Source organism: Psychrobacillus sp. NPDC093180 (assembly GCF_044754065.1).
Taxonomy (GTDB): Bacteria; Bacillota; Bacilli; order Bacillales_A; family Planococcaceae; genus Psychrobacillus.
Window position 1 is genome coordinate 173,014 of the sequence record NZ_JBIVOJ010000004.1, and the last position, 57,671, is coordinate 230,684.

At 35.8% G+C, this 57,671-nt stretch carries 61 protein-coding genes, 1 pseudogene, 1 riboswitch and 2 other annotated features (2 of these 65 only partly in view); of the genes and pseudogenes, 46 read left to right on the forward strand and 16 right to left on the reverse strand.

Annotated elements, in window-relative coordinates:
* The 4 genes from ACIP9W_RS07960 to ACIP9W_RS07975 all read left to right on the forward strand — a co-directional run.
* On the forward strand, positions 1–974 hold the 3' portion of the coding sequence (locus ACIP9W_RS07960) for an acyl-CoA dehydrogenase family protein (protein WP_400787965.1). The gene continues 226 nt to the left of window position 1, outside the view; 974 of the gene's 1,200 nt are visible here — the last part of the coding sequence; its start codon lies off the left edge, out of view; the stop codon is at positions 972–974.
* Between the two features lie 140 nt (positions 975–1,114).
* A complete protein-coding gene (locus ACIP9W_RS07965) occupies positions 1,115–1,312 on the forward strand; it encodes a DUF6501 family protein (RefSeq protein WP_400787967.1) in 198 nt (65 codons plus the stop codon).
* A gap of 111 nt (positions 1,313–1,423) precedes the next feature.
* Positions 1,424–2,287 carry an ATP-binding protein gene (locus ACIP9W_RS07970; protein WP_400787968.1) on the forward strand — a complete coding sequence of 288 codons (864 nt, stop codon included), beginning with the start codon at positions 1,424–1,426 and terminating at the stop codon, positions 2,285–2,287.
* A gap of 9 nt (positions 2,288–2,296) precedes the next feature.
* Entirely contained in the window at positions 2,297–4,180 is a 1,884-nt protein-coding gene (locus ACIP9W_RS07975) for a vWA domain-containing protein (RefSeq protein WP_400787969.1), read from the forward strand.
* Positions 4,181–4,194: 14 nt separating this feature from the next.
* Here the strand turns inward: ACIP9W_RS07975 and ACIP9W_RS07980 are convergent, their stop codons facing one another.
* The 3 genes from ACIP9W_RS07980 to ACIP9W_RS07990 all read right to left on the reverse strand — a co-directional run bounded on the left by ACIP9W_RS07980 (position 4,195) and on the right by ACIP9W_RS07990 (position 6,388).
* Complete coding sequence (locus ACIP9W_RS07980) at positions 4,195–5,385, reverse strand: toxic anion resistance protein (RefSeq protein WP_400787970.1); 1,191 nt, start codon at positions 5,383–5,385, stop codon at positions 4,195–4,197.
* Positions 5,360–6,034, reverse strand: coding sequence for a 5-bromo-4-chloroindolyl phosphate hydrolysis family protein (locus ACIP9W_RS07985; RefSeq protein ID WP_400787971.1), 675 nt, complete (start codon positions 6,032–6,034; stop codon positions 5,360–5,362). The genes ACIP9W_RS07980 and ACIP9W_RS07985 overlap by 26 nt, the downstream gene beginning before the upstream one ends.
* A 72-nt stretch (positions 6,035–6,106) precedes the next feature.
* Positions 6,107–6,388: an acylphosphatase gene (locus tag ACIP9W_RS07990; protein WP_282244868.1), complete on the reverse strand. Its 282-nt coding sequence runs from the start codon at positions 6,386–6,388 to the stop codon at positions 6,107–6,109.
* 157 nt (positions 6,389–6,545) lie between these two features.
* On the opposite strand from ACIP9W_RS07990, the gene ACIP9W_RS07995 reads away from it, so the two are divergent.
* Both ACIP9W_RS07995 and ACIP9W_RS08000 read left to right on the forward strand, forming a co-directional pair.
* Entirely contained in the window at positions 6,546–6,824 is a 279-nt protein-coding gene (locus ACIP9W_RS07995; RefSeq protein WP_400787973.1) for a DUF1033 family protein, read from the forward strand.
* Between the two features lie 192 nt (positions 6,825–7,016).
* Entirely contained in the window at positions 7,017–7,217 is a 201-nt protein-coding gene (locus ACIP9W_RS08000) for a cold-shock protein (RefSeq protein ID WP_090561394.1), read from the forward strand.
* Between the two features lie 83 nt (positions 7,218–7,300).
* Here ACIP9W_RS08000 and ACIP9W_RS08005 read toward each other — a convergent pair whose 3' ends face one another.
* The gene (locus tag ACIP9W_RS08005) at positions 7,301–7,939 is read right to left on the reverse strand and encodes a hypothetical protein (RefSeq protein ID WP_400787976.1); all 639 of its coding nucleotides are present in this window, start codon (positions 7,937–7,939) and stop codon (positions 7,301–7,303) included.
* A gap of 104 nt (positions 7,940–8,043) precedes the next feature.
* Between ACIP9W_RS08005 and ACIP9W_RS08010 the strand changes: the two genes are divergently transcribed.
* Entirely contained in the window at positions 8,044–8,526 is a 483-nt protein-coding gene (locus ACIP9W_RS08010) for a YkvA family protein (RefSeq protein WP_400787978.1), read from the forward strand.
* Between the two features lie 245 nt (positions 8,527–8,771).
* Here ACIP9W_RS08010 and ACIP9W_RS08015 read toward each other — a convergent pair whose 3' ends face one another.
* Positions 8,772–10,376 (reverse strand): ABC-F family ATP-binding cassette domain-containing protein, encoded by a 1,605-nt coding sequence (locus ACIP9W_RS08015; protein ID WP_400787980.1) that lies wholly within the window; start codon positions 10,374–10,376, stop codon positions 8,772–8,774.
* Positions 10,377–10,461: 85 nt separating this feature from the next.
* Positions 10,462–10,977, reverse strand: a complete 516-nt coding sequence (gene msrA / locus ACIP9W_RS08020) for a peptide-methionine (S)-S-oxide reductase MsrA (RefSeq protein ID WP_400788200.1) — start codon at positions 10,975–10,977, stop codon at positions 10,462–10,464.
* 121 nt (positions 10,978–11,098) lie between these two features.
* On the opposite strand from msrA, the gene ACIP9W_RS08025 reads away from it, so the two are divergent.
* The 8 genes from ACIP9W_RS08025 to metA all read left to right on the forward strand — a co-directional run bounded on the left by ACIP9W_RS08025 (position 11,099) and on the right by metA (position 19,948).
* A complete protein-coding gene (locus tag ACIP9W_RS08025; protein ID WP_400787982.1) occupies positions 11,099–12,040 on the forward strand; it encodes an LCP family protein in 942 nt (313 codons plus the stop codon).
* Positions 12,041–12,113: 73 nt separating this feature from the next.
* Positions 12,114–13,310 carry an AI-2E family transporter gene (locus ACIP9W_RS08030; protein ID WP_282244842.1) on the forward strand — a complete coding sequence of 399 codons (1,197 nt, stop codon included), beginning with the start codon at positions 12,114–12,116 and terminating at the stop codon, positions 13,308–13,310.
* Positions 13,311–13,315: 5 nt separating this feature from the next.
* Positions 13,316–13,711 (forward strand): sporulation protein, encoded by a 396-nt coding sequence (locus ACIP9W_RS08035; RefSeq protein ID WP_400787984.1) that lies wholly within the window; start codon positions 13,316–13,318, stop codon positions 13,709–13,711.
* A gap of 166 nt (positions 13,712–13,877) precedes the next feature.
* A complete protein-coding gene (locus ACIP9W_RS08040) occupies positions 13,878–14,105 on the forward strand; it encodes a hypothetical protein (RefSeq protein WP_400787986.1) in 228 nt (75 codons plus the stop codon).
* Between the two features lie 67 nt (positions 14,106–14,172).
* Positions 14,173–14,304: an RAxF-45 family protein gene (locus ACIP9W_RS08045; RefSeq protein ID WP_308421238.1), complete on the forward strand. Its 132-nt coding sequence runs from the start codon at positions 14,173–14,175 to the stop codon at positions 14,302–14,304.
* A 119-nt stretch (positions 14,305–14,423) separates the two neighbouring features.
* A complete protein-coding gene (abc-f, locus tag ACIP9W_RS08050; RefSeq protein WP_400787988.1) occupies positions 14,424–16,292 on the forward strand; it encodes a ribosomal protection-like ABC-F family protein in 1,869 nt (622 codons plus the stop codon).
* Between the two features lie 293 nt (positions 16,293–16,585).
* Positions 16,586–18,592, forward strand: coding sequence for a methyl-accepting chemotaxis protein (locus ACIP9W_RS08055; protein ID WP_400787990.1), 2,007 nt, complete (start codon positions 16,586–16,588; stop codon positions 18,590–18,592).
* 256 nt (positions 18,593–18,848) lie between these two features.
* A riboswitch (SAM riboswitch) is annotated at positions 18,849–18,957 on the forward strand.
* A gap of 82 nt (positions 18,958–19,039) precedes the next feature.
* A complete protein-coding gene (metA, locus tag ACIP9W_RS08060; RefSeq protein WP_400787992.1) occupies positions 19,040–19,948 on the forward strand; it encodes a homoserine O-acetyltransferase MetA in 909 nt (302 codons plus the stop codon).
* A 30-nt stretch (positions 19,949–19,978) separates the two neighbouring features.
* Here metA and ACIP9W_RS08065 read toward each other — a convergent pair whose 3' ends face one another.
* Positions 19,979–20,911 carry an aldo/keto reductase gene (locus ACIP9W_RS08065; RefSeq protein WP_400788202.1) on the reverse strand — a complete coding sequence of 311 codons (933 nt, stop codon included), beginning with the start codon at positions 20,909–20,911 and terminating at the stop codon, positions 19,979–19,981.
* Positions 20,912–21,243: 332 nt separating this feature from the next.
* On the opposite strand from ACIP9W_RS08065, the gene ACIP9W_RS08070 reads away from it, so the two are divergent.
* The 3 genes from ACIP9W_RS08070 to ACIP9W_RS08080 all read left to right on the forward strand — a co-directional run bounded on the left by ACIP9W_RS08070 (position 21,244) and on the right by ACIP9W_RS08080 (position 23,294).
* Positions 21,244–21,828, forward strand: coding sequence for a histidine phosphatase family protein (locus ACIP9W_RS08070; RefSeq protein ID WP_400787994.1), 585 nt, complete (start codon positions 21,244–21,246; stop codon positions 21,826–21,828).
* A 69-nt stretch (positions 21,829–21,897) separates the two neighbouring features.
* Complete coding sequence (locus ACIP9W_RS08075) at positions 21,898–22,521, forward strand: DUF4652 domain-containing protein (protein ID WP_400787996.1); 624 nt, start codon at positions 21,898–21,900, stop codon at positions 22,519–22,521.
* A 110-nt stretch (positions 22,522–22,631) separates the two neighbouring features.
* Positions 22,632–23,294, forward strand: a complete 663-nt coding sequence (locus tag ACIP9W_RS08080; protein WP_400787999.1) for a hypothetical protein — start codon at positions 22,632–22,634, stop codon at positions 23,292–23,294.
* Between the two features lie 40 nt (positions 23,295–23,334).
* Here ACIP9W_RS08080 and ACIP9W_RS08085 read toward each other — a convergent pair whose 3' ends face one another.
* Both ACIP9W_RS08085 and ACIP9W_RS08090 read right to left on the reverse strand, forming a co-directional pair.
* Complete coding sequence (locus ACIP9W_RS08085; RefSeq protein ID WP_282244828.1) at positions 23,335–23,568, reverse strand: PepSY domain-containing protein; 234 nt, start codon at positions 23,566–23,568, stop codon at positions 23,335–23,337.
* 259 nt (positions 23,569–23,827) lie between these two features.
* Positions 23,828–24,787 carry a PLP-dependent cysteine synthase family protein gene (locus ACIP9W_RS08090; protein ID WP_400788001.1) on the reverse strand — a complete coding sequence of 320 codons (960 nt, stop codon included), beginning with the start codon at positions 24,785–24,787 and terminating at the stop codon, positions 23,828–23,830.
* Between the two features lie 118 nt (positions 24,788–24,905).
* On the opposite strand from ACIP9W_RS08090, the gene ACIP9W_RS08095 reads away from it, so the two are divergent.
* Positions 24,906–25,460 (forward strand): helix-turn-helix domain-containing protein, encoded by a 555-nt coding sequence (locus ACIP9W_RS08095; RefSeq protein ID WP_400788003.1) that lies wholly within the window; start codon positions 24,906–24,908, stop codon positions 25,458–25,460.
* A 123-nt stretch (positions 25,461–25,583) separates the two neighbouring features.
* Positions 25,584–26,243, forward strand: coding sequence for an HAD family hydrolase (locus tag ACIP9W_RS08100; protein ID WP_400788204.1), 660 nt, complete (start codon positions 25,584–25,586; stop codon positions 26,241–26,243).
* A gap of 152 nt (positions 26,244–26,395) precedes the next feature.
* Here ACIP9W_RS08100 and ACIP9W_RS08105 read toward each other — a convergent pair whose 3' ends face one another.
* The 3 genes from ACIP9W_RS08105 to ACIP9W_RS08115 are packed head-to-tail and all read right to left on the reverse strand — an operon-like array spanning position 26,396 to position 27,299.
* A complete protein-coding gene (locus ACIP9W_RS08105; RefSeq protein WP_142537014.1) occupies positions 26,396–26,620 on the reverse strand; it encodes a hypothetical protein in 225 nt (74 codons plus the stop codon).
* Entirely contained in the window at positions 26,621–26,794 is a 174-nt protein-coding gene (locus tag ACIP9W_RS08110) for a YvrJ family protein (RefSeq protein WP_400788005.1), read from the reverse strand.
* Positions 26,787–27,299 (reverse strand): sigma-70 family RNA polymerase sigma factor, encoded by a 513-nt coding sequence (locus ACIP9W_RS08115; RefSeq protein WP_400788007.1) that lies wholly within the window; start codon positions 27,297–27,299, stop codon positions 26,787–26,789. Before ACIP9W_RS08115 ends, ACIP9W_RS08110 begins: the two co-directional genes overlap by 8 nt.
* Before the next feature lie 504 nt (positions 27,300–27,803).
* Here ACIP9W_RS08115 and ACIP9W_RS08120 point away from each other — a divergent pair.
* The 6 genes and pseudogenes from ACIP9W_RS08120 (at position 27,804) to ACIP9W_RS08145 (ending at position 34,565) form a co-directional block, all read left to right on the forward strand.
* Positions 27,804–29,111 carry a helix-turn-helix domain-containing protein gene (locus ACIP9W_RS08120; RefSeq protein ID WP_400788009.1) on the forward strand — a complete coding sequence of 436 codons (1,308 nt, stop codon included), beginning with the start codon at positions 27,804–27,806 and terminating at the stop codon, positions 29,109–29,111.
* Position 29,112: 1 nt separating this feature from the next.
* Complete coding sequence (locus tag ACIP9W_RS08125) at positions 29,113–29,247, forward strand: hypothetical protein (RefSeq protein ID WP_400788011.1); 135 nt, start codon at positions 29,113–29,115, stop codon at positions 29,245–29,247.
* A 373-nt stretch (positions 29,248–29,620) separates the two neighbouring features.
* Positions 29,621–30,163: an NADPH-dependent FMN reductase gene (locus tag ACIP9W_RS08130; RefSeq protein ID WP_142537010.1), complete on the forward strand. Its 543-nt coding sequence runs from the start codon at positions 29,621–29,623 to the stop codon at positions 30,161–30,163.
* A gap of 330 nt (positions 30,164–30,493) precedes the next feature.
* A pseudogene (locus ACIP9W_RS08135) lies at positions 30,494–30,607 on the forward strand (ArsR family transcriptional regulator); the annotation flags it as partial.
* Between the two features lie 138 nt (positions 30,608–30,745).
* A complete protein-coding gene (locus ACIP9W_RS08140; protein ID WP_400788207.1) occupies positions 30,746–31,162 on the forward strand; it encodes an SRPBCC family protein in 417 nt (138 codons plus the stop codon).
* Positions 31,163–31,394: 232 nt separating this feature from the next.
* Positions 31,395–34,565 (forward strand): ATP-binding cassette domain-containing protein, encoded by a 3,171-nt coding sequence (locus tag ACIP9W_RS08145; protein WP_400788013.1) that lies wholly within the window; start codon positions 31,395–31,397, stop codon positions 34,563–34,565.
* A gap of 27 nt (positions 34,566–34,592) precedes the next feature.
* Here the strand turns inward: ACIP9W_RS08145 and ACIP9W_RS08150 are convergent, their stop codons facing one another.
* Both ACIP9W_RS08150 and ACIP9W_RS08155 read right to left on the reverse strand, forming a co-directional pair.
* Entirely contained in the window at positions 34,593–35,258 is a 666-nt protein-coding gene (locus ACIP9W_RS08150; RefSeq protein ID WP_400788015.1) for a VC0807 family protein, read from the reverse strand.
* Between the two features lies 1 nt (position 35,259).
* Positions 35,260–36,012 carry a MerR family transcriptional regulator gene (locus tag ACIP9W_RS08155; protein ID WP_400788017.1) on the reverse strand — a complete coding sequence of 251 codons (753 nt, stop codon included), beginning with the start codon at positions 36,010–36,012 and terminating at the stop codon, positions 35,260–35,262.
* A gap of 133 nt (positions 36,013–36,145) precedes the next feature.
* Here ACIP9W_RS08155 and ACIP9W_RS08160 point away from each other — a divergent pair, with 133 nt between their 5' ends.
* From ACIP9W_RS08160 to ACIP9W_RS08225, 14 genes are all read left to right on the forward strand, one after another.
* Entirely contained in the window at positions 36,146–36,700 is a 555-nt protein-coding gene (locus ACIP9W_RS08160) for a GNAT family N-acetyltransferase (RefSeq protein WP_400788019.1), read from the forward strand.
* Between the two features lie 61 nt (positions 36,701–36,761).
* Positions 36,762–37,006: a binding site (T-box leader), on the forward strand.
* A gap of 54 nt (positions 37,007–37,060) precedes the next feature.
* Complete coding sequence (gene ileS, locus ACIP9W_RS08165) at positions 37,061–40,144, forward strand: isoleucine--tRNA ligase (protein WP_400788021.1); 3,084 nt, start codon at positions 37,061–37,063, stop codon at positions 40,142–40,144.
* Between the two features lie 303 nt (positions 40,145–40,447).
* Positions 40,448–42,202 (forward strand): T7SS effector LXG polymorphic toxin, encoded by a 1,755-nt coding sequence (locus ACIP9W_RS08170; RefSeq protein ID WP_400788023.1) that lies wholly within the window; start codon positions 40,448–40,450, stop codon positions 42,200–42,202.
* 1 nt (position 42,203) lies between these two features.
* Positions 42,204–42,614, forward strand: coding sequence for an immunity protein YezG family protein (locus tag ACIP9W_RS08175; protein WP_400788025.1), 411 nt, complete (start codon positions 42,204–42,206; stop codon positions 42,612–42,614).
* A gap of 259 nt (positions 42,615–42,873) precedes the next feature.
* A complete protein-coding gene (locus ACIP9W_RS08180) occupies positions 42,874–43,677 on the forward strand; it encodes a hypothetical protein (RefSeq protein WP_400788027.1) in 804 nt (267 codons plus the stop codon).
* Positions 43,678–43,691: 14 nt separating this feature from the next.
* A complete protein-coding gene (locus ACIP9W_RS08185) occupies positions 43,692–44,159 on the forward strand; it encodes an Imm30 family immunity protein (protein ID WP_400788029.1) in 468 nt (155 codons plus the stop codon).
* Between the two features lie 259 nt (positions 44,160–44,418).
* Positions 44,419–44,853, forward strand: a complete 435-nt coding sequence (locus tag ACIP9W_RS08190; RefSeq protein ID WP_400788032.1) for an SMI1/KNR4 family protein — start codon at positions 44,419–44,421, stop codon at positions 44,851–44,853.
* 506 nt (positions 44,854–45,359) lie between these two features.
* Positions 45,360–45,710, forward strand: a complete 351-nt coding sequence (locus tag ACIP9W_RS08195) for a transposase (RefSeq protein ID WP_400788034.1) — start codon at positions 45,360–45,362, stop codon at positions 45,708–45,710.
* Positions 45,711–45,932: 222 nt separating this feature from the next.
* Positions 45,933–46,149: a binding site (T-box leader), on the forward strand.
* A 78-nt stretch (positions 46,150–46,227) separates the two neighbouring features.
* Positions 46,228–47,256, forward strand: a complete 1,029-nt coding sequence (gene trpD, locus ACIP9W_RS08200; protein ID WP_400788036.1) for an anthranilate phosphoribosyltransferase — start codon at positions 46,228–46,230, stop codon at positions 47,254–47,256.
* On the forward strand, positions 47,253–48,047 hold the full coding sequence (gene trpC / locus ACIP9W_RS08205) for an indole-3-glycerol phosphate synthase TrpC (RefSeq protein ID WP_400788038.1): 795 nt from the start codon (positions 47,253–47,255) through the stop codon (positions 48,045–48,047). The genes trpD and trpC overlap by 4 nt, the downstream gene beginning before the upstream one ends.
* On the forward strand, positions 48,044–48,646 hold the full coding sequence (locus ACIP9W_RS08210) for a phosphoribosylanthranilate isomerase (RefSeq protein ID WP_400788040.1): 603 nt from the start codon (positions 48,044–48,046) through the stop codon (positions 48,644–48,646). The genes trpC and ACIP9W_RS08210 overlap by 4 nt, the downstream gene beginning before the upstream one ends.
* Positions 48,647–48,650: 4 nt before the next feature.
* On the forward strand, positions 48,651–49,844 hold the full coding sequence (trpB, locus tag ACIP9W_RS08215; RefSeq protein ID WP_400788042.1) for a tryptophan synthase subunit beta: 1,194 nt from the start codon (positions 48,651–48,653) through the stop codon (positions 49,842–49,844).
* Entirely contained in the window at positions 49,837–50,616 is a 780-nt protein-coding gene (gene trpA / locus ACIP9W_RS08220; protein ID WP_400788044.1) for a tryptophan synthase subunit alpha, read from the forward strand. The genes trpB and trpA overlap by 8 nt, the downstream gene beginning before the upstream one ends.
* Positions 50,617–50,807: 191 nt before the next feature.
* Positions 50,808–51,782, forward strand: a complete 975-nt coding sequence (locus ACIP9W_RS08225; protein WP_400788046.1) for an NAD(P)H-dependent flavin oxidoreductase — start codon at positions 50,808–50,810, stop codon at positions 51,780–51,782.
* A gap of 204 nt (positions 51,783–51,986) precedes the next feature.
* Here ACIP9W_RS08225 and ACIP9W_RS08230 read toward each other — a convergent pair whose 3' ends face one another.
* The gene (locus tag ACIP9W_RS08230) at positions 51,987–52,280 is read right to left on the reverse strand and encodes a DUF2277 domain-containing protein (protein WP_400788048.1); all 294 of its coding nucleotides are present in this window, start codon (positions 52,278–52,280) and stop codon (positions 51,987–51,989) included.
* Positions 52,281–52,385: 105 nt separating this feature from the next.
* Here ACIP9W_RS08230 and ACIP9W_RS08235 point away from each other — a divergent pair, with 105 nt between their 5' ends.
* A complete protein-coding gene (locus ACIP9W_RS08235; protein ID WP_400788050.1) occupies positions 52,386–53,264 on the forward strand; it encodes a GNAT family N-acetyltransferase in 879 nt (292 codons plus the stop codon).
* 5 nt (positions 53,265–53,269) lie between these two features.
* Here the strand turns inward: ACIP9W_RS08235 and ACIP9W_RS08240 are convergent, their stop codons facing one another.
* Positions 53,270–53,485 (reverse strand): hypothetical protein, encoded by a 216-nt coding sequence (locus ACIP9W_RS08240; protein WP_400788052.1) that lies wholly within the window; start codon positions 53,483–53,485, stop codon positions 53,270–53,272.
* Between the two features lie 268 nt (positions 53,486–53,753).
* Here ACIP9W_RS08240 and ACIP9W_RS08245 point away from each other — a divergent pair, with 268 nt between their 5' ends.
* The 5 genes from ACIP9W_RS08245 to ACIP9W_RS08265 all read left to right on the forward strand — a co-directional run.
* Entirely contained in the window at positions 53,754–54,128 is a 375-nt protein-coding gene (locus tag ACIP9W_RS08245) for a cytochrome-c oxidase (protein ID WP_400788054.1), read from the forward strand.
* A gap of 158 nt (positions 54,129–54,286) precedes the next feature.
* Positions 54,287–55,171 carry an aminoglycoside phosphotransferase family protein gene (locus ACIP9W_RS08250; protein ID WP_400788056.1) on the forward strand — a complete coding sequence of 295 codons (885 nt, stop codon included), beginning with the start codon at positions 54,287–54,289 and terminating at the stop codon, positions 55,169–55,171.
* 266 nt (positions 55,172–55,437) lie between these two features.
* Positions 55,438–56,001, forward strand: a complete 564-nt coding sequence (locus ACIP9W_RS08255) for a helix-turn-helix domain-containing protein (RefSeq protein ID WP_400788058.1) — start codon at positions 55,438–55,440, stop codon at positions 55,999–56,001.
* Positions 56,002–56,274: 273 nt separating this feature from the next.
* Positions 56,275–57,510, forward strand: a complete 1,236-nt coding sequence (locus tag ACIP9W_RS08260; protein ID WP_400788209.1) for a CynX/NimT family MFS transporter — start codon at positions 56,275–56,277, stop codon at positions 57,508–57,510.
* A gap of 112 nt (positions 57,511–57,622) precedes the next feature.
* Positions 57,623–57,671, forward strand: the 5' portion of a protein-coding gene (locus tag ACIP9W_RS08265; protein ID WP_400788060.1) for a lysophospholipid acyltransferase family protein. It continues 530 nt past the right edge of the window; the window shows 49 of its 579 coding nt (coding positions 1–49); the start codon lies at positions 57,623–57,625; its stop codon lies off the right edge, out of view.

Sequence of the window (57,671 nt, forward strand, 5' to 3'; positions counted from 1 at the left end):
TAATACAGGAACAGATGGGAAAAGCTGATGCATCTACAGCACTTTCAGTAGGTTGGCACTTGTTAACCTTTTTAAATGTCCGTGAAACATTATCCTGGCCAGAAGAAGCATTTGAAAGAATTTGTCATGCTGCAGTGGAAAACGGTTCTCTGATAAATATCCTTAGTACGGAGCGAGGAAAAGGAAACTTATCAAGAGGTGGAAAACCAGGTACAATTGCTCGCAAAACTAAAGGTGGTTATATTATAACGGGGGAAAAGGCATTTGCTTCATTGGCTCCAATCTTAAACCATTTTTCTATTACAGCTTATATTGCAGAAGAGGATGTAACTGCAGAGTTTTTAATAACCAAAAATGAGCAAGTAGAAGTAATTAATACATGGAATGCATTAGGCATGCGAGCGACAGGAAGTCATGATATTATTTTACACAATGTATTCGTCCCTGAGTCAGACCTATTAGCTAAACTGGATGCATCTAAACCTAATCGATTTCTAGCAGATGGACGGGTATATTCACTAGAAATTCCTGCCGTGTATTTAGGTATAGCTGGAGCGCCAAGGGATTATGCAGTAGATTTCGCCAAAAATACGTATTCACATAGTTTGCAAGACTATATTTCTGAAGCAGCGCATATTCGACAAAAGCTTGGAGAAATAGAGTTATTATACCAAACAGCCCGTCATCTATTGTATTCGATAGCCAGTAGATTTGAACAAGATTCATCATTAAAAAATGAGCTCGCAAATGATGTGAATATGGCCAAACACGTAATTTGCAACAATGCCGTGGAAATAGTTGCAAAAGCGATGCGGATTGTTGGCGGGAGGAGTATTGCAAAAGGTAATAAGTTAGAAAGACTGTTCAGAGATGTACAATGTGCAGCTTTTAATCCTCCGCCAGATGATTTAATTATAGAGCAATTAGCAGCTTCTTTATTGTCAAAGAATGTCAAAGAAGAAATAAATGTATAGTTTTATTTAGTAAGTTTGAGCAGGTTTTTCATTATAAAGAAGCTGCTCAAACTTTTCTTTATTGAAAAGCAATAATAACAGCTAACAGATTGAATTATAAAGTATACTTTCGTATACTATAATAAAAGGAAGTGGATAACATGATACATACAAGCTGGACTACAAAGCCAACGATCAAAACCGTGACATGTGTTTCGACTGATGCAAAAAAATTCTTAGTAAGCAATGTACTAACTGTCGGAAAAACATATGAAGTGAAAAATGAAACAGATGAGTTTCTATTTGTTGTCGACAATACTGGAAAAGTCGGCGGCTTTTACAAAGAATATTTTCAATAAAGTGAAACTTCAATCAGTGTGAGAACTTATACACTGATTGTTAGTTGAACCATGCGGGAAAAAATCCGATGAACATTCATCGGATTTTTTTCATAAGGAGACCACCAAACTATGACAGAGTTAATAATTACCGAACAACAAATTCGTTTAAATAGAATACATAGTCAAGAAGATAGTCAGCTGATAGGGAAAGGCGGATATTTATCGCCGAATAATAATTTATTCAATGACGTACTCATTGCTATTTCATTGAAAAAGCCTGTCCTATTAAAGGGACCTACAGGAGCTGGAAAAACAAAACTCGCCGAAACAGTATCTCACTATTTCCATCAACCAGTCCAGAGCATTAATTGCTCGGTTGACTTAGATGCTGAGGCACTACTAGGATTTAAAACAATTGTATTAAAAGAGGGAACAAATGCTATTGAGTTTGTGGAAGGTCCTGTCATTGAAGCGATGAAGAAGGGACATATTTTATATATAGATGAGATTAATATGGCAAAAGCGGAGACACTACCAATTTTACATAGCGTATTGGATTATAGAAGAATGCTTACAAATCCTTTCACTGGAGAAGTGATTCAAGCACATCCAGACTTTTCAGTCATTGCTGCCATTAATGAAGGGTATATAGGGACAACGCCGATGAATGAAGCGTTAAAAAACCGTTTTGTATCTTTTTCTGTTCCATATATTTCAGGAGAATTACTTTCGAATCTTTGGAACGAAACTTTTCCAACAGCTCCTAAGCAGTTAATAACTGTTATGTTAAATTTAGCAGAGGATTTAATGGAACAAGTAAAACAAGGACTACTTTCAGAAGAAGCCGCCTCTATTCGTAGTTTGCTTGATGCAACGGAACTTGCCCAGTATATGGAACCGATGAGGGCGATTACCTATGCAATAGCAGAGAAATTAGAGGATGAGCAAGAGAAGGATCTTGTATTGGAATTAGCTTCTTCCTGGATAAAGTGAGGGATATAAATGACTTCTGTAAATCGTTTTATCCAATTTAATAATGAAACGATCGATGCTCGAAAATTAATGCACTATGAAAATATGGCAAAAGCATTATCTAAAAACACGAATATCCTTGTCAATGAACGAAAGCTTATTGAATTTCAACCTGCTGATCAAACAATTTCGCTCAGCGTATTTTGGAGGCACCGCGAAGATACAATTATGCATGTAGGTAGATTATCCGATATTTATTTGTTAGCAGAAGGGTTTTGGAAGCATTTCAACGTTCAAGCATGGATGGAATTTTTGAAGGAAAAGCCGAATCATTTTACTAAACTGTTAGACCAACTATTATTTTGCTTAGAAGAGTTTCGGTTAATGGAGATGATTCAGAAAGAAAGAGTAGGTACGGTTAAGATCTTCCGTTCCAGAATACAAACCTATTTAGCATTTCATAAACAACAATTACTCGTAAATAGTCAGAAGGGATTTTTCGCTGATGCATTTATTAGCTATGTTTATATTGGTTTGCATGAAGGGACTATGCACGTTAAAGGTCCAGAAAATTTTCAGTTAGCAAATAGTATTATTCAGAAAGCTTATGAAAGCGTGCATACACAGGACTCTATTGATCTCGTCTATCAGTTGTATTATTTGGTGCAAGAGTATATAAAAGAAGATTCTCTACACGAATATTATGCGATTCTTTCTGCATCCAACCTATCTAGCGTGGATTTTCATTATCATCAAGGCACGAAAGACACTACCGTTGGAGAAGAAAGTAGTAAAGAAACGATAGAAGAAATTTTTCGATCCTGGCATCGTGAAAATGAACAAGAAGATGGAGTACATCTGCAATATGAACTCGAGCATGGTAGAGACGGGAAAGCGGATCAAAATATCGCTGCACAAGAAGGGCGTGAGGGTCATGAAATTACGCAAATTGGACAAGGTAGGTCATCTGGCGATAGCAGAGAACATGTAGATACGGAATATAAAGAAGAAAAATCCAGTGACAAGAAAAAAGCAGGAAAATCCTTTGGAAAAGAACATCTTCACGTTGAATATGAAGAAAAACGAATAGAAGGGACAGCTACTGGCGAAAACAAAGTGTTACTTCAAGCATATCGGCAAGAGCAAGCTCCTTTTGTAAGAGCCTTCGTGCAGGAAATGAAGAAACGAATGGAACAAAAAAAGGTAGACAAACGGTTAAATCTGTCTAAAGGAAGGTTGTCGTCCAACCTAACGCCACTTTGGACAGAAGAACGACCAAAACCCTTTTATAAAAAGAATGCGCCAAGTACGCATTTAAACGCAGTTTTTGGCCTGCTAGTTGACGGATCTGCATCCATGCAAGATAAACTGGATGAAACAAAAAAAGCAGTTCTCCTGTTTCATGATGTACTTAGACAGTTAAAAATTTCGCATGAAATTGTACTGCATTACGAAGACGCATTTGAAGCTTCGGAAACAACGCAGCCAAATACATTTGAATGGATTCATAAGCTCGAAGACGGTGGAAAAGATAGCGGTACGAGCATTTTGTCTATGGAAGCTCATGAAGACAATCGGGATGGTTTTGCAATTAGATGGATGGGAAAAAGATTAGAGAGTCGGGTAGAAGCACATAAATTTTTGCTCGTCTTTTCAGACGGTGAACCCTCTGCATTTGGTTATGCGCAAAATGGGATTATGGATACTGCAGAGGCTGTAGTAGAGCTTGAGCGTAAACATATATCGGTTCTTCATTTGTTCTTGAATGATAGGGAAGCAACAGAAGAGCAATTAGATTTGTACCGACTAATATTTGGAAAGAAAACAGCTGCTGCAGCATCGTTAGAAAAGTTTTCGGATGAGACTTTAAGGTTACTTCGTAAAATGCTTCATCATGTTGTAAAAAGCACTTAAAAAACCGTCCTTCGTTAAGAAGGACGGTTTTTGGATTGGTCAGCAATTAATAGAAGACGTTGTTTTAATTCCTCTTCCATGCGCCCGATTTCAATTTCAGCCGCTTTTCGTTTAACTCGACCATCTGCTTGTATACGCATTGTTTCTTCGATTGTTTGCAGTAGGTTTTCTTGCGTTTTCTTTAATGTCTCTATTTCCACGATACCACGTTCATTTTCTTTAGCTGTTTCAATGCTATTCACTTTTAGCATTTCTGAATTTTTCAGAAGTAAATCATTGGTTGTTTTTGTTACTTGTTTTTGAGCTTCCACTGCTTTTTGCTGACGATTTAATGTTAATGCAATCGCAATTTGGTTTTTCCAAAGTGGGATAGAAGTCATGATGGAAGATTGAATTTTTTCTGCTAATGTTTGATTGGTTTGTTGAATCATACGTATTTGCGGTGCGCTTTGAATCGTAATTTGGCGAGATAATTGTAAATCGTACATGCGTTTTTCTAAACGGTCGACAAATTGCGCCATATCATTGACTTCTTGATAAGCCATTTGGTCATTCGATTCTTCCGCCTTGCGTCGCAACTCAGGAATTGTGACATTCAGAATTTCTTCTTTCTTTATTTCCGCAGCAGCAATATATACATTTAGTGCTTGGAAATAGGTTTTGTTTTGATCGTACAATTTATCTAACATATGCACGTCTTCTACAAGTCCACGTTTTGAATGTTCTAGTTGAATGCCGATCCGATCAATTTGAGTGCTTAGTTTTTGGTATTTGGTCATCATTTCTTGAACAGAACGGTTTACTCGGTTAAATAATCGTTTGATCCCTGATTTTTTTTGTGTTGTTAATTCTTCCGGATTGATATCTGAAAGCTTGTTCATCAGGTCACCTAAAATATCACCAATAGGACCGATATCTTTTTTCTGTACATGATCTAACATTTGATGAGAGAATCGAGAAAGTTCAGTTTGTGCGTTCGCACCATATGTTAGAATTGCTTCGTAATTACCAGCAGGTATTTGGTTTGCCAATTGCTTTGCTTTTTGTTGCTCCGCTTCAGACAGCCGATCAATTAGTTTTGTAGGTGCTGCTGACTCATCCGCTGTAGTTACGGCTTGTGGTTTCGCCGTGTTTATTTCAAATGGGCTGGCTAATAATTCATCCATTAATAAATCATCACTAGTATTTGCTCGTTGTTCGCTCATTTTCTGATTCTCCTTCTAAATATAAAGGTTGTTCCTTTTTACGTACGGATAGTTTAGCGAAATCTAGTTCCATTTTTAGGTGTTCAATATCGGAAGCTAGTACATCTTTTAGATCGTCCTCCATAATGGAATTCATCGATTCCAATGTTTCACGAGTATCCGCTAAAGCAATTTTTAAATCATGGTTTTTCATCGGCTGTGACACTAAAAGTGTATATTTTGAAGTGAGCTCTACAGCTGAATCTAAGTGTGCATAGAAAAACTTTTCTACTTGGTAAAACTTACGTGGATTTTCTTTTACTAAGGCAATAATTCTTTTTGCTAATCTATTCATATCAAATAATTGTTTAAATGAGCTAAAGGAACGTACTTTTAAATAATGGCTATTTAGCGTACGGATTTTTGCTTTTGCTTCTTTGAGTTGTTGTTGTATATGGAAATACTCAGAATGAGTAAGCTGATGTTTCTTCATAATTCTTCGATGTTGTAGCTTTTTAATAGTAAAATTCGATACGAAGTACACTCCGAGCGCAAGAGCGGAGCTGATAAAGTATCCAATATCGAAAGTAAAAAAGAATAAAAACCAAGATATGAACATAATGGGTATATTGATAAAATGACGAATGACAGTATTCATTACTTCAGTCATTATAGGCTACCTCCTTTTGTCTACAATATAATATACGAATGAAAGAGAAGAAGGTTTCATTTTCCTATAGTTTTAGACGATATCAGATTCCATTTTTGTATACCCTTTAAGATGATCAAATAGTTCAATTTCAAAAGCATTATCTTTAGACAAAGGGGATACGCCTTTTTGAATATACTCTATAAATTCATCTAAACGATTTAAATCGCCTTCTATATCGATGATGATATCTTTTTGTTCATTTTGCATACAATAACCTTTTAAACTAAGTGATTGTGCTTTTTGTTTTACTAGAAATCGAAAGCCAACTCCATCTACATCGCCATGCATAAGAATATGCGCTCGCTTTTTCAACTCATCTTCTCCTTTAACATTTCATAAAATGTATTAACTATAACTTAACTGATATTGCGCTTATTTTCAATTCTTTGACTTAATAAGTCATTTGAGTAGACTTTTTTTGTCGAACCAGTACAATATGAGTTAACAATAAATGTTAGAGGCGATATGTATGTTTGAAGTTATTTATATGAAAGCAGATTACGAACCTTGGTGGGCATTTGAAGGTTGGGAAGAGCATATTGTAAAAAAAATGACCTTCGATCAAGAGGAAGAAGCACTGCAATATTTAAATAAGATGTTGGATGAATTTCGAGCGAAGTTTCCAAAAGAGCAAGTAAAAGGAGATAAGTATTGGGCATTTTGGTCAATAAAAGAGCAATGTTACTGTGAATCCTGTGAAGATGATTTGCAAATCTTTCATGGAGTCATTTGGAATAGTATGAAGTAAACGATTTAGAATTATAAAAAAACTTGTTGACTATATTTATCCAACTGTTATACTTTAGTTAACAATTTAAAGTGAGAAACAGTATTTGTAATTCACATATCCTATGTAGTGATCGATGTGATGTCGGTACTTCATGGAATATGTGAATTTTTGTTTATCACATATTGATTAATATTTTTTGGAGGTAATAACATGAAACAAGGTACAGTAAAATGGTTTAACGCAGAAAAAGGATTTGGATTTATCGAAGTAGAAGGAGAAAACGATGTATTCGTACACTTCTCTGCTATTCAAGGTGAAGGATTTAAATCACTTGAAGAAGGACAAAAAGTAGAATTTGAAGTGGTAGAAGGTAACCGCGGACCACAAGCTGCAAATGTAACTAAACTATAAGAATAGTTAAAAAGAAGCTCTCCATTTTGGAGTAGCTTCTTTTTTTAGGTGTTCTTTCACTTATTATGGTGATTCAACCAATCTCAATCTATACTTTCGAGGACAGAAGTGACGATAAATTGTTCATCGCCTTCTTGCATGATAAATTCACGTTTTATTTCTCCAAAGTTTTTAGCGAAATATTTTCGTGTAATAGAGTAATCCTCATTTGTTTTTTCAATAACGATAACATCATCAAATGTTTGGAGATCAGTTTTCAGTTTCTCTGTAGTTGAAGTAATTTTCCAACCGTTAAAGGTTGCTCCAACTTTAATGGGAGAAGCGAAATATACTTCGATTTCTTGCATCGCTTGGAGTTCTGCAAGACTATGCGTCGTAGGTTCATATGCTTCGCCGTTTTCTGCTATAAGACTTATTTTATCATCTTGTACATGATAAATTCTTTGGACAACTGTGCCGCCATTATCCTCATAAGTAGTGACGTAATTTTCGAACGGATATAGAGTTGTCAAACTATAGGATGCATATTCATTTCCTTCTCCCTTATAATGAGCAACGGAATTATCAGGCATAAAAAAGTGAGATAAACTTAGTGAAGATTCAGAAGGGGAGACTGCTTCTTCTAAAGGTTTTTTTGTAGGTGTTTCCGTATTTGCAGGTTTTTGGTCTCCGCAAGCAACAAGAAAAAGAGTAGGTATAAGGAAAAATAAATGCTTGATCATTTTAGTTACCTCCTTGTATTGTTTATGATTAGACGGTTTAAGTGGTTATTTGTTTCATTTTGTCGTTTTTTTGGTATAGTGAAAATAAGAGAGGAGAGATAGGAATGAATACTGAGTTGAAAAATGAGTTACCTCCTTATGAGGAGCAGCAAGATTTTTATATGAAGTTGCGTTCAAAAATTACAGATTTTGCTCAATCTAAGACAGGGAAAACGTCTAAATTTGCACCGTATTTATTGTTTGCTCCAGACTTATTTCATTTGCTTATAAAATCGATGTTAGATAGTCGAATTGATGCAAAATATAAAGCACTTATTGGTAGTGGTATTTTATATTTTATTACACCGCTAGACGTCTTGCCTGAAGGATTAGTCGGACCTGGAGGTTTTATCGATGATATTATTGTGGCTACATATGTGGTAAATATGTTATTAAATAAATTTTCTGCAGATGTCATTGAAGAGCATTGGGTCGGCGATGAAAAATTATTAAATGCTTTAAAGAAAATCTCTGAAACCAGTGATACAGTAACAGGTAAACTACCATCGAAATCAATATTAGGAAAATTTATTAAGAAGTCTAAATAAAGTGAAACCTCAATCAGTTGGGTTTTCTTCATCCAGCACTGATTGTTAGTTGAACCAGTCGTGCTTTTACGGGCAGTTGATCTCCCACTTATCTTTTCGTTTAGGAAAGAGGCTTCATTTTGCAGAGAAGAACAGAAATAGTCTATTTGACACTAACATTCTAACCGTAATTTTTAACAAGCTCAAATAGCAAAACAGGGTATTCTGCCTCGACATAATCGAAGTAGAATACCCTATTTATATGTTTATGAAAGTTTTTGTGCTTCTTTCCATTCTAGGAATTCATCATATGTTAATTGTTTATCTAAAATAGATCCGTCCTCACGGATTTCAATGACACGGTTTGCGATCGTTTGAATGAACTGATGGTCATGTGATGTGAAAATCATAGCGCCTTTAAAAGCGATCAAGCCATTATTTAAAGCTTGGATAGACTCTAAGTCTAAATGGTTGGTTGGCTCATCAAGTAAAAGTACATTTGACTCAGAAAGCATCATTTTAGAAAGCATACAGCGAACTTTTTCTCCTCCAGATAGAACAGAAGGTTTTTTCTTCACTTCTTCTCCAGAGAATAACATACGTCCTAAGAATCCACGTAAGAATGTCTCACTTTCATCATCAGGAGAGTATTGACGTAACCAGTCTACTAGAGAAGTTTCGCTTCCTTCAAAATACTTTGCATTATCTAGTGGGAAGTAAGCACGACTCGTTGTAACGCCCCAACGAATGGAGCCTTCTTGTGGTTCTTCTTCCTCTGCTAGAACGCGAAGCAATGCTGATTTTGCTAACTCACCTCCAAGAAGAATAATTTTATCTTCTTTGTTTAAAGTGAAGTTCATTTTAGAGAATAGTTTTTCTCCTTCAAATGTGTAGCTTAAATCTTGAACTTGTAAAACATCATTACCGATTTCACGTTTCATGGAGAAATTCACGTAAGGATATTTACGTGAAGATGGTTTAATATCATCTAATTCAATTTTGTCTAACATTTTCTTACGAGAAGTTGCTTGTTTAGATTTAGAGGCATTTGCACTAAATCGAGCGATAAAGGCTTGAAGCTCTTTAATTTTCTCTTCTTTTTTACTGTTTTGATCAGATGCCAGCTTCAATGCAAGTTGACTCGATTCATACCAGAAGTCATAGTTCCCAACATATACTTGGATTTTACTAAAGTCTAAGTCCGCAATATGTGTACATACTTTGTTTAAGAAGTGACGGTCATGAGATACGACAATAACTGTATTTTCAAAGTTGATCAAGAAATCTTCTAACCATTGGATCGCTTTAATGTCTAAATGGTTCGTAGGCTCATCTAGTAAAAGAACATCTGGTTTACCGAAAAGAGCTTGTGATAGTAACACTTTTACTTTTTCAGAACCTGTTAACTCAGACATTTTCTTTTGATGCATACTATCAGGAATACCAAGACCTTGTAATAGGATTGCAGCTTCTGATTCTGCTTCCCAACCATTTAAGTCTGCAAATTCACCTTCTAGTTCTGCTGCACGCATGCCATCCTCATCAGAGAAATCTTCTTTCATATAGATAGCATTTTTTTCATTCATTACTTCGTATAAACGTTTATGTCCCATAATAACGGTTTCTAAAACTGTATACTCTTCGTATTCGAAGTGATTCTGTTTTAGAATAGCTAAACGTTCATTTGGATTCATGATGACGTTGCCTTCCTGGGCTTCAATCTCTCCAGATAGAATTTTGATAAATGTAGATTTACCTGCTCCGTTTGCACCGATTAAACCGTAACAGTTACCCGGTGTAAACTTTATATTTACGTCTTCAAATAGTTTACGATCACCAAAACGAAGACTTACATTACTTACTGCAATCATGCTAGTACCTCCTAAAGTTCACAATGCTCTTATTATACCACGAATTAAGGCTAACTTGGTATTTTAAATAATTGTTTTATAATGCTTATTTCCAATGTTTGTCGATAAATTCGTCTCGGCCCGATTGCGCTCTGTCTTCTTTGTAGTGATCGGGACTTTTTTTATAAAAATCTTGGTGGTAATCTTCTGCTTCAAAAAATGTTTTTGCATCTCTGATTTCTGTAACAATTGGTTTAGAAAATTTTCCGCTTGCAGCTAATTGCTCTTTTGCTTGTTCTGCAAGCTTGCGTTGTTCTTCTGTATGTACAAATATTGCCGACTTATAACTTTCTCCACGATCTTGGAACTGTCCGCCTGCGTCAGTTGGATCAATTTGTTGCCAAAAGATTTGAAGTAGCTCATTGTACGGAAAAATGGAAGGGTCATATTGAATTTCAACCACTTCTAAATGCCCGGATGTTCCTTTTTTTACGTCCTCATATGTCGGGTTTTCTATATGACCTCCCATATAACCGGAAGTTACTTTATGTATGCCATCCCACGAATCGAACGGTTTTACCATGCACCAAAAACAGCCGCCTGCAAAAGTTGCTTTTTCCATCATTGTCATTCCTCCCATAATAGCATCATGTATTTTACCATGAGATACTAAAATGTACAAAATTCCGAAACTTAAACGGGGAAAATACGTTATTATAAGAATATAAAGGAGCGATATTATCATGGAAGAAGAACGACAATTACGAACAGGACGTAAGCGAAAAAGAAGACTCCGAGTAGGACGAGTCTTTACGTTATTTCTTGTGTTAGTAATACTGATAAGTGGAATATATGCGGTTACGCAGTATTCCAGTGGATACAAATTAGCGAACAAAGAAGTGGATTTAACGATCGATTTTGAAGGGGACAAGCTACAAGCTGGGGAACGGGAAAATATATTAGTACTTGGGGTAGACTCAAGGGGACAACAACAGGCGCGCTCGGATACGATGATGCTTGTTTCTTGGGATAAACAAGATAACGATGTGAAGATTATTTCGTTTATGCGAGATATTTATGCAGATATCCCAGGCTATCAATCGTATAAATTAAATACAGCGTATTATCTCGACGGGGTTCAGTTATTAAAAGACACGATTCAACAAATGTTTGATCTACCAATTCATCATTATGCGTTAATCGATTTTAGTAGCTTTGAATCACTTGTAGATATACTTGCACCGAATGGAATTCCAGTAAATGTGGAAAAGGACATGTCAGAGAAAATCGGAGTTTCCCTTACACAAGGGCAGCAAAATTTATCGGGTAAAGAGCTGCTTGGTTATGCAAGGTTTCGTGCAGATGAAAATGGCGATTTTGGGCGAGTTGAAAGACAACAAAAAGTGATGGAAGCATTAAAGGATGAAATACTGTCCATCGGAAACCTATCTAATACACCGAAATTTTTAGGTGCGGCTGAAGGGTATATCGAAACAGATTATTCTAGAACCGATAAAGGAAAACGGATAATAGATGCGCTCATTAGTGGAAAGCTTGAAATAGAAAAACTAACGATACCAGTAGAAGGAACATATACGTTTTCTAGCTATAGGCATGCTGGATCTGTTCTTGAAATAAACACAGAAAAAAATAAACAAGCGATCGATAACTTTTTGGAAAAATAATAATGCTTAAACATTTGCCAATCTTTTCATTCGTCCGTAAAATATATTATATAGGAAAGGGTGTTTGATAAAAGTGGAGCCTGAAAAACCTTCTTTTTTTTCCACAAGGTACATAAAATTTTTAGGAGGACGTAATACGTTCTTTACATTTATCCTAATATTATTAATCGGACTGATTATTATGGTATACGGGGAAGTATCATTTATCTTTAGTCCATTAACTATATTCCTAGGAAATGTAGTTTTACCAGTAATTCTAGCTGTTATTGCATATTATTTATTGAGGCCAATTTTGAGACTGATTGAGAAGATAAAAATACCTCGAGTGTGGGGTATATTAATCATTTTCCTAGCATTGATTGGATTAATAACGTTACTCGTATTTTTAGTAGTTCCGTTTTTAAAGTCACAGTCTACTAGGTTGGTCGAGGAATTGCCGGTTTACTTGATTCAACTACTGAACTCTTTAGACAGTTTTTTAAGAACTTCTTTTGTTGCGGACTATTACTTAGAAATTGAAAAAGAAGCAATGCAAGTGTTAAAGAACGTACCTGCAGAAGTGGGAGAGTTGTTTCAAAATGCAATTTCTAGTATCGCAACGGGAATCACATCTGTATTAGGAGCGGTAACAAGCTTCGTTTTATCGATTATTTTGGTTCCATTTATTCTGTTTTATTTATTAAAAGATGGAGAAGAACTACCCAAATTTGTAATAAGAGTTTTTCCACCTCGTATGCGTGAGGATTTTCACTCTGTTTTCAGAAGTATTGATAACCAGATCAGTGCCTATATACAAGGCCAAATTCTAGTGTCCATCTGTATTGGATTTATGATATTTATTGGCTTCACAATTATTGGCATGGAATATGCATTGCTTCTTGGCGTGATTGCAATGGTTACGAGCGTAGTACCTTATTTAGGTCCAGTTATTGCAATTACTCCCGCTGTTATTATTGCACTTGTCTCTTCAGATCCGCTTATGTTAGTGAAGCTTGCTATCGTGTGGACGGTTGTTCAGTTAGTGGAAGGAAAATTCATCTCTCCACAAATTATGGGTAAATCCCTTCATGTGCATCCAATCACAATTATTTTTGTATTAATTACTTCTGGAGCGTTATTTGGAGTTCCAGGTGTTATTCTTGGGATTCCAGGGTATGCAATATTAAAAGTGATTGTTGCTCATTTTTATACTTTATTCAAAAAACGATATAATAGATATGAACCGAATTTAGAAAATCAATATGAGCATACAAATAACAAGGTGGATTGAGAGTAATGGCAAAGAAGTTTGAATCATCTATAAAAGTACAATCGATTAAAATAGATACGGTTGTAGACCATCCATATATTGAACACGGTATCAATCTTTCTGGTACTATTTATATTGATGGTGTTCATGATGATGAATCGATAGAAAATATTAAACTGGAGGTTTTTAAAGTAAGAAATGAGCTTGTTTCTGAAATCATCTCCAAACATTCAATTGAATTAGTTGGGTCGGTTGCTTCCAAGGATATGCAAATGATTCCGTTTGAAATCATGCCGGATGAAAGATGGATACCAGATGGAGAAGAAGAAGTATCCAAATTAATTTTACGAACGACTGTTTTATTTGAAAATGGCAAAGAATTCAGTGATGAAGATGAAATTTACTTTGACATAGAAGAATAAGAAAATGTAGAAACTCCAGTGATTTTACTGGGGTTTTTCTTGTATTTTGGGAATTATATAATTATGATGCGTGCGGAACGCTTTTATTTTCGGTTGAGACGATAGTATTTTTCTGTATAAAGCTGTTAAATTAGTGCAATCTAATGAAAAAGTAGGAGGAAAATAAATGAACAAAAGAATTTCAACCGTTTTACTTGTTTCATTGATTATGCTATCAGCATGTGGTTCCAACCGCGATTCAAACGAACCTGCAAATCCCGAAACACAGATGGACAGTCAAGAGCAAAATCTGCCAAACACTGGAAATGAAGAAGTTAATGAGGAAAATGATCTTGGTATCCCAGACACTGGTGATGATATGAACGACCCGACTTTTGAAAAACCCAAAAAATAATCCATTGAATTATTTGAATAATGATGATAATATAAATTTAACTATATGGAACGGAGGTGAAGGAAGAATGAAAAACGCTGTGAACGCACATAGATTTATATTGGAATTTTTATCCACATCTTGTGCGATTACTCATGAAATTGCTGACAACGGGATAAGTCTGCCCATTTTTAGCAAATTGAATGAATTTCACAGCTGATAAAGTCATTCTTTCTGAACCATTTAAGTTTGGAAAAGACTGCTTTTTAGCAGTCTTTTTTTCATGGAAAAAAGATGCTTCCAGCTGGATTTAATCTAATGGAAAAGGAAGCGAATAACATGATATGTACAATACAAGAAATAAGCAAAATGCTTGGAGGAAATATAATTTTTGAAAACCTGTCTCTTTCTATAAAGACTGGAGATAGACTTGGAATAGTTGGACGAAACGGTGCCGGAAAGACAACCTTATTCAAGTTAATTGCCCGAATTGAAGCTGCGGACAAAGGAAGTATTCATTATAAAAAAGGAACGCAGATTGGTTATTTGGCCCAAATCCCTACATTTTCTGATGAAATTACGGGTTATGATGTGTTGAATAGTGCGTTTCAGTCTTTAAACGTAATGCAAGAGAAGATGAAAGAGCTTGAGGTTAAGTTGTCTACTTCAAATCCCGAAGATATGGAAAAATTACTGCAAACATACGGAGATGTGCAAGAAGAGTTTACAAACAATGGTGGATATTTAATGGAATCAGAGCTTGAAAAAGTGATTCAAGGGCTACAGTTATCCAACTTTGTTTCACAACCTTTTTCAAATTTAAGCGGCGGAGAGCAAACAAAAATTATGCTAGGCAAGCTTTTGTTAACCAAACCGGATCTGTTGTTACTAGATGAGCCTACCAATCATTTAGATTTATTTGCAGTAGAGTGGCTAGAGGAATATTTAGTGAATTATGCTGGAACTGTTGTGATTGTTTCGCATGATCGATATTTTTTAGATCAGGTTGTAACAAAAGTGGCTGATCTAGAAGATGGCGAACTAACGCTCTATCATGGAAACTACTCTTTCTTTAGTATCGAAAAAGAAGAACGACTCACGCGTGAGTTTCAAGCATATGAAGAACAACAAAAAAAGATAAAGAAAATGAGAGAGGCTATTAAACGATTAAGACAATGGGCAAATGAAGCGATTCCTCCAAATCCGGGTTTACATCGTCAAGCTCGAAATATGGAAAGAGCTTTAGAGCGGATGGAAAAGGTTAGAAAACCGCTCATCGATCCAAAAAAGATAGATTTGACTTTTGAAGCTGCCCCTCGGAGCGGAAAAGAAGTGGTTGTCATGGAAGAAGTGTGCAAATCATTTGATGAAAAAAAGTTACTTCATCTTGCTAACCTCCATGTGTACTGGAAAGACAGATTAGCAATTGTTGGACGTAACGGCACTGGAAAATCGACCATATTAAATTTACTACGCGGAGAAATACCCATAGATAAAGGGGTTGCGCGTCTTGGTAGTAACGTTCGAGTAGGCTATTTGTCGCAGCATTTCCATATAACAGATCCTAAAGCACGTCTCATTGATGTTTTTCGGAGTGAAGTAAATGTATTTGAAGGAGATGCACGCCATATACTTGCGAAGTTTATGTTTTATGGGCCGGATGTATTTAAACGAATAGGTGATCTAAGTGGCGGAGAACGAATGCGTTTACGTCTTGCACAGTTAATGCATCAGGACATCAATATGTTAATGCTAGACGAACCGACGAATCACCTAGATATTGACTCTAGAGAAGTATTAGAAGATGCACTAGAAGACTTCCAAGGGACGATACTTGCTGTTTCACACGATCGATACTTTTTAAATAAGCTATTTCCTAGAACTGCATGGTTAGACCAAGGACAATTATCCACTTTTGAAGGCCCATATGAATGGGCACGTTCTAAATGGGAGGAATTACAAGCAAAACAACCTAAATTAGACCAAGTGGAATTAAAAGAAGCATCCAAGCCTAAACAAACAGTGATAAAAAAAGAGCATCCCATTGAAGAGACAATTGCTGCCTTAGAAGTGGAAATCAATTCAATTACAATGCAAATAGAGATGGAAAATGACTGGGACCGTTATGAGCAATTATTGGCCACTAGAAAGGACCAGACTCAGCTTTTAGAGGAATTAATGGAGCAATGGATGAAATTAGAAGAATAATTGGTATTGTAATTATTAAGTAACTTGAACAATAATTTGCGGGGATGAATTTCTATCCCCGCATTTTAAAATAGAATGGGAAATATATATGAAAAGCTGGAAAGAAGTTAAAGATGGTTTAATTAATATAAGGTAATCTCTGTCAATTACTTGAGGTATAATCAAATAAATCTAAAAATTCTATTCCGTTCTACAAAAATATTATTCTTTAGTAGGTATAAAGTCTATTGTTAGTAGGATAGATAGATAGTATGTTTGATTTTACTACACTAATAGAAGAGAGAAGATGTTATATGAAAAAGTCAATAAAATGGAAAATAATCGGCACTGTAGCAGCGCTTATAGCTGTTGGGCTAATAATTTTAAATCTGATGAGTACATATACTGTCAATAAAAAGACAGAAGAGAGCTTAATAGAACAAAGTCAGGTGTTAGTATCCGAAATGTCATTATCTATTTCCAATTATTTAAGTGCATATGAAAAAGGACTTATGCAATTATCCTCCACACGGGAGGCTCTCGACTATAGGGATGAAAGATCCACTCCTGATCAAGCTACAGCTTCTCAATTAAAAACAGAATTAGACGCTAAATTTAAAGAGTTTTCCTCGTTATTTGATGCAACTTCGTCTGTATATTACGCATTGCCCAACAAGCAATTGGAGATTTTTCCTAAAGTAGATCTTGGGTCTGATTTCGATCCTACAGTAAGGGATTGGTACAAATCAGCATTGACGGAAACTAACCGTGTACATTGGTCAAAACCATATGTCGATTCGGCAACTGGCGAGTATGCAATAACTGGTTCAAAAGCTGTCCTTGCAAATGGCAAAGTAATCGGCGTTGTTGGGATGGATATTCTATTGGCGCAACTTACAGACACGGTATCATCAAATGAATTAAGCTTTAATGGATACCCAGTAATTGTAGAGAAGGACGGTACGGCAATTGTACATCCAACGATGTTTGGAGAAGACCTTACAAATTACGCATATGTAAGTGAAATGCTAACAAGTGGAAACGACAATGGAATTGTGCATGATAAAGCAGAAGGGGTATCTTATGTCACTGTTTATTCAACGATTCCAGGTCTCGATTGGAAGTTAGGGGTCGTATATGATGAAAATAATATACAAAAAACAGCTTCAGATATCCGTAATATCATTATTGTTATTTCCTTTATTCTGTTGTTTGTATTATGTATCGTCCTTTTCATCACGATTTCTCGTATCGTTAAACCAATCGATGAACTAAAAAAATTGATGGATTCAGTTGCAGCTGGAGATTTAACCGTACACGCTACTGTCAAATCGAAAGATGAAATAGGTCAATTAGCCGATAACTTCAATAAAATGACGGAAAGCATGCACAATATTATCGAAGTGGTAAAACATTCTGCGACAAATGTACAAGCTAACTCTGAGAGTTTAAGTGCGGTAGCAGAAGAAACAAACGCATCTGCAGAACAAGTTGCAATAGCGGTAACTGAAATAGCAGAAGGTGCCTCAAAATCTGCGGAAGATGCAGAAGAAGTAACAAATAACTCTGCACACCTAAGCGAACAAATAAACTTAATCAATGCAAAATCAATCGCTATGACCGACATTGCAACGAAAGCAAACGCGATGAACACTAACGGTCAAAGTCAAATGCGTGAATTGAAATCATCATTTCATAATTGGGAATCCAATTTGAAGTCAATGTCCGATGTTGTTGGTACTTTAGAAAGCAAAGTAAAAGCAATCGGAGGGGTCATGGAAACGATTATGGAAATTTCGGCGCAAACAAATTTACTTGCTTTAAATGCTAGTATCGAAGCAGCAAGAGCTGGCGAACATGGAAAAGGTTTTGCGGTAGTTGCAGAGGAAGTAAGAAAACTGGCAGAGCAATCTGCCAGAGCTACTGATGAAGTCAAAAAGACAATAACTGAGCTACAGCAAGAATCCGTTTTAGTTAGCAAGCAGATGAACGAAACAAGAGAAACATTCCAAGCTCAGGGCACGGTTGTAACAGATACACAAATTACTTTTGAAGAAATCTCAGCTTTAATGGCGAATATGCAGACTTCCATTGATGAAGTATCCGAGGAAATTGAACAGGTTTCCAAGTATAAAGAACAAGTAGTGGAAACGATTCAACTGATGGCAGCAACTTCTCAGCAAACGGCAGCTGCTTGTGAAGAAGTAAGTGCATCGTCTGATGAACAACTTCGCGCGATCCAATCTGTAGCAGAATCTTCAGAGACACTAACAGAACTAAGTGAGAAATTAACAGAGGCGGTAAATCGCTTTAAAGTCTAAAATCAATTAGTAAACCCTTTCGAATGGAGAATGCTCTATTCGGAAGGGTTTTGTGAAATCAAACTATATCTGATATTTTTCAGAAAGTATTAAAATTCTATGCAAACAAGCTTGTTCTTAAATTGAATGAAAAGCATGAATAAAGACCTTACTACTAGAATATCTTTTACTATAATCTTTTTATTAATTTCAAATGTTGCATAAATATTTGGCGCATGGTAGTATTTACTAGATTACATAAACCAACAAATTAATATTCTTATCAAGAGAAGCAGAGGGATATGGCCCTGTGAAGCTTCAGCAACCTCTGATATTGTCAGAAAGGTGCTAACTCCTACAAGATTTTTTGTCTTGAGAGATAAGAACTGAGAGCTATTTATAAAACCTCTTTTCTTATCCATAAGAAAAGAGGTTTTTTTATGTTACATAGAAAGGAAGAGGAAGACAATGCCGATTAATGTACCAAAACAGTTGCCAGCAACAGAATTACTTAAAAAAGAAAAAATATTTGTGATGGATGAGGAGCGTGCGGTAGCACAGGATATACGTCCATTAAATATTATTATATTAAATTTAATGCCCGAGAAAGAAAGAACAGAATTGCAGCTTTTAAGATTATTAGGGAACACACCATTGCAAGTGAATATTGAGTTTATGCATATGGCTACACATGAATCGAAAAATGTTAGTAAAACCCACTTAAATACGTTTTACACAACGTTTGAGGATATCAAGCATCGAAAATATGATGGGATGATTATAACAGGAGCTCCAATTGAGCATTTAGCATTTGAAGACGTAAATTACTGGGAAGAGATGGTCCAAATAATGGATTGGACCAAAACGAATGTGACCTCTGTATTAAATATTTGCTGGGGGGCACAAGCTGCTTTATACCATCACTATGGAATCGGAAAATATGAATTACCAAAGAAATGTTTTGGGGTGTTTGCTCATCGATTATCTGATTTAACAGTAGATTTAGTACGGGGATTTAATGATGTTTTTCACGCACCGGTATCTCGCTTTACATCTGTTTCTTATGAAGAAATAAAAAAACATCCAGAACTAAACTTACTTTCTATCTCTGATGAATCTGGTGTATTTCTTGTTATTTCGAATGATGCAAAACAAATTATGGTTACCGGTCATTTAGAATATGATGCGACTACTTTAGCGGATGAATATAACCGTGATCTATCTAAAGGAATTGATATGGATGTGCCTGCTAATTATTTCCCTAATGACGACCCGGCAAACGAGCCATTAAATACATGGCGTTCTCATACACATTTACTATTTTCGAACTGGTTGAATTATTACGTATACCAAGCAACACCTTTTGAATGGGAATAAAAAACACAGAGCGTTCGCTCTGTGTTTTGTTTATCTAAAAATACGATCAATTTCTGCTACCTCAGTAGGTGTTAGCTGCACTTCTAATGTTTTGATATTAGCTAAAACTTGCTCCGGTTTTTTAGCTCCAGGTATGATTACATCGATACCCTGTTGAGATAAATACCAGGCAAGCACAATATTTGAAACCTCGGCATCTTTATCATTAGCTATTTGGCGCAATTGTTCTACTTTTTCTAAGTTACGCACAAATGCTTCTCCTTGAAATAATGGATTTTTTGAACGGCCATCTTCAAATGTACTATTTTTATCGAACTTTCCTGTCAATAAACCAGAAGCTAGTGGGAAATAAGGTATAAAAGAAATAGTATACTCTCTTGTATATGGCAGAAATTCATTTTCTGCATCACGTTTTAATAGATTGTAACCCGATTGGAGAACATCAATATAGCCATCTTGGTTACCTTCTTTTAGTTGCTCCAAAGTAAAATTCGATACACCAATGGCACGTATTTTTCCTTCCTCTTTTAAACGGTGAAGTGCCCCAATAGCTTCTGCTTTTGGCGTGTTTTCATCTGGGTAGTGTATATAAAATAAATCAATATAATCTGTTTGCAGGCTACGCAAGCTATTTTCGACTGTTTCTCTCAAAAACTTAGGAGAGTTGTCTATTAGAACTTGGTCATTTTCCAATTTATGCCCGCCTTTTGAAGCTATAACAATGTCATGACGGTTCTTACTTTCTTTTAATACTTCTCCAATTAACTCTTCTGATCTTCCTTTACCATAGATGAAAGCTGTATCTAAAAAGTCGATTCCATTATTAATTGCTGTGCGAACAATCTCCTTTCCAGTCTCATCGTTTAAATTGGGAAAAAGATTATGCCCTCCTACTGCATTTGTACCAAGCCCTACTGGATTTACGAATAGACCCGTCTTACCAATCTCTACTTTAGCTACCATAATCGTCATAACAACTCCTTGTTAGAATATTCTCTATTATCTTACCAGTAATACGAACTAAAGTGATAGGAATTGCTACTATATAATTCTCTAAAGAGAAAGAATTGGTCAGGGAAGTCTCCTATTGCTTTTTTATACTATATTTTAACAAAGAAGCAAACATAACATTCAAAAGTTTCTAGATAGCTGATATTAGTAAAGTAGAAGGATAATATATCTTTAATGACGAATATTCATAAAGATAACAAGAAATTAGTATTGAAGGAAAAGGTATAAATCGAGAAGTAAAAGAATAACTATAAATGAGAATAAAAAATAGGAGCAAAAAGATTATGATAACAAACTTATATTTCGTGCGCCATGCACATTCCACTTACTCACCTGACGAGCTGAATAGACCGCTGTCAGAACGCGGCATAGAGGATGCAAAACTAACGACCAATCTCTTGAAAGAGTTGGATATCAATCTTGTCATTTCCAGTCCTTATAAAAGAGCCATTCAAACGGTGGAAGGAATAGCAGAATATATCGGGAAAGAAATAGAATTGATCGATGAGTTCCGTGAACGTTTGCTCTCCGAACATCCTATAGCCGATTTTGACAAAGCCATTGCTAAAGTATGGACAGATTTTGATTTTGCATTAGAAGGGGGAGAGTCTAATTATGTTGCTCGAAAGCGTGGAGTAGAGGCAACTCTCCAAGTTTTAGATAGGTTTAAAGGTCAAAATATTGTTATCGGAACACACGGCAACATACAAGTATTAATCATGAATTATTTTGATCAGCAATATGACGTTCATTTTTGGGAGCGGCTTGCAATGCCAGACATATATAAACTCACTTTTAATAAAAAAAGTCTTGTGCAAGTTAGTAGAATAAAAAAAGATGAGTTGAGTCTATCAAACACTGGCTTATAAGATAAAAATAAACAGTTTTAACCTTGAAAATTGCGCAAATGAAGTGAAATGAGCGGGGGGTACTTATTTATGAACGAAACTATGCAACAGCTGAAGCAAAAAATAAGAAATATAACGATTATTGCTTTTATTGGTTTTCTTTCTTTTAGTATTTTTTTTACGCCTACTGTTTTAGGTAAGGGTATAGAAAATATCCCAACACAATTTGACGCAAAGGTAGAAAAAAACTATGAAGCCAGCTTTCATTCAGGATGGAAAAAGTCTTCAGATGGCTTGCAGCAAGCGGCTATTGATGGAAGAGGAGAATTTGCAACAGAGGAAGGAGAAGCAGTCCTAGTTATAGAAAATATAAAAACAAAGGCAACAACTATTTATCAGTTAAAAGATAATGATTTAAGTCAATATACACCCAAATATATTGAATGGATTGATAAAAATCGTTTGTTTGTCATTATAGGTTACGCATACGGGTCAGTAACGACTGGTGGGAAACTATATGAACTAAATACAAAGGATAACAAGCTTACTCCGATTATTGAAAATTTAAAGGAAAACGAAGAAATAATATCTGTGAAAGTAAATAAAAATGGTACTTTCAATTATAAGAAACATGTCTATGACAGTGATAACTATGAGGAAAGCGAAAGCCATATCGAGGACAAAAGGCTTCCTCTTCCTAAATTGAAAAAATGAAAAGAGCTTGGTTCTAGCTGAACTGGAACCAAGCTCTTTTAAAGTAGTATAGATAAGTAAGAAAGAATATATTTTATCATTGCTATTAAGAAAGAAGAGGGAAAGATAACATGAAATTAGCATGCTTGCACGCGCATCATTCGAATATTGATTATATAGAAAGTGCTTTAGCACATTTTAATATAGAATTAATGCATTTTGTGGATCCTGGGCTTATGAATAAAGTGACACACGATCATAGCTTTTCCCAATTGAAGGCCAGGAAGAAAGTAAAAGAACAAATTGAATGGATAGCAAGTTGCAATGTCGATGTTATCCTTATTACTTGTACAAACTATATTGCGTTATTAAACGAAGAGGATCTTTCTTGCTCCATTCCTATTATTAAAATAGACGAACCTTATTTTGAAGCAATTTGTCAATTAGACAAACGTCAAGTAATCCTTTTTACTAATCCGGCTACAGTAGAGGGAACGATGAAACGACTGAAAGATTATGCGGAGACAAAGCAAAAAAGCTTAAATATAGAGGTTATGGTGATTGAAGGAACCTTTGAATTATTGATGCAGGGGTTAAATGAAGTGTACAACCAAATGATTTCTAGCTACATACGTAAAATTATAGATGATGGAAAAAAAGAAATCTCCGTTGCCCAACTATCAATGGTGAATGCCTCCAAACAGCTTGAACGCGAGATCTCGAAAACAATTATTAATCCATTGGATACATTGAGCTCGACCATAGTTAATCTATTACATAACACAAAAAAGTAATCCATTAGGTGAAATGCTAATGGATTATTTTTTTACAAAATTATCTATTAAAAAACGTGCTACTTTCCTGATCAATATCTACTATTACCCCTGTTTTTGCATTGACATCTACTTGATATACTCTGCCTTGAGCGGTCGAAATGAATACCTCATACACTAAAAGTCCGTTTTCCATATCTAAATCTACATGGATAACTTGCCCTGGGACTTGACGTCTTGCGACTTGCATTGCTTGTTCAATAGTAATACGCTGCATCTGCATAGGGTTAACCAATGATGATAATCCTCCTCTTCTAACATGTATCATTCTAGGGTATGTAAGAGATGGAACAACGGTTACCTTTGTAATAAAAATATTCCTAGTTCCAACTGGTAATTTATTTATTACTGGACAATGATTTTATGATGCAGATACATAGTATAATATTTAGTTTAACAATTGATACAAGAACCTCCCTTATTCCAGCTGTATCAGCAAGCTTCATTTAGGATTTTGATTAATCTGTCCAACTTAAAGAGCTAATTTACTTTTGTTACTCATATAGATCTGTACTTAAATATTTGAGACCGGAGTCATTTATCGTTAAAACAATATTTGCTCCCTTTTCCGGACCTTTCAATAACTCCAATGCTGCAGCAACATTCGCTCCTGAAGAGAAGCCAGTAAATATTCCCTCTTTTTTTGCTAGTTCCCTGGAAACTCTAGTAGCTTCATCATCTGAAATATGAATGTAATCTGTCACTAAGCTTTTATCTAATAGAGGAAGTTCCATTGAATATCCTCCTCCTTGTATTTTGTGATTCGGATTGGTTGGTTTTTTATTGGAATAATAGGGAGCAGTGTCTGGTTCCACTAAATAGCAACGAATGGTAGGATTATGTTTTTTCAATGCTTTTGCGCATCCAGTAAAAGTTCCACCAGAACCAGCAAAATCAAGGAAAACGTCTATTTCTCCGTTTGCTTGCTTCCACATTTCTTCACCGGTGAAATATTCGTGCGCATGGATATTGCCAATATGATTAAACTGATCCGCCCGAAAAGCATTTCTCTCTCTTGTAATTTGTTGTGCTACTTCTTCCACCCTTGCTAAATCTTCGCCAGACACTTGACCTACCGTTGATCCAGATGCTTGGTCAACTAAAACTACTTCTGCCCCAAGCGCGCTCATCATTCGTGCTCGTTCTAAAGAATTTCCTTTTGACATAACAGCAACAAATTTATAACCTTTCACACCACACACAATCGCAAGTCCTGTTCCTGTATTGCCACTAGTTAGCTCTACAACCGTTTGACCAGGTTCAAGTATCCCCGCTTTTTCTGCCTCTTCTATTATTTGTAATCCAATCCGATCTTTTTTGCTGAATCCCGGATTCAAATATTCTAGCTTTGCAAAAATATTCCCTTCTAAACCTTCTGTAATTCTTGATAAGTGAACCATAGGAGTGTTACCGATCACTTGATGGACACCTGAGAACATAAAATTGTTTATCATGGATAATTTTCCTCTTTTCTTGTATGATATTCTGTATAAAGTACGTTTGTACTTTATAACGACTATATTAATCTATAAAGTCTATTTGTGCAATATAACGCATTTTCGGAGGGTAAAAATGGATCGTATAAATCAAAATATCGGGAAAAATCTTAAGAGAGTTAGAAAAGAAAGAAATATAAGCTTAGATAAAACTTCGGAATTAACTGGAGTAAGTAAAACGATGTTAGGACAAATTGAAAGAGGAGAATCCAATCCAACGGTAACTACTCTTTGGAAAATAGCAAATGGATTACGATTATCATTCTCCACACTTATAAGCGAAGAGACTCCAACCGTATCTATCATAAAAAAGAATGAACTAAATCCGGTTATAGAAAGTAATGGTCAATACCAAGTTTATCCATTAGTTCCATTTAATGCAGAAAAACAATTTGAAGTCTATGCAATTACACTTGCATCAGTATGTGAACATCAATCAGAAGCGCATAATCCTGGTGTAAAAGAGTATATATTTGTGAATGAAGGAACGTTAGAGCTTGTAATTGACGGAGAGACTTACGTAGTGAATAGGGAGGATGCGATTTCCTTCCAAGCAGATAGAAATCATATTTATCGAAATAATGGTGATAGTGTAGTGAAATGCACAGTGATCATCCATTATCCTAGTTAAACGAAATTAGTGTAATCTTTTAACGTGATGAATTGGCAACCTGGCTAATGATCTAAATATAGTTTAATAAATTAAGAATATTTGGTAAAATTTAAGTGAGTGGAAACTATTTTCGGAGGTAGGATAATGAAAGCAATCATTTTTGATTTTGACGGCACTCTAGCTAATACTTTACCTATTTGTTATTATTCCTTTCAAAGTGTATTTAAGGAATTTGATGATAAAAATCTCTCACCAGAAGACATACGAGCGATGTTCGGGCCGTCAGAAACAGGTATTATCAGAGAGAACCTTGTTCATCCCAACAAAGAACAAGCCATTGAATTGTATTACGAAAAGTATTTAGAAAAACATTTACATCTAGTGGAGCCCAATAATGAGATGGACGAATTATTGAGATCTATTAAAGAAAATGGACATAAGCTTGGTATAGTCACTGGTAAAGCAAGAAGAAGTCTAGAAATCTCCTTAAAAGCACTACAAATGGAAGGTCTGTTTGATGTTATTATCACAGGTGATGACGTCATCAATCCTAAACCACATCCTGAAGGGATAATAAAAGCATTATCATTACTCGACCTAAACAAAGAGGATGCGATGTTCGTGGGAGATAGCGAAGCAGATATAGCAGCTGGGGTCTCCGCAGGTCTATTAACAATTGGAGTACAGTGGCTGGAAGATTATCAAACCGCTGACTTTATCACGCAACCCGATCGAATAATAAAAGAAATCAAACACTTTAACCACATACTTAACGAATTTACAATTCAAAGTCGTTTATAAAAAATATGTAAAGATACTAAAAACTGCACCATCATTTGTTAGTCTTTACTAACAACTGTGGTGCAGTTCATCTGCGAATGGGGATAGCACTTGAGATAAATTTTCGTGCTAGTGATCTAGTCAACTTAATAAATAGTAAATCTAAAATTTTTTCAGCACCTCGTTAGCATTCCAGAATAGTCTTGCATCTGTTCTTCTCCTATGAAGTCAAAAAAACCTGGGACTTCAAGATTGATATTATTCTTTATTATTTTAATCATACGTTCTTTTAGATCTTGTTCTAAGTCTTCTCTGTAATCATTGCTTGTTTGAAATAAAACACTTTGCATTTTGGGCTCTAGCTGTTTTAAAATAGCGAGAATGTCCGTTTCGTCCATTTATTCACCTCCTTTTCTTTTATCCATACTACTATTAACTACATTCTCAATGTTGTGGATGGCATTTTCAAGCGATTCTATTTTATTTTCAAAACGGTGTAACAAGTAAATAGATACCACAATTGGAAAGCCAAAGTTGCCGATTAAAGGTACAATGTTCCCCGCATCAATCATGAGTAATCCCCTTTCTAATTTTTTTTATAACATTTTTCCTTGTCTTAGAGACAGCTTGTTGGGTAATCCCTAAATATTGAGCAATCTCTTTATCTGTCATTTGCCTTACATAAACAAGTGACAGTATTTCTTTTTGTCTAGCTGTAAGAGTTTTAAAACAAGTAAATAATTTTTCGTTAGATATATGGTCCTCAATGTCTTTCGAAGAATCAATTGAATCGGAATATGATTTCTCGAAAAAAATTGGCGTTTCTAAATGATTTGTAAGGATTAATTGGTATCTATGTTTATATGTTCGTATCTTATGATCAAAATGTTTACTCTCATAGTGCAAAACTTTTATAAGATAGGATAGAATTCTGTAATTTTGATAATACTTCTTAAATTTTACATCAATTTTTTGTTTTATTTCTTCTGAGTTAGTAGTTTGAAACTCTTCAAATAACATTTTGTTGTAAGGACATTTTAAAAATTCTTGTACTATTTTCTTTTTTTCGGAACCCATTTTGTCACTCCTTCACAAATAAGAATCTTCGTTCTGATTTGGCGTGTGAAAAATAATGTGTTGTATCCCGGGTAAGATATATCTTGTCCTATAAAGGGGATTTCTCTTTATTTTTAACAACCTTTTTCTAAAAATATTTATAATTTAGTCAGGACTTTATGCTCTATGTGGTATAATAAAGAAGAAGTAATATTTAGTAAAAAGTAATTGTTCTTTCCTAAATACTACTAAAAAATACCCGTTTTTAGAACAAAAATAAGTTGGGAAATATCATTTATTACTTATATTTATTTTTATTGAAATTCTTCCGATTTCGTGAAAGAAGGAAATTTTAATAGTATATAATATTTTTTGGATGGCAGACATATCTATATATTAAACTTGTTCATCACCGCACTAAACCCTTTTCTATGCTTATTGTCGTAATAGGTCGAGCGATTGTTAAAGGTTTCTTACTTTTCATAAAGAACTAATACATGTACTAAGTGCAAAGGGGTGGGGAAAATGAGTAGTATAGGTTATACCATCAAGCAAGAGAGATTAAACCAACAAATCAAGCAGTCAGTATTGGCAAAAGGGATCTGTTCTACTTCCTATCTCAGTAAGATCGAGAATAATTCCACTGTTCCCAGCGAGGAAGTGATCACTTCCCTGCTGAAAAGGCTAAACCTGGAAATAGAAAAATTACCAAGCGAAGAGGAAAAGAAGTTCATTGAAGCTTTTTACGAGGAATATAAGAAAGCGATCATGCAGAGGGATAAGAAATGGATTAGAGAAATACTGGAGAAGTACTCTATTGGAAATAGTTACTTTTTGCAACTAGAAAATTTCTATACTTACAACCTGTATATGTTTCGATTAATGTTGATATTGAACGAAAAGACAGAGGTTTTACAATCCGTATTTGATGTAATCATAAAATCAGAAAATGATTTTGATGAGAAACAAAGATTTTTAGGAAATTTAAATGTAGGTCTGTATTATTACTTAAATGGCGACTATTATAAAGCGTTAAACAGGTTAGAGAGCTCCGTGAAGTTTGTAAATAATGTATCCAATGAAGAATGGGAAATAGCAGATTTTCACAATGTACTCAGCTTGATTTATTTTAAATGCAATCAATTTTTTAACACCATTAATCACGCTTCAAAATCATTAGGCTACTATAAAGACAATCTTCTATTCGAAAGAGCTATTGATAGTTATATCGTTATGGGGGTTGCTCATAAAAAAATGAGAAGATACGAGGAAGCAGAGAAAAATTATAATCTAGCCAAAAAGCTGGTGATAGACTATAAAGTTGTACATTATGAAGGGATGATTTATCAAAATATAGGTTCATTATATGCAGTTCAAGCAAATCAAGAGAAGGCAATTGAGTATTATAAGCTAAGTTTGAAAAGTAAAGAAGAAAATGATAACGCGGAAGGATATTTAATATCTATTCTTTCCATCATCAAGGAATATTCCAAGCAAAATAACCATGTGGAGGTTCTTAGTTGGTGCAAGAAAGGCTTTGAAGTCATCGAGAACTTGGAGAATAAATTCAGTATAGAAAATCGATCCTATTATTGTCATTTAGACATTTATAGAGCTTGTTACTCTTCAACTGATGACTTGGAAGTGGTATTAAAGAGAGGGATTGACTATTTTAAATTAATTCATGACGACCGGCATGTTCAAAAGTATTCCATTCTACTAGCGAATTACTACTTTAAAGAAAGTAAGTTTAAGGCAGCAAATTTATATTATCAACAAGCTATTCAAATGCTATACAAACAAAATTTTATAACGAATTGGGAGGATTTATAAAGTGAAAAAGAAAAACGTATTTATATGGTTATCTTTCGCCTTGATCTTGTCCTTGAGTTTTACAACATCCGCTATTAATCTTGCAGAAGACGAAGTTCCTAGACCTACATCTATCGATCACACTTCCTTTTTATAAAGAGAAACTTCAATCAGTGGGGGTTTTTCGACGCACAGGACGTGTTAATGCGGGATAAAGTTTAATTTAATATAGGATGCCAATACTCGTCAGCTCTAAATAGGCTGATGAGTATCTTTTTTTGTATGAAAAAATGCATGTGTTTCACTTTGAAGGGGATAACTAATTGGGAAATGCAATATGTCTATCCAATCTGATAGATTAATGACCACAGTCGAAAGTTGCGCTAGAGACAACTTCGTTCAGTATTGAGCAAATAATTTTTGAAATGAAGGGACATAGTATAAAATAAAAATGTTGTTTGTATTTTATTAAAGTAAAACAACTATTTTATAACAAATTTTCGTCTAATGGACATCAGGAGGAAACAAATATGAAAGTAGTAGCAATCGTTGGAAGTATTCGAAAAGAATCATTCAATTTAAAGTTAGCACAGCATGTACAAAAACGTTATGCAGATCAATTTGAGCTTGAAATATTAAGCTTACGTGATCTACCAATGTATGATCAAGATATCGAATTGGAGGCACCACAAGCTGTCCTTGATTTTAAAGCTAAAGTAAAAGAGGCAGATGCAGTCCTTTGGGTAACACCTGAATATAATTCATCAATTCCAGGTGTGCTCGGGAATGCTATTGACTGGTTGAGCCGTGTGGACAAAGTGATGAACGGCAAACCATCCATCATTATGGGTGCTTCTATGGGCGTCTTAGGAACAGTAAAAGCACAAATGCACTTACGTGATATTTTATTCGCAAGTGGCTTAAATTCACCACTATTACCAATGAACGAAGTATATGTTGGCGCTGCACATGAGAAATTTGACGCGGAAGGTAATTTGACAGACGAAGCGACAATCAAATTCTTAGATGTAGTAATCGGAAACTTCCAAGAGTGGATGAAACAATACGTATAATAAACTTGCTCCCTTTTACAACTATTGTATAAGGGAGCTTTTTTTATTGGTTAAGAAAAGCAATAGAGATATAACATAGCGAGTTGAATGATGTTTCCGCCTGATCAAAGGATAAGGCAATGGAATAATGATGTAACTTGACATGTCACTATTTGGTGTCCTATACTGATTTTAAGACAACAAAAGGTGTCCTATTCGGTTATCAAGTGGTTAATCTATGACATTACAGGTAATAATTATAAAAAGGTGGGAGGGATAATGGACGAAAAAAGTCAATCGCGGGACGTTTATGAAGCTGTCGCTGATCCAACAAGACGAAAAATACTTCAAATGTTAGCAAATGTGGAAGAATTACCTCTATATGAAATAACGATTCATTTTGAAATGGGTCGTACTGCCGTTTCTAAGCATTTAACTATTCTTAAAGACGCGAATCTAGTTATTGCTCGGAAGGTCGGAAGAGAAACGAGGTATCGACTTAATGCAGCTCCCTTAAGGGAAATTCAGGATTGGGTATCTTTTTATGAAGGCTTTTGGAAAGAAAGAATGGTTAAACTAAATCTATTATTGGAGGAACAAAACATGAAACCAGATGTATCATTAGATTTTCAATTTACAAGTTCAATTGAGCAAGTGTGGAATGCCTTAACAGATTCGGAGACACTTGCAAAATGGATATGGAAAAATGACTTCAAACCTGTTGTTGGACACAAATTTCAATTCCGAGCTGAGCCAAATGAATGGTGGGATGGAATTGTAAATAGCGAAGTATTAGTAGTGGATGAGCCAAATTTGCTTTCGTATACATGGGAAAGTGCTGGAGAAAGTACTACTGTTACATGGACTTTGACAAAAAATACGGATGGTACTACTCATCTACATTTCGATCAAACTGGCTTCAGTGAAGAAACAAAAGCTCGTCAGGGAGCAATCGAGGGAGCTAAATATAGTTGGATGCAAATGGGCGAAAAGCTAGAAAAAGTTTTAATAGAACAGTAACAATATTATCATCATCCTTTAAAATCCAACCTTTTAGATTATCTTAATCGTTATATATATAAACCATTCATCCAAATAAGGGTTCCATTCTGCAGTAAAAATTGTGCCCTTATTAATGTTTATAAAGGCGCATTTCTGAAACAAGAAAGGCGCTCTTCTTATTTTTCAGCTTTTCAATTGAAATTTTACTGATGTGGCAACACTAAATTTAGCGAATAGAGAGGAGAAAACTATGAAAGTAAATCAACTAATTGCGAACAATATAAATAAGTTAGACGCAGAATTACCAACAGATAAATCGTTAGGAATTGCAGGCTTGTCTGGCTCTGGTAAAACAACATTTTGTCAAACCGTTGGGGAAGAATCTAAAAAACGTCTCGTTTCCCTATTACCAAAAGCTGAATATCAATATTTGTTTCCCAACATTATGGAAACTAATTTCAGCGCTATTAAGATGGAGGAAATGCCATTAGTACTTTTTCTCGGAAGATCCTCTATTTCTTCCAATCCACGTTCAACTATTGGCACTCATACAGGCGTTTTTACAGAAGTTCGCGAGTGTCTTGCCCAAAAATTTAATCTTTCTCCAGAAGTGTTTTCGTTCAATAATGAATTAGGCTGGTGCCCAAAATGTAAAGGACGCGGTAATACCAAAAACGTCGAATGCCCAGCATGTGAAAGCACACGATATAACGAAGAAGTCCTCCAATATACAATGGAATTATTCGATAAATTACATAATATTTCCGATATCAACAACCTAAGTATTGAGTCCATCCTTTCACAAGCAGAAGTTTTAAACTTAAGCGAAGGAAAGCAAAATATTCTTCAAAACATTATTAATATGAATATCGGGTATTTAACGTTAAATCGAATTATGGGCACATTGTCAGGTGGAGAATTAACACGTCTTTACTTGGCTGAATTTATGGCCACAAGTGAAAATACGGTTATTATAATTGATGAAATATCCGTGGGTCTCGACCATCACACATTACTCAAAATTTTAGAAGAGATCACACAACTCGGCTATATGAATCAAATTTGGCTCATTGATCATTCTGACACAGTGCTTGATTTAACAGATGAGCAATTGTTCTTTGGTCCAGGCAGTGGTAAGTATGGTGGCAAAATTGTAGAAGAATCACCACGTCCAAAACCAGTCCATATAAAAAGAAATACAGAAGAACCGACAGATTACTATCAATTTCATGATTTATACTGCCGGAATATTCAAATAGCGGAGTTTCAAATACCGAAAAATAGACTGGTAACCTTTACAGGGGAGTCGGGATGCGGAAAATCTACTCTAGTGAATGAGTGTATAGCTAAAGATTTTCTGAATCGATATCCAAAAGATAAGCTAGTAATGGTAGGCCAAGATCGAAACCAATCGATTACAAGTCGGTCAACCGTGGCCACTTTTCTAGATATAAAAAAGAAACTCACCAAATACCAGGAGGATATGGATGATATTTTCGAGCGTTCGATTGAAGATATTATTGATGAATTGCCAAGTGAAGATATCGCCTATAAACGATTAAGCTTACTGATCAAGCTGGGCCTCGGTTATTTGACTTTAAATAGAAAAACACAAACCTTATCGACTGGTGAATTTCAATGTGTACATTTAGTTTCGGAGCTGTTTGCTAACTCGAGAAATCCTCATACACTTTTTATATTTGACGAGCCATCAAAAGGGTTATCTCAAAATATTTTAAACCAATTCATTGATAGTGTCAGGGAAATTTTACAAGATGAATCGGTCTCTATATTGATGATTGAACATAATGCCTATATGATGGAGAACGCTGATTTTATCGTTGATTTTGGTAAAAGACAGCTTGCACCTGTGAAGCATCTAGAAGTTGTTAGTCATGATGATTATTATCGACATCATAATCGAGTGGAGGACACTACTCCTTCACCTATTTCTTCCAAACTAAAGCAACAAACGGGTATTCATTATTTGGAAGAGCAGCCTATCGATTATTTCAAAAACGCAGAAAATATCTATAAGGGTGGTATTTTAAAAAGTTTATCCTCCATGGCTCGTTTGATTTATAGTGAATACGAATCCAATAAAATAGCACCTGTCATTGCTATTGACCTTGAAAGACATTTATATAGCCAATATAGTTTTCTTTATGAAATTGGCGGTCTGATCAATCATATCGTGGCATCGCATCCGACGAATAAAGATACGAAAAGCTTTGATTTCTTTACTACGGACAATCATTGCCCATCTTGCTCGGGACGTCTTGTGATTGAAATATTTGATAAAGAGCTTGTGATACAGGACAAAAATGTTCCATTTTGGGATGGATTATTATATCCAGAAGTGATGGAAGTATTAAAATACTATCAATACGCTAAGTTAGAATTTATATTTGAAGAATTAAAAAATGAGCTCGGTCATGATCTGACAAAAAGCTATAATGAAATGTCGGAGGATGAAAAGCATACATTTTGGTATGGGTATTTTGAAAAGTCTTTTTATGACAAGAAAGGCAAGGCGCGTAGAACGTGGGTAGGCTTTAATACGATTCTTGGCATGTATATGGTCATTTCAAAATCCATGATTAAAGAGCAAATGAAAGATTCTAAAGAAAAAATCACCTGTCCGATTTGTCATGGCACCGTGTTAAACCATCATAAAAAACTCCCATTCGGTGACACGGATATCCGAGAGATTATTCAGCAACCACTTGATGAAGTGATAAAAACAGTAGGGAACTTACCAGAACTGGAAAAGTTGAAAACTATAGTTGGCGGGGATACAACATTAACTGAAGACGTCTCATTTCTTCCTAGGGAAACACAAGTCGCGTTGAAAATACTAGAGCTTGAGCTAGCAAGTTTTACAGGCTATGAGATAGTTTTACAAAATGTCTTGCCATTCTGGGACACAATTAAAGAAAATATCGAATCCATCAGTAAAAATAATCAAGTGACCATCTGCGATTTTCCTACCATTAATGAAACAAGAGAAACAATCATAGATAAGTATTTCACCAATGGAAAATACAAGAAACTGACATATGTGTATGAAGCATTTGGTTATAAAAAATTAGTTACCCAAATTAATAAAATTAAAAAAAGCCAGCCCTGTCCATTTTGTAAAGGAAAGAAAGCCATCACAGAAGAAAACCTCCATGATGGCGTATTTAAATTGACAATACCATGCGTAAGCTGTAATGCCAGTGGCATCAATGCGGAAGGACTTCAGGAAGTGGTCGAAGGCATCCCTGTCGAAACATGGCTCATTGGTAAAGTAAGGGACGTCGTTGCTGCTGACTTTTATACAAAAGCAGTCGGGGATATTCCGATCTTCCATCGTATTCGTGAATTAAATAAGCATGATATGATGTCCGTTTATCAATGCTTAGAGCAAAATAGTTAAATTTTCTTTTGGGTGCCAGGTTCTCATTTAATTCTGAATTGTTTTTGAACCTGGTACCTTTTTTATCCAGTCCCTGCCCGTTTCCTTCATTACTTGCATTGCTTTATTCCCAGCAAATAAAAACGCGATAAATATTAGCCCTGAAAACACATAACCTAATGACTTTCTAACTATAATTAAATGCATAAACGCATCTGCACCATGATTAATAATTAGCCAGACCATAATGGTGTTCATGACAAGCCCACGAATAACAAAAATGGCAGTAACCAACTGAAATAATTTCACATTCTCCTTTATAAAATATAGCTTTTTACTTTTTTCTCGCGGATATCCTTGCAGGTGCATGAATTCTACTGCAAGATATATTGCTATTGGTTTTTTAATTAACATGGAAATAATATAAATTAAAGTAAATCCATAGCTCAGAAAGACAGAATTCCATAGCATCTGAATAGCAGATCCTGCAAGTAAATCAAGCAGGGAGCTAAGTAAAAGGGAAGAAATGATGAAAACCCCAATCATATTAAATTGGCGGTCCTTCATAAAACGATAAATAGTGTAGACGATTGCAGGAATTGTAGATAATAACATCGCATAATAATCACCGATAAAACTTCTCCCATGGGTCCAAATGACATAAGGTAGTCCTAAATATACAATTAACTCTACTAAGATATAATTTGTTTTCATCCTATTGTCCTTTGGCATTTACCGTAAAATAATGTGCAATTGCCTTTTCTATAAAGTCTACAATAGCTGGATCAAATTGATAAAAACCAAGACCATCTTTCACTTCTTTTTGCTTATTCCAAACTTTTTCAGCTAGTTGAAAATCCCCTTTAAAGTCTTTTTCAAGTAATTCAATCCATCTGCTTGCCAAATCTTGTGCTTTTGAACTGGTAATATCGATATGGAGATTCTGTCTAATATCATTTATTAAGGAAATATAGACCTGTATGGTTTCGTCATTGTCTCCAATTTTAGGTAAATCCTTAAACAATTGAACTTCCTCTTTTGAAAAATAGTTCTTCCAAATACGCTCATACACTTCCGTAGTGGTAGAAGAGGGGTTCATAGGAATTCGATCGAAAACATCCTTCCAATTTGCAAGTTCCTCAAACTCACTTAGTTGAAGTAAATACCGAATAGAGCGAGATTGTTCCTCGATACGTTCTTTCTCTATTTCTAATACTTTTAATTGCATAGTAAGTGCATCTTTATGACTTAAATGCTGATGTTCTAACATTTCTCTTATTGTTATTAGACTAAATCCTATTTCCTTCAATATCTTTATATACTGCAGTTTGATGACGTCCTGTTCCTCGTAATATCGATGTCCACCTTCACTTAATTGAGAAGGAGTTAATAGTTCAATTTCATCGTAATAGCGAAGGGTCCTTACAGTGGTGTTGCTCAATTTTGCTAAATTTCCGATCGAATACAAAATTATCCCTCATTTCTTGTTCTTATCTTCATTATAAAACCTAACGTAACGTTAGAATCAAGTATTTAATTGAGTAGTATGATATTTTAGAAGTGATGAAATATTATGTTTATTTTAAATGGGAGGGTAACACATGGAAAAAATAAATTTATACATAGAAACCGAAAGACTAATTATAAGGCCATTCCAAAAAGAAGATTATTCTAACTGGTATGAGGGGTTTAACAATCGTTTGCCTTCCCAATACAAATACGATGATGGATATACTGATATGACAACTTCCACAAAAGATTGGTTTATCCAGTGGATTGAAGGGTTTCATCAGGCAGCTGCCAAAGACGAAATGTACATATTAGGAGTATTTAGAAAAGAAGATGGGGTTAATGTAGGGAAAGTAGAGTTAATCACAATTCTGAGAATGGATTATCAGTGGGCAATGTTGGGGTATTCGATCCATAATCAGTTTTGGAAAAAAGGATATGGTGTAGAAAGTGTAAAAGCAGCTACTAAAGTTTTCTTCACTGAACTAAATTTTCATCGAATTGAATTGCATATTAACATAGACAATGAACCTTCGAAAAAATTAGCCGAGAAAGCGGAATATTCCCTAGAATGTAAACGAGAACAATTTTCCTTCGAAAATGATCAATGGACCGATTTTCTAATTTACTATCAAAACAAAAAATAAATCATATACTAAGTTGACAAACAATTTAGACTTGTGTTAAATTCTTCAATAATAAAACCATACAAATTCGTTGATGAGAAAAAGTAGTAGATGAAACTGTTCCAAAGAGAGCCGGTGTATGCTGAAATCCGGCGTTCCGTTCATGTATGAAAATCCTCTCTGAGAAGTCGAGCTGAATTTAAGTAAGTGAGACCGGGTGTCTACCGTTAAAAAGAACGCGTATGATCGTACGTGGCTAAGTGCTATTGCAGAACTTAAATGTTGCAATAGAATTAGGGTGGTATCGCGGTTAAACCCGTCCCTTTTTACAGGGACGGTTTTTTTTGTATGTTTTATTAACAAAATTAGGAGTGATACCAAATGGTGAAGGAAAAGGAAAAAGAAACTGCTTTAAAGCGGGAAGAACGTGTACGACGACATTGGCAGCAAAATGAAATCTTTCAAAAATCCGTGGAAAATAGAGAGGGGAGCCCTTCTTTTGTGTTTTATGAAGGTCCTCCAACTGCCAATGGCTTGCCGCATGTTGGTCATGCACTAGGACGTACGATCAAAGATGTCGTTGCAAGATATAAAACCATGACTGGACATCAAGTAGTGCGTAAAGCTGGGTGGGATACACATGGTTTACCGGTCGAGCTCGGAGTCGAAAAGCAATTAGGAATTTCCGGTAAAAGCGATATCGAAAAATATGGAGTAGAGGCATTCATTGAAAAATGTAAAGAAAGTGTTTTTGTTTATGAAAAACAATGGAGAGAGTTTACTGAAAGTCTTGGTTATTGGGTGGATATGAATGATCCGTATTTAACGTTAAGCAATGCTTATATAGAAAGTGTATGGAATATACTCGGTACAATTCATGAAAAAGGATTGCTCCAAAAAGGGCATCGAGTATCTCCGTACTGTCCTAGCTGTCAAACTTCTCTCAGCTCGCATGAAGTGTCACAAGGGTATAAGATGGTAAAAGATTTGTCGGCAACAGCTAAATTTAAAATAAGGGATCGGGACAATGAATACTTTCTTGGATGGACGACAACGCCTTGGACTTTACCTGCAAATGTAGCACTAGCAGTTCATTCTTCGTTAAAATACGTTCGTGCGAAACAAGGGCAAGACATTTTCATTGTAGCGGAAGCATTAGCAAGTTCGGTATTAAAGGAGGAATATGAAATACTTTCTGTCCATCTTGGCGCCGAATTAAAAGATATTTCATATACGCCATTATTTGATTTTGTAAATGTAGAAAATGGACATAAAGTAGTGACTGCTGACTATGTGTCCGCAGAGAGTGGAACAGGGATTGTTCATATTGCCCCTGCTTATGGGGAAGATGACTACAAAGTAGTAAAAGAAAATGGATTATCTTTTGTCAACGTAGTGGATGAAAAAGGAAAGTATACGCAGGACGTGATCGGTTTTGAAGGTCGATTTGTCAAAGATTGCGATGTAGATATTGTTCGTTACCTAGCTGCCCAAGGTTTACTTTTCAGCAAAGAAAAGTACGAACATAGCTACCCCCATTGCTGGCGTTGCGATTCACCTCTTTTGTATTATGCAAATGAAAGCTGGTTTATCCAAACAACTGCCTTGAAAGAACAGTTCATTCAAAATAATGAAGGAGTTACCTGGTATCCGGAACATATAAAGCATGGAAGATTCGGCAACTTTTTAGAGCAAATGGTTGATTGGAATATTAGCAGAAAACGTTATTGGGGCACCCCGCTTAACGTTTGGGAATGTGAAATGTGTAATCATGAATTTGCCCCTAAAAGTATCGGAGAATTAAAGCAGCTTTCGATTAAACCTTTAGACAATATTGAATTGCATAAACCTTATGTCGACCATGTGAAGCTTTCGTGTTCCAATTGTGGTGGGACGATGATCAGGACGCCTGAAGTCATCGATGTTTGGTTTGACAGCGGTTCTATGCCATTCGCCCAATATCATTTTCCATTTGAAAATAAAGAGCTATTTGAAAAACAATTTCCGGCGGATATAGTAATAGAAGGAATTGACCAAACGCGTGGCTGGTTTTATAGCTTGCTTGCAGTATCCACTTTATTTACAGGAAAAGCGCCTTATAAACGAGTACTATCGACGGGTCATATTTTGGATGAAAACGGGCAAAAAATGTCTAAGAGTAAAGGAAATGCATTGGACCCAGTAGAGTTAATCCAAAAGTATGGAGCAGATGCATTACGCTGGTCTTTATTAGTAGACAGTGCACCTTGGAATACGAAACGTTTTTCAGAACGTATCGTGCAAGAAGCGAAATCTAAACTGATCGATACGTTAGACAATGTGTATAGTTTTTATTCCTTATACACGAATTTAGATAATTACAACCCTAAAGCGGAAATTCAAACGAAGAAAAATAAGTTGGACGACTGGATATTATCACGTTTGCATAGCACCATTAAAGCGGTGAGAGCTAGTTTAGACGATTATCAATTTACAAATGCTGCAAGAGAAATTGCAAATTTGTTAGAGCAAGTAAGCAATTGGTATGTAAGACGATCAAGAGAAAGATTTTGGTCTAGTGGCATGAACCCAGAAAAAGCAGCTGCATATAAAACGCTAAACGAAGTATTAACCAAGATTAGCCAGTTGTTAGCGCCATTTACTCCTTTTGTGGCGGAAGATGTGTATATGAATTTGACGGGTGAAAGTGTTCATTTATCCAATTTTCCTAAAGCAGACGAACGATTAATAAATGAAAAGCTAGAAAAAGAAATGGCAGCAGTTCTGCAAGTAGTTGAGTTAGGAAGAAGTGTGCGAAATAGTACTTCCTTAAAGGTAAAACAACCATTAGCGGGCCTCTCGCTTAGGGATTCAAATAATGATATTAACTGGAATTTATACGAAGACATTATAAAAGATGAGTTGAATGTTAAGCACTTTGAATTGATAGACAATGAAGGGAAATTTGTTTCTACCAAAGTAAAACTCGATTTCAAAAAAGCCGGAGCCAAGTTTGGCAAACAATCGAATTCCATTAATGCATGGCTTCAATCATTAAGTGAAACGCAAGTACAACATTTCATGAAAGCTGGTTTCATGGAATTCGAAAAAATTAATATAGCACTAGAAGATGTACAGGTTGAAAAAATAGCGAGGGATGGATATGCTTCCGCATCAAATGGAGTGTACACCGTTACTTTAAATATCACTTTAACCGATGAACTCCTACAAGAAGGATTGGCAAGAGAGTTGATCAGAGCTATCCAAGCATATCGTAAACAATTAAATCTTCCCATCGACTTACGTGTGGATATTACGGTAAGTGCAGATGAAAAATTACAAGCTGTCTTTGAAAACTTTAAACATATGTTGGAACAAAACTTATTAATGCGAAATTTATTAATTAGGGAAGTAGTAGTCGGAGGAACAGAAATCAAAATAGCGGGTCATACCATTTCATTACAGGTAATACCAGTAAATAACTAGTTCAGCTCTGGATATTAGAATAATAGCTAATATCCAGTTTTTTATGCCAATCTTTATATTTATCTAATGTTTTTTAAGGCTAATTTCTTTGGCAGTTTGTGATTTTTTTCATAGCTAGAAACTTCTTGATAGATTCTTTAGTAATGGTTACGGAATATTCTTATATTTCTTCGGATTCATTTTAATGAATCTATGGAACTTCTAACTTCTAATAATCGTAAAAAATGAATATTTAAATTTTTTTGAGTTTAAAGGGAGGAATGAAATGTTTACCAACACAAGTTTATTGTATAATAGGAATGAATGGAAACAAGCAAAAACGATTTCAACTTGGCAGTTAGTGAGGCATCCTTTATGAAGGTGCTGGACGTGGATTTATTCCAAGATGGACTCCATCGAAATATTACGATGCTCGACAGGCTCGGTAAGGAAATAGAAACAATCCAAAAGTCAGTAGATGGACTGGTAGCCATGGAGGAAGCGCTAAAAGGGGAAGGCGGAAATGCAATTCGAGCCTTTTACGCTGAATGCCATATCCCTTTTCTTCAATTTTTTCAAGTGTTCCAAAACCGTTTCACGGCTGTTTTAAAACAAATAGAAGCTGCCCTTAATGCACTTGAACCAGATCCCGCGGGCTACATTTTGGAGCAATTTCTAGTGGGAGAAGTGGAAGAAGGGCTGCAACAAATTGCCGAACTGACGGAAACTCTAACAAATGAAACGAATAGTATTATGGATCAAGTTGCAGATATTGTAGGTTTGCCCTATCTCGATGATAGCGGGGTACAGCTGGGCGTTCGCGATGCTAAAATAAAACGTGACGATACTGTAACGCGTCTGCATGAATTCGATGCCACCCAAACAAAAGCCTTGTGGACGATTGAAGATGATCTAAACACAATGGAATCATGGATAACAGATATCGAAGGATTATTTAAGGAAGGACTTACAGACATTCACTTCCAAGCAGACAGATGGGGAATCATATCTTCTGAAAACAAACTGAAGGTAGATTTGTCACTTCAAAAAGCAACTTTGGGAGCTCTATCTGGCAAGAAAGGTTTAGATATTCAACCAGAAACGATGCTCCGTACATTTTTAGCTAGCATGAATCCGATTATGTTTGGTTTAAATGGATTGATTCACAAACCGAATGCTTTCTGGAGTCCAAGTATTTTAGCATTTGCTTCAATGCCAGACAAACCAGTTTCGGATAACCAACTAAATAAGCCGACAATGACCGAGGAAGAACAATTAGAAGCGTTATATGCAGAACTTGCCAAGCACCCTAATTTAGCTAATCCATCCAATGATGCCCCTATTGACACAGCGACGGGTGATTATATGTTCACATATGAAGGTATGAGAAAAGTGTTAGGTGGAAATGGAACAGGAACTCCGGATGGACTAGCTCCATATGCAGTAGCTACGTTTGATTTTTATACAGAAGATCTTGCTACGATGTTTGGACCAGATGCGACAGGAAATGAGCGATTACAAGCTGCTGCTTTTACGTTTATTAAGCCTGCTAAAGTAGCTGATATTGGACATGATTTGTTGAAAGGGACTAAGAGTGCTGGAAATGTTAAATATGGTGAACAATACACAAAAGTTAATCGTAAAAAGACCTTAAAACCTAATATAGAGTATACAACAAACGAAGGGTATAAATATACCACTGATGAAGATGGTCGTATTGCGATTGCTGAGGCTAATTTAGAATTGGGTAAAGCAAAACGAAACCCATACGCCCAAAGAACGGTTGGAGGCGACGATAGACTATCGAATGATGATGGTGGCCATTTAATAGCAAGCATTTTTAAAGGTTCTGGTGAAATTGACAACTTAGTACCTATGAATGCTACGTTAAATAGAAGTGAGTATAAGACTCTGGAGAATACATGGAAGAAGGCTTTAGAAGAAGGTAAAGAAGTAACTATTAAAATAAAACCAATATATGAGGCGCAATCGGCTAGACCAAGTGAATTTAAAATCAACTATACAATAGATGGTAAAAAATATTCAGATAGATTAACAAATTATCCAGGAGGTAAGTGAGATGGAAACTAAAATAATGGAAAAGACATATCAACAAATTGCAAACAAATTAGTTAATATAATTCAAGAGGATTGGAATCAAATTTATTTATACGCTGAGTTTAGAGAAGGTTATAAAAAAGTTTTTTTCTATTATTATCCTGAAAATGGAGGGGAACCAGTATATAGTCTTAATATACCTGATTTGTTTAATGTTGATGAGGATGAGTTTGATGAGCTAGAAAATGAGTTGTATAATTGTTTTTCGGGACTGCGTGAAGAATTTAAGCAGCAAGAACAGGAACAATGGACTAACCTAACTTTTATTTTAGAAAACACTGGTAAAATGAAGATAAATTATGGATACGAGGATATTTCCGAGATAAGCCCAGTTGAAAAACAAGATAAATGGGAAGCTGAATATCTAAAGTAAATGTTTATAATGGTGAATTGAGTTAATACTTGTGAGCTGCAAGCTGAATATTCTAAGGGAGCTTAGAAAAAAATATAAACTAACTATTTAATTCCTTGATTGGGTAAATGCCTATCAAGGTTTTTTTTAGTGTATATTAAATTGTTTAAAATGAAAGAAAATATTTTTTATTAAATTTTATTGGTAGTCTGACATAATAGATTGGTTATATAAATTAATAACAATGCTCCGTGCGTTTTTAGCAAATATGAATCCGATTATGTTTGGTTTAAATGGATTGATTCACAAACCGAATGCTTTCTGGAGTCCAAGTATTTTAGCATTTGCTTCAATCCCAGACAAACCAGTTTCGGAAAACCAACTAAATAAGCCGGCAATGACGGAGGAAGAACAACTAGAAGCGCTATACGCAGAACTAGCTAAGCAGCCTAATATCGCTAGTCCATCCAATGATGCACCGATTGATCCGGCGACGGGTGATTATATGATCACCTATGAAGGTATGAGAAAAGTTTTGGGTGGAAACGGATCAGGAACTCCGGATGTACTGGCTCCTTATGCGGTAGCTGCGTTTACGTTCATTAAGCCTGCTAAAATAGCTGATGCTGGGCATGATTTATTGAAAGCTGGGGAAAATGCTAGGGATGTTGGTAAGGGTATAGATAATCCTCTACTACCAGGTGAAGGAAAAGTTGGAACATATGAAGAATTAATTGATGCAGGAACACGTGGAGACAATATAACTCCTCACCATATGCCTTCTGCAAAATATATGAAAACAAATGCAGAGGTACATAAAAATGATGGAGTAAGTATGAATATGGAACAGCCTCATCCAGGAAAAGGGGGGAGACACCGTCAAACTGAAACATACGGAATGACTGGTAAGAAATTAGAAGACTATCTTAACCTTGAACCACGTGACGCTTTAGCTCGTGATATTATAGATGCAAGGAATATCTATATAAAAGAAGGACTTTACACTCCAGAGATACGTTCAGGACTATTGGAAGCAATAAAATTAAATAAAACGAAGTACCCAAATATTTTTGATAGGCAATAGGGAGGTGGGGAAAGTTGGACATTTTAGTCGAACTTACCGAATTAAAGAATAATCGTTTATTAAGAGATGAGAGTGAAGTAGAAAAATTTGAAAAATCTATAGAAAATATTTTAGACATGGAGGATGTCAATAATATAGAAATATTGTGTCAAGGCTTTGATGATTTAACCGAAAATGATGAAGTAATGTTTGGATTAATTCATGCTATAGAGTCTTATGATAAGATTGTTAGTTCTGAAATTTCTTTGAAAGTGTTAGCTAATTCTATTCCTAAAATGCTTCCTCATGCTAAGGAATGGTTAAAGATACTTCACAAAAGGATATTAAATCATGAACCATCGAGGAATATTTATAAAGAAATCATTCCCACATTAAATAATGATATTCAGAAATATATTGTGTCTCAATTAATTAGTATTAAAGAAAGAAACCCAAGTCGTTTTGAAGAAAGTGTAAATTCAATATTAGATTTTATAAAGTAATGTAAAACCTTGATTGGCAAATTGTCTTTCAAGGTTTCTTTTTGGAGGGGCTACCTAGTGCCGAATGAACCGCTAATTATTTTTAGTATACAGATAAACATTGTATGACCCATATGATGTTTAAGCAAATTATTTAGTACGTACAACACCTTTAAATTGTATGCCCTATTTAGTGGATTTCACTTCGTTAAATAACCTGAAATTCAAACGAAAATAGAAGGAAGTAAATAAATATATTAAATTAGGAGGTAAATAATATATGAAATATGATTTCATTAGGAATCACGATGGTAATCAGTTTTACCCAGTAAATGAAAAAGAAATTGAAGAAATAGAATCAATATTGGGTCTAAAAATCCCTCGTGATTTAAGAGAATTTCTTATTGAAGTTGGTTATGGTTTTCTTAGGAAATCTGATTATAATATTAATCGTATTATGGGTCCAGCTTCTATAAGAGATGCTAGATTAAAAGTAAATGATTTTGAATTTTATCCAGATATAGAAGTTTACGAAGAACTAGAAGAGGATAAGTTGCTTTTTTTTGAAGCAAACGAGAGTGCATTGTTACTCATAGAATTAGGGGATGGAAAACATAATTCAATTTACTATGACGAAATAAAAATAGCTGATTCTTTGGAAGAATTTTTAAAGAAGATTATGGACAACGATAAATATTATATTGACTTAGAGTAATAGCAAATATATGAGCAGAAACTACAGTTTTCGTATAGAGGATAGTTCAACTTCAAGTATTAGTTAAAAACTAATAAATAATCTAACCAATAAAATTCCTAAACCTTGAGTGTTACAAGCCTTTCAAGGTTTTTGTGATTTAATAAGCAAGCAACAAACAAACCTTCAAGACTGTAAGAAGTGTTAAAGAGATTAAAAGGTACCTACTACCCCATGTATTTATAATACAACACTATGCTATCAAAATAATTAACAGATAAAGGTTATATGAAAAAACAAGTTATAAGGATGGAGGAAAAGTTAAAAGGCAATATAACTATCCAAATGTAGCCAAGCCCCCTAATATCAGTAATCCATCGAATGTCACACCTATTGACCCAGCGACGGGTGATTCTATGTTAAAAGAGGCATTTGAAGCAGTTCTTCAGTAATTGTTAATATATGTGTCAAAAACAATAAAGATCCCTTTAGAAACAAAGGAATGTATCCAGAAACGAGGAAATTAAATGAATAAGATTTTTGTTAAATCACTTTTTGATTCTATAGCTAAAGAGAATATTCTACACTATAGAAACTTGTATGAAACGACGAAAGTTACTTCTAAAACAGATGATTTTTGGAAAGAAGCTATTGGTTTTTATGATAGTTTAAATGGGGAGAATAAAGCTACATTAATGAGGATAATTGAACAAACAATGGTTGATACCATTTCAAACATGCTCGGCGTAATTGATGGGAGTACAACTTTAAAAGGTTGTTCGTTAGAACCTAAATTACTGCTGGATGGTGTTAATACAGAAGGACAGCTGCAAGATACGTTTTTTGAATACATAGAGAATAGATATAGCAACAACTAATTAAATGTGAAGATGTAGGTAGCGCTAGTGAAGGAGTAGAGTATTATTTTTTAGATGAAGCCTGAAATTCAATTATTAGGTGGATGATGCTAAAAATAGTTTGACAATTAAAAGTATTACTACTATCATAGACAGTAACTTAAATGTTCGGATAGGGGTAGAAGATGTCGGGAGCGACATCGCCCATAGAACAGTTGAGCCGAGATTAGATGAGCATAGCAGAGAAATTATTTGAATAAGAAGAGTAGCATTTGTGCGCAATTTAGAGAGTCAGTGGGTGGTGAGAACTGATTTGTAGCAAGTGTGAATGGGCTTATGAGAGCTATCTTGAGAGCGAACATTCGTTTTAGAGATAGACGTGTTTCCTACGTTACAGGAATTAAGGGGGAGTGGTGACGCTCCAACAAGAGGTGGCAACGCGGTCAAAACCGTCCTCTTCAAAGGAATTCTTTCTGAATTCCTTTGAAGAGGACTTTTTTTATTTTCAGAAATAAGCTGAGCAGAGGAGAGACCAGAGATGAGAGATTTTATTGAAAAAGTAGAGAAAAATGAACACTTACAATATGAAGAAATGGGAGAAGCATCTCGATTGATGTTTGATGAAACAACAGATTTACAACTAATTGCTGATTTTCTCGTAGCGCTATCTAAAAAAGGAGAAACTGCTAATGAAGTGGCTGCACTTGCTACTGTTATGAAATCCTTTGCGCTAAAACTGAATGAACCAGTAGGAAATTATATGGATAACTGTGGAACAGGTGGAGATGGTTTAAAAAGTTTCAACATAAGTACTACTTCGGCTTTTGTATTAGCAGGAGCTGGCGCATCTGTAGCAAAACATGGAAATCGGAAAATTTCTAGTAGCGCAGGTAGCTCGGATGTATTAGAAGCATTAGGTATAGATACCACTATTTCTTCGGAAGCATCTGTGGATTTACTTGCACGAGAAGGGCTTACTTTTCTTTATGCACCAAGCGTTCATCCGAGATTAAAGCGAATTGGGCAAGTGAGACAACAAATTGGGAAGCCGACAATTTTTAATTTGATTGGTCCATTAACCAACCCAATTGAACTTGCGACTCAATATACAGGTATTAACCGACCAGACTTTACGATGGAGTATGCAACAGTTTTGCAAATGCTTGGGAGAAAACGTGCAATGGTTGTTTGTGGTGCGCTAGGTATGGATGAAGCATCTTTAGCAGGAAAAAACTCTTTTGTGCTAGTAGATAAAGGGGATTTAATTCCTTTCACTTTAACTCCTGAAGATGTTGGTCTTAAAGCTGCCCCAGTGTCGGCAATACGTGGTGGAGATGCGGTTCAAAATGCGAAAATCATGCGATTCGTATTGCAAGGAGAGCGTAGCCCATTTTTTGACACAGTCATATTTAATGCAGGGGTAGGTTTGTATGCAAATGCAATGGCAGGCACGATTCAAGAGGGAGTTAAACTAGCTGCGGATAGTATTTTGTCCGGCAAAGCACTTGCAAAATTAGAAGTAGTGATCGAGTTCAGCAACAATGCACGCAAACAGGAGGTAGTATGATGGCAACTATTTTAGATAAAATACTAGTCGAGAAAAAGAAACAAATAGAGATTATGTTAGGGCAACCAACTCCAATGGTAGAAAGTGGCTTGAAGCGTCCTTCTTTATTTGAACGTTTATATCGAAGTGAATATTTACAGGTCATTTCTGAAATTAAACGTGCATCACCTTCTAAAGGGTTAATTGCAGAAGGTGTAAATCCTGAGACGCAAGCAAAAGCCTATTACGAGGCAGGAGCAGCTTGTATTTCTGTTTTAACCGATACGCCATTTTTCAAAGGTTCCTTTGAGGATTTAGTCGATGTTGCGAAAGCAGTGCCTATTCCTTTATTATGCAAAGATTTCATCATCCATCCGGTACAAATTGATCATGCAAAAAATGCAGGTGCATCTGTCATTCTTTTGATTGTTGCAGCACTAAATACGAAAGAGCTAGCTGAACTTTATCAATATGCAACTAATCTAGGACTTGAAGTGCTAGTCGAAGTCCATGATGCGGAAGAATTAGAACAGGCACTACAACTCGGCTCAAAAATAATCGGCGTAAATAACCGAGATTTACGAACCTTTGACGTCGATTTAAAACGCACGGAAGAAATTGCCTCAATCTTTCCCTTTCATGAAGAGCGAGTACTCATTAGCGAAAGTGGTATTTGGAATATAGAGGATGCAGAGCGAGTTGCAAAAGCAGGTGCTCGTGGGGTGCTTGTTGGTGAGTCGCTTATGCGTAGTGGCGATGTTGAAAGTGCACTTCGGTCCCTACAAGTAGAGCTAGGAGGCATTCTGAAATGACGAAAGTGAAAATTTGTGGATTAATGGAAAAGGAACATGTCACAGCTGCGGTTGAAGCAGGGACAGATGCAATTGGTTTTGTTTTTGCTCCTAGTAAGCGGCAAATTACGGTAGAAAAAGCGCGAGAACTCGCGAAAGACATTCCTTCTACTGTATTGAAAGTTGGTGTTTTTGTAAATCCAACAAAAGAAGAACTTGAAAAGGCTTATCATGAAGTACCTTTAGATCTTATTCAATTTCATGGCAATGAAAGTGCAGATTTTGTTCAATCAGCTAATTATCCTTCTATTAAAGCTTTATCAATTCGAACTGAAGAAGATGTCGAATGTGCAAAGCAGTATGAAACGGACTTCTTTCTATTTGATGCACCGCAAGCTGGAAGTGGGATCACATTTGATTGGCAGCTAATGCAAGGACATGAAGTTCCACAAGAAAAAGTGATATTAGCTGGTGGGCTAAATGTAGAAAATGTAGGGGAGGCTATACAGCGAGTAAAGCCATATATGGTGGACGTATCCAGTGGAGTAGAAAAACATGGTAGAAAAGATGAGCTATTGATTCGTTCGTTTATTCAAGAGGCAAAAGATGAGGAGAGATGAGCTAATGGTACAAACAACATCGAGTAGATATGGACGATTCGGGGGACAATTCGTTCCAGAAACATTAATGACTGCATTGATAGAATTAGAAACAGCTTATGAGAATGCTAGAATAGATCCCGCTTTTATAGAAGAAGTAAATTATTACTTAAAGGATTATGTTGGGCGTGAAACCCCACTTTATTTTGCGGAACGTTTAACTCGCCAAGTTGGTGGAGCAAAAATCTATTTAAAACGAGAAGATTTGAACCATACGGGAGCCCATAAAATTAATAACACGATCGGGCAAGCTTTGCTTGCAAAACGGATGGGTAAAAAGAAAATAGTAGCAGAAACTGGTGCAGGTCAGCACGGGGTGGCTACTGCAACTGTTTGCGCCTTATTTGATATGGAATGTGTCGTGTTTATGGGGAAAGAAGATGTTCGTAGACAGGAGCTAAACGTATTCCGAATGGAGCTTCTAGGTGCAAAAGTCGTGTCAGTCGATCAAGGTTCTGGAACACTAAAGGATGCTGTCAATGAAGCACTCCGATACTGGGTGTCAAATGTAGAAGACACGCATTATATACTTGGTTCTGCGCTTGGACCACATCCATTTCCAAAAATTGTGCGTGATTTCCAACGTGTTATTGGAGTGGAAACAAGAAAACAACTAATAGAAAAAGAAGGACGTTTACCGGATGCAGTTGTAGCTTGTGTGGGTGGCGGTAGTAATTCAATCGGTATGTTCCATCCTTTTATTGATGATGAAAAGGTTGCATTATATGGTGTTGAAGCTGCAGGAAGTGGAATTGAAACTGGAAAGCATGCTGCAGCAATTGCTGGTGGAAAAGAAGGCGTATTACATGGGGCGTATATGTATGTGTTACAAGATGACGATGGATTGATCAAAGAAGCGCATTCGATTTCTGCTGGACTTGATTATCCCGCTGTTGGACCAGAACATTCTTATTTGCATGATATAGGTCGAGCAACATTTACTTCTGTAACTGACAATGAGGCGCTTGAAGGACTACAATTGCTTGCAAAAACAGAAGGAATTATTCCAGCATTAGAAAGTGCACATGCTATTCACTATGCGGCAGGCTTGGCTAAAACCATGGAGGAAGACGAAATTGTTGTTATTTGTTTATCTGGCCGTGGAGACAAAGATGTGCATACTGTTCGCGAGGCGCTTGGAGGTGCTCAAAATGACTAAAACAACATTAACAAAAGCAATACAAACTCGAGTGAATCAAGGAGAAAAAGCGTTTATTCCTTATATTATGGGTGGAGACGGTTCGTTAACAGAGCAAATTTTATTCCTACAAGAAGCAGGGGCTACCGCAATCGAGGTTGGTATCCCGTTTTCTGATCCAGTGGCAGATGGTCCGACAATTCAACGAGCTGGGGAACGAGCACTTCGGAACGGAGTCACATTGCGAACTATTTTAGATGAGTTAACAGGAATTCGAGATGAGGTGAAGATTCCGTTAGTTATTATGACGTATATCAATCCTATCTTAAGCTATGGCATCGATGCATTTGCACAAGCTTGTGTTAAAAGTGGCGTTTATGGTTTGATCGTACCAGACGTACCATTGGAAGAAAACGAAATACTAAAAGATGCATTTCAAGAAACAGATGTATCGCTTGTTCCGCTTGTTTCGCTAACTAGCCCACCGGACCGTATCGAAAAGATTGTTGCTGCTGGGGAAGGTTTTATATATGCAGTTACTGTTAATGGGATTACGGGAGTTCGAGATGGATTTGATGACTATTTAGAAAAGCATTTGAATCAATTGAAAAGAATAAGTTCAGTTCCAGTACTTGCTGGGTTCGGAATTTCGACTCCGGAACAAGTAAAATCAGTTGGAGCTTTGGTAGATGGAGTTATTGTTGGAAGCGCGATTGTGGAGGCGTTTCATCAGAAAGAGTTGGAGAAAATCCGCGAACTAGTGGCTGCATCTAAGAAGAAAGTATTGAACTAAAGAAATGGTCCTTTGATATAAAGTCAAAGGGCCTTTTTGTTGTTTTAGTGCGTCCTGTGCTTCCTAAATTACTGGTATGCAAGACATCCTAAGTATGTTATATTCCTATTAATCTGAAAATTAAAACCAATGATGATAGAATATTTATGAAGCTATTAAATAAGAGTGTTTATTGAATGGAGGAACAACAAATGTCAAAAATGCCGTCAGTACTTCAGAATCTACGTCTCCCTGTAATCGGAGCACCACTATTTATTATTAGTAACCCAAAGCTAGTAATCGAGCAATGCAAGGCAGGGATTGTTGGATCAATGCCCGCCCTTAACGCGAGACCCGCTTCCTTGCTGGATGAATGGTTGGCAGAAATAACAGAGGAATTAGCAGCTTATAACGCGAAAAATCCTGATCGTCCAGCTGCACCGTTTGCAATCAATCAAATTGTTCACAAGTCGAATGACCGCTTAGAACATGATATGGAATTGTGCGTGAAGTACAAGGTTCCCATCATTATTTCATCGTTAGGCGCTCGTGAAGAGATATTCGCAGCTGCACATAGCTATGGAGGAATTGCTTTGCACGACGTGATTAATAACACGTTCGCGCACAAGGCAATCGATAAAGGTGCAGACGGCATAATTGCAGTTGCTGCAGGAGCTGGCGGTCACGCTGGAGTAAAGAGTCCTTTTGCTTTAGTACAAGAAATACGACAGTGGTTCGATGGTCCGCTTGCTTTATCGGGTTCGATTGCTTCAGGAAGTTCTATCCTCGCAGCTCAAGCAATGGGAGCCGATTTCGCCTATATCGGCTCGCCGTTCATTGCAACAGATGAGGCCCGTGCATCTGAAAGCTATAAGCAAGCAATTGTTGAAGCAACCTCTGATGATATTGTGTATAGCAGTCTTTTCACAGGTGTACATGGGAATTATCTAAAGTCTTCTATTAAAGCAGCTGGATTAGACCCTGACAATCTTCCGGAGAGTGATCCATCTAAGATGAATTTTGGTGAAACGTCCGCAAAAGCTTGGAAAGATATTTGGGGGAGCGGCCAAGGTGTTGGCTCTATCCATGAAATTACTAGTGCAGCAAAATTCGTAGACAAACTGGATAAGGAATATTTAGAGGCAAGAGATAGACTGATTAACCTTAATGCAGTTGGGAAGATTTGAATAGGATAATAGATTAGCCTTAATATCATGAATAGCCACACTTTGATTGCAATCGTGTGGCTATATTTGTATGTGTGCAATGCATATAAGCGAAGTACCATATTTTGAATTACCAAAAAGCAATTCGTTTCTATTCCGATCAATTGAATAACGTCTGGGCATAAATAAAAAGAGAGCTAGACCCTATTGGGCAGCTCTTTCATATCACTTAGTAGATGATGAAACTTCTCCGGTACCAAATCTCTTTGCATTTCTCAGTCGTGCTTGTTCTGCTTGTATCTCTCGATCGCGTGGTTCTGCGCTCGTCTGTAGGGAGTCTAGCAAATTTCTCGTAATTATAGACACTTCCTCCACAGCTTTATGAAAACTTTCTTCATTGACTTTTGAAGGTTTATTAAATCCGGAAATCTTACGAACATATTGAAGGGAAGCTGCATAAATCTCATCATCTGTTGCGACTGGCTCAAAGTTAAAAAGTGTTTTTATATTGCGGCACATATGGTCCACCTCTATGAATGTATTTTATCTTGATTGTATCATATTGTTTCCTTCATCTATTATTTTTCAATACCAAAAACGTTTATGAAATGAGGTTTGTAAAGGATGAATATTAGAATAAGTCCCCTTAAAGATATTGAAATGCTTTCCCTTTTTTTAGAAGAAATGAATACAGTTCCGGAAAGTCATATCGGTTATTGTGGGGAAACGAAGGAGGAGATTGCCAATACGTTGAATCATGAATTTTCTGATGCAGATATCTCCCAATCTTTTGTAGTTGGTTGTGACGAGGAAAAACTGATTGGCGCTTTGGGGTTGGATATAGATAAGGAAAGCAAAAGTGCAGAAGTATGGGGACCTTTTATTAATAATGAAGGAGATTATCAACTTGCTGATAGTTTGTGGGAAAAAGCGAATGCATTATTAACTAGCGAAGTGAAAGAATTTTCATTTTTCGTAAATATAAAAAATGAGTTCGTTCAACAGTTTGCGATACATAAAAATGCTATAAATAAAGGAAATCATCTATTATTGAAAGCTTTCCGCAAAGATTTAGGTGTAGTTGATTTGGCACAGATAGAATCCTATGATTTAGCATATAAAGATTCATTTATGAGCCTTCATGAGGCAACTTTTCCAAATACATATTTTAACGCTTCGGAAATACTTGATCGATTAAGTGATCATAATCAGTTATTCGTAATAAATGATAATGAAGGAAGGATTAAAGGATACGTTTATGTCGAATCGAATCCCGAGCGTAAAGAAGGATCGATTGAATATATTGCTGTAGCAGCTGACTACCAAAAACAAGGAATTGGCACATTACTAATCCAAGCCGCTTTGTCCTATCTTTTTTCTTTCGATGAAATCGAAGAAATTTCTCTGAGTGTTGCAAAAGAGAATGATAAAGCCAACCGTTTATATAAAGTTGCAGGATTTAAGGAAGTGCATGAGCTAATTCATTATCGAATTAAGGAATAAAGCAGTTATAGTTTTTTAAGTGTTTTTTCTTCGTATTCCGTTTCATGTTTCGTATCTTGAATACTTTTCTTCTGTTTGATATCTGTTTTCGTGCCGGTCATCAAGTCGTCAAAAGGTGTGTATCGATTGGATGGAATCCGTTTCGTTTTAAACATCTTATAGCATACAAATAAGAATAAAAACAAATAGATGACAGCAAAAACTATACTCATATAACTCATATTACGCCCTCCTTTTATATACATTCTATGCAAGAGAGTGATTTACCTTTAATATAATAATCTTTTAACACAAGAGAAAAATATTTACCGGACACTATACTCGTTCAACTATTTATTGAATTTTTTAAGCAAGCTCTCTAATAGTGTATTCACTTTACCGGAACAGGACGGACAACCCCATTATTTTACAGACTTAGCATACTCCATTTCCTTTGTAAATAGAATATATAGAACTAATTATTCTATTATGAGAAAGGGGAAAGTAGGCATGGCTATCCGCTTTATCAAGATTTCGGTTGTTTATTTTGTGATTGGGGTTCTGTTAGGTCTGTACATGTCGATGGCGCACGATTATGCGTTGAAAGGTGTGCATGTACATGTCAATCTGATTGGTTGGGCATCTTTCGCATTTGCTGGGTTTGTTTATTATTTATTTCCAAGTACAAGTAGCAACGTATATGCCAAGCTTCATTTTTGGAGTGCCAATATCGGACTTCCATTAATGATGATTGCACTTACCGTCCTTATTTTAAACGGAGCAGCAATAGCAACTGTATTTACTGCGATCGGTGGGGTACTTGTTGTCTTTAGTGTGATAATGCTCGCTATCAATGTACTACAGAACGTTCGATCAGCTCGTTAAAAAATAGCATAAAAGGTCGATCTGTTGTTCTTACCAATAACGGATCGGCTTTTTTCTATGGAAAAAATACATTGTGAAATGTCTGAAAATAATGTAAAGTGAAATTCTTGTTATTAGATATTCTACAACTTTATAGTAAAAGAAATAGGGGGAGACTAATGGAAAAGCCGAATATACCATTTTTAGATAAGTGTACTATTTTTCAATTCATCGAAGAAGGGTTTTCAGATGATGAGAAATGGTGCGTTGACCATACCTATTTACTTCGCATTTCAGCGCATGGAGATGTACAGAAGTTAAAAAAACAAGCAGAAATCATTAATGAAGTGCATGCATTGGATAGCCATATACCATTTGTTCATGAAGTAGGAGTAGTGAATGAAAAAGCATATATGATACTAGATTACATAAATGGAGAGAATGGGGAAATCGCACTGCCGTTAAAAAGTGAAACAGAACAATATGAAATTGGAAGTCAGGTAGGTAAAACACTCCAGTTTCTGCACAGCGTTCATGCACCAGCTAGTCACCAAAACTGGGAAGAGACATGGCGGAACCGAGTAGAAAGACTAGCACCTCGCTTTTCTGAAATAGTGAAAGGAAATAGTCATTATGAATGTGTCCTACCTTTTATTCAGCAAAATTTGCATTTGTTAAAAAATCGACCTAGCTGCGTTCAGCATTATGATTTTCACCCAGGGAATATATTAGTAGAAGAAGGCCGATTTACTGGTTTAATAGATATGCAAAAAATTACCTATGCAGATCCAATTAATGAGTTTTACAAAATGGAATACTTTAATGTGCCTATTAGTACAGCCTATTCCAAAGGAGTATTAGACGGTTATCATGAACATCAACCAATTCCTCTTTCTTTTTGGAAACTACATCGTTTGTATGCAGCGATTCATATTGTCTCTGCTGAAGTATGGGGTCATGAAGTTGCAGCGAAACAAAGAGATAAGTTTCAACAGTACACTCGTTTTACATTAGATCAGTTCGAAGAATTTAGGTTACTTGTTCCGAAATGGTATAACAAATGAACAGACTGCTTACTTTATCCAATTGTGAGCAGTCTATTTTTATAGAGGCTAATCATTAGTAATGGGATTCCACAGTGATTTGTAGCCACTCCTTGTGCATTGTTGCTGTTGATTGGAAATGGGTTACTAGTAGAGAAGTCTCTTGGAATAAATATCCGTTATCTTTGCCAGTCCTCTTTGGGGCTGGCATTTCTATCTTTCAATCCGTATAATTTTCATTAGGTATTAAACTAAACGATTCGTAATTATCATAAGGGGGGATAAAAGTGGAGGCAGAAGATCCAAAGCAAGTTGTATTACAAGTTGGGAATGCTCTAAAAAAACTTCGTAAAGAAAAGCAATTGAGCCTCGAAGATTTATCGGAATTAACAGGCGTGAGCAAATTAACCCTTGGAAATATCGAACGTGGGGAAACAAATCCAACACTTGGTATGTTGTGGAAAATTTCAAAAGGTTTGTCGATACCTCTTATGGCATTGTTTGCAAGAGAAAGCAATGTCAATCTATCCAGGGCAGGTCAAGGGCTGAGGATCGCTGGGGATTTGAAAACTTGGATAATGGAGCCTATCTTTCAAAATGCCAGTAATGAAATTGAGATGTGTCGTACCTACTTACAACCGAACAGCACCTACCATCCAGAAAAACACCACCAGAATACGACTGAAATTGTTACAGTTATGTCGGGAAAGATTACAATTAGCGTGAATGAGGAATCCTATGAATTGAATGCGTATGATTCTATTAGTTTTCGCGCAGATAGTACACATTCCTATACAAACAATTCTAATGATGTGGTCGTTCTACATATTGTGTTGAAGTATGGGATTTAACTTCGTATCTCCCGCTAAATACACAAAATAACCCTTAATCATCCTGATGAGTGATGATTAAGGGTTATTTTGTGTAAACTATAATTCTTTTAAAAGGTTGAGTAGAATAATTTCAATAGATTTAGTTTATTATAGTTTACAATAACTAATTAAAGATATAGTATAATATATATAAGTGAAAAATATAATTCTACAGTATAAGAGGAAATTTCAAAAGAAGTTTACACTAATCAATGAATCAGCTGATTAGATGTAATTGAAGGAGGAAGCATGATGAATTTGCACAATCAATTTAGTCAAGATACAAAGTCTCCTTCTATAATTAGTAAACAATCAGCCCCTTTGCTAATTATTTTAGGAATTGTTTTTATAGCCGCTAATCTACGTGCACCTTTAACCTCGGTCGGTCCACTAGTAGGTCTTATTAGAGAGAATATGCACTTATCAAATACAGTAGCTGGAATGATTACCACATTACCATTACTCGCTTTTGCATTTTTTTCGCCTTTTGTACCTAAATTAGGTCGTAAATTCGGGGTTGAACTAATCATTCTGATTTCTGTCATCTTCCTCACTATCGGTATTATTTTACGTTCTTTATCGGGGACGGCTAATATATATATTGGAACCGCTATACTCGGATTCGCCATTTCTATTTGTAATGTACTACTACCGAGCCTTATAAAGCGAGAATTTCCGAAACGAATTGGTATGATGACAGGTGTTTATTCTATTTCGATGAACTTATGTGGGGCAATCGCTTCTGGTATTAGTGTTCCAATTGCACTTGGCTTAGGGTTCGGATGGCAGGGATCCTTAGGGGTTTGGGGGATTTTAAGCTTTGTATCCATATTGTTTTGGTTACCCCAAATGAAACATCGACATGTGCAAACATCAACAGCTCACACTCAAATAGCTCAAAAGAAAGTGAATTTATGGGGTTCTGCACTAGCTTGGCAAGTAACCTTGTTTATGGGTCTACAATCTTTGTTATTTTATGTACTTATTGCATGGTTACCTGAAATTCTAAAGGAACAAGGAATAAGTGCAGATCAATCTGGCTGGTTACTATCGACTATGCAGTTAGCTTTACTTCCATTTACCTTTATTATTCCGGTTATCGCTGGTCGTATGTCAAGTCAACGTTCATTAGTTATCTTGATGACCATTTTACTGTTAAGTGGCACACTTGGATTACTTTATGGGAGCATGAATTTGATTGTTTTATGGATAATTCTTTTAGGAATTGGCGGAGGATTTGCTTTTGGTTTAGCCATGATGTTTTTCGGCTTACGTACTAAGAACCCACATGAAGCTGCAGAATTGTCCGGTATGGCGCAATCGGTCGGTTATTTTCTTGCTGCTATTGGACCAACGTTGTTCGGTTTTCTACATGACACTACGAATAGCTGGACTACTCCACTTTTGTTATTGGTTGGAGCTTCTATACTGCTCTTTTTCTTTGGCCTTGGGGCTGCAAAAGATCGATATATAGGTTCTGCTCAATAAGTTGAAGTAAATGACTGAACTATACCAGGCCTTTTCCAGGTCTGGTATTTTTATTACTTCCCAAGTATAATTAGCACTAGATACTAAAACTAGATAATAAAAGGTGATGTCTATGTATAATTTTACATTATCGGTTGCAAAACTGGTGGTACGTTCATTTG

What these genes read in the sequence shown, in the direction of transcription:
- ACIP9W_RS08015 (WP_400787980.1), bottom strand. Translation starts at nt 10,376, where the DNA reads ATGATTGCAGTAAGTAATGTAAGTCTTCGTTTTGGTGATCGTAAACTA.
- ACIP9W_RS08055 (WP_400787990.1), top strand. Translation starts at nt 16,586, where the DNA reads ATGAAAAAGTCAATAAAATGGAAAATAATCGGCACTGTAGCAGCGCTT.
- ACIP9W_RS08240 (WP_400788052.1), bottom strand. Translation starts at nt 53,485, where the DNA reads ATGAGTTATATGAGTATAGTTTTTGCTGTCATCTATTTGTTTTTATTC.
- ACIP9W_RS08095 (WP_400788003.1), top strand. Translation starts at nt 24,906, where the DNA reads ATGGATCGTATAAATCAAAATATCGGGAAAAATCTTAAGAGAGTTAGA.
- ACIP9W_RS08025 (WP_400787982.1), top strand. Translation starts at nt 11,099, where the DNA reads ATGGAAGAAGAACGACAATTACGAACAGGACGTAAGCGAAAAAGAAGA.
- ACIP9W_RS08250 (WP_400788056.1), top strand. Translation starts at nt 54,287, where the DNA reads ATGGAAAAGCCGAATATACCATTTTTAGATAAGTGTACTATTTTTCAA.
- ACIP9W_RS08065 (WP_400788202.1), bottom strand. Translation starts at nt 20,911, where the DNA reads ATGGTAGCTAAAGTAGAGATTGGTAAGACGGGTCTATTCGTAAATCCA.
- abc-f (WP_400787988.1), top strand. Translation starts at nt 14,424, where the DNA reads ATGATATGTACAATACAAGAAATAAGCAAAATGCTTGGAGGAAATATA.
- ACIP9W_RS08180 (WP_400788027.1), top strand. Translation starts at nt 42,874, where the DNA reads ATGTTTGGTTTAAATGGATTGATTCACAAACCGAATGCTTTCTGGAGT.
- ACIP9W_RS08110 (WP_400788005.1), bottom strand. Translation starts at nt 26,794, where the DNA reads ATGATTGATGCGGGGAACATTGTACCTTTAATCGGCAACTTTGGCTTT.
- ACIP9W_RS08045 (WP_308421238.1), top strand. Translation starts at nt 14,173, where the DNA reads ATGAAAAACGCTGTGAACGCACATAGATTTATATTGGAATTTTTATCC.
- ACIP9W_RS08070 (WP_400787994.1), top strand. Translation starts at nt 21,244, where the DNA reads ATGATAACAAACTTATATTTCGTGCGCCATGCACATTCCACTTACTCA.
- ACIP9W_RS08225 (WP_400788046.1), top strand. Translation starts at nt 50,808, where the DNA reads ATGTCAAAAATGCCGTCAGTACTTCAGAATCTACGTCTCCCTGTAATC.
- ACIP9W_RS08115 (WP_400788007.1), bottom strand. Translation starts at nt 27,299, where the DNA reads ATGGGTTCCGAAAAAAAGAAAATAGTACAAGAATTTTTAAAATGTCCT.
- ACIP9W_RS07975 (WP_400787969.1), top strand. Translation starts at nt 2,297, where the DNA reads ATGACTTCTGTAAATCGTTTTATCCAATTTAATAATGAAACGATCGAT.
- ACIP9W_RS08010 (WP_400787978.1), top strand. Translation starts at nt 8,044, where the DNA reads ATGAATACTGAGTTGAAAAATGAGTTACCTCCTTATGAGGAGCAGCAA.
- ACIP9W_RS08035 (WP_400787984.1), top strand. Translation starts at nt 13,316, where the DNA reads ATGGCAAAGAAGTTTGAATCATCTATAAAAGTACAATCGATTAAAATA.
- trpB (WP_400788042.1), top strand. Translation starts at nt 48,651, where the DNA reads ATGGTACAAACAACATCGAGTAGATATGGACGATTCGGGGGACAATTC.
- ACIP9W_RS08150 (WP_400788015.1), bottom strand. Translation starts at nt 35,258, where the DNA reads ATGAAAACAAATTATATCTTAGTAGAGTTAATTGTATATTTAGGACTA.
- ACIP9W_RS07970 (WP_400787968.1), top strand. Translation starts at nt 1,424, where the DNA reads ATGACAGAGTTAATAATTACCGAACAACAAATTCGTTTAAATAGAATA.
- ACIP9W_RS08145 (WP_400788013.1), top strand. Translation starts at nt 31,395, where the DNA reads ATGAAAGTAAATCAACTAATTGCGAACAATATAAATAAGTTAGACGCA.
- ACIP9W_RS07995 (WP_400787973.1), top strand. Translation starts at nt 6,546, where the DNA reads ATGTTTGAAGTTATTTATATGAAAGCAGATTACGAACCTTGGTGGGCA.
- ACIP9W_RS08260 (WP_400788209.1), top strand. Translation starts at nt 56,275, where the DNA reads ATGAATTTGCACAATCAATTTAGTCAAGATACAAAGTCTCCTTCTATA.
- ACIP9W_RS08160 (WP_400788019.1), top strand. Translation starts at nt 36,146, where the DNA reads ATGGAAAAAATAAATTTATACATAGAAACCGAAAGACTAATTATAAGG.
- trpA (WP_400788044.1), top strand. Translation starts at nt 49,837, where the DNA reads ATGACTAAAACAACATTAACAAAAGCAATACAAACTCGAGTGAATCAA.
- ACIP9W_RS08140 (WP_400788207.1), top strand. Translation starts at nt 30,746, where the DNA reads ATGAAACCAGATGTATCATTAGATTTTCAATTTACAAGTTCAATTGAG.
- ACIP9W_RS07980 (WP_400787970.1), bottom strand. Translation starts at nt 5,385, where the DNA reads ATGAGCGAACAACGAGCAAATACTAGTGATGATTTATTAATGGATGAA.
- trpC (WP_400788038.1), top strand. Translation starts at nt 47,253, where the DNA reads ATGATGGCAACTATTTTAGATAAAATACTAGTCGAGAAAAAGAAACAA.
- ACIP9W_RS08130 (WP_142537010.1), top strand. Translation starts at nt 29,621, where the DNA reads ATGAAAGTAGTAGCAATCGTTGGAAGTATTCGAAAAGAATCATTCAAT.
- ACIP9W_RS07965 (WP_400787967.1), top strand. Translation starts at nt 1,115, where the DNA reads ATGATACATACAAGCTGGACTACAAAGCCAACGATCAAAACCGTGACA.
- ACIP9W_RS08080 (WP_400787999.1), top strand. Translation starts at nt 22,632, where the DNA reads ATGAAATTAGCATGCTTGCACGCGCATCATTCGAATATTGATTATATA.
- ACIP9W_RS08040 (WP_400787986.1), top strand. Translation starts at nt 13,878, where the DNA reads ATGAACAAAAGAATTTCAACCGTTTTACTTGTTTCATTGATTATGCTA.
- ACIP9W_RS08230 (WP_400788048.1), bottom strand. Translation starts at nt 52,280, where the DNA reads ATGTGCCGCAATATAAAAACACTTTTTAACTTTGAGCCAGTCGCAACA.
- ACIP9W_RS08120 (WP_400788009.1), top strand. Translation starts at nt 27,804, where the DNA reads ATGAGTAGTATAGGTTATACCATCAAGCAAGAGAGATTAAACCAACAA.
- ACIP9W_RS08000 (WP_090561394.1), top strand. Translation starts at nt 7,017, where the DNA reads ATGAAACAAGGTACAGTAAAATGGTTTAACGCAGAAAAAGGATTTGGA.
- ACIP9W_RS08170 (WP_400788023.1), top strand. Translation starts at nt 40,448, where the DNA reads ATGGAAACAAGCAAAAACGATTTCAACTTGGCAGTTAGTGAGGCATCC.
- ileS (WP_400788021.1), top strand. Translation starts at nt 37,061, where the DNA reads ATGGTGAAGGAAAAGGAAAAAGAAACTGCTTTAAAGCGGGAAGAACGT.
- metA (WP_400787992.1), top strand. Translation starts at nt 19,040, where the DNA reads ATGCCGATTAATGTACCAAAACAGTTGCCAGCAACAGAATTACTTAAA.
- msrA (WP_400788200.1), bottom strand. Translation starts at nt 10,977, where the DNA reads ATGGAAAAAGCAACTTTTGCAGGCGGCTGTTTTTGGTGCATGGTAAAA.
- ACIP9W_RS08190 (WP_400788032.1), top strand. Translation starts at nt 44,419, where the DNA reads ATGAAATATGATTTCATTAGGAATCACGATGGTAATCAGTTTTACCCA.
- ACIP9W_RS08210 (WP_400788040.1), top strand. Translation starts at nt 48,044, where the DNA reads ATGACGAAAGTGAAAATTTGTGGATTAATGGAAAAGGAACATGTCACA.
- ACIP9W_RS08195 (WP_400788034.1), top strand. Translation starts at nt 45,360, where the DNA reads ATGAATAAGATTTTTGTTAAATCACTTTTTGATTCTATAGCTAAAGAG.
- ACIP9W_RS07985 (WP_400787971.1), bottom strand. Translation starts at nt 6,034, where the DNA reads ATGACTGAAGTAATGAATACTGTCATTCGTCATTTTATCAATATACCC.
- ACIP9W_RS08075 (WP_400787996.1), top strand. Translation starts at nt 21,898, where the DNA reads ATGAACGAAACTATGCAACAGCTGAAGCAAAAAATAAGAAATATAACG.
- ACIP9W_RS08105 (WP_142537014.1), bottom strand. Translation starts at nt 26,620, where the DNA reads ATGGACGAAACGGACATTCTCGCTATTTTAAAACAGCTAGAGCCCAAA.
- ACIP9W_RS08245 (WP_400788054.1), top strand. Translation starts at nt 53,754, where the DNA reads ATGGCTATCCGCTTTATCAAGATTTCGGTTGTTTATTTTGTGATTGGG.
- ACIP9W_RS08005 (WP_400787976.1), bottom strand. Translation starts at nt 7,939, where the DNA reads ATGATCAAGCATTTATTTTTCCTTATACCTACTCTTTTTCTTGTTGCT.
- ACIP9W_RS08090 (WP_400788001.1), bottom strand. Translation starts at nt 24,787, where the DNA reads ATGATAAACAATTTTATGTTCTCAGGTGTCCATCAAGTGATCGGTAAC.
- ACIP9W_RS08175 (WP_400788025.1), top strand. Translation starts at nt 42,204, where the DNA reads ATGGAAACTAAAATAATGGAAAAGACATATCAACAAATTGCAAACAAA.
- trpD (WP_400788036.1), top strand. Translation starts at nt 46,228, where the DNA reads ATGAGAGATTTTATTGAAAAAGTAGAGAAAAATGAACACTTACAATAT.
- ACIP9W_RS08235 (WP_400788050.1), top strand. Translation starts at nt 52,386, where the DNA reads ATGAATATTAGAATAAGTCCCCTTAAAGATATTGAAATGCTTTCCCTT.